The 57,246-nt window shown below is 64.2% G+C and carries 50 protein-coding genes and 4 pseudogenes (1 of these 54 only partly in view); 9 read left to right on the top strand and 45 right to left on the bottom strand.

Translation table 11 applies throughout. The annotated features are described in order from the left end of the window. Nucleotides 1-646, bottom strand: partial view of a sulfatase family protein gene (locus RSO01_RS20885; protein ID WP_147151391.1) — the start only. The gene continues 1,139 nt to the left of window position 1, outside the view; 646 of the gene's 1,785 nt are visible here — the first part of the coding sequence; it begins with the start codon at nt 644-646; its stop codon lies beyond the left edge, outside the window. A 343-nt stretch (nt 647-989) separates the two neighbouring features. Here RSO01_RS20885 and RSO01_RS20880 point away from each other — a divergent pair, with 343 nt between their 5' ends. Then, the gene (locus RSO01_RS20880; protein WP_147151390.1) at nt 990-2,006 is read left to right on the top strand and encodes an amidohydrolase family protein; all 1,017 of its coding nucleotides are present in this window, start codon (nt 990-992) and stop codon (nt 2,004-2,006) included. 7 nt (nt 2,007-2,013) lie between these two features. Here RSO01_RS20880 and RSO01_RS20875 read toward each other — a convergent pair whose 3' ends face one another. The 5 genes from RSO01_RS20875 to RSO01_RS20855 form a co-directional block, all read right to left on the bottom strand. Then, nucleotides 2,014-2,763 carry an endonuclease/exonuclease/phosphatase family protein gene (locus tag RSO01_RS20875; protein ID WP_147151389.1) on the bottom strand — a complete coding sequence of 250 codons (750 nt, stop codon included), beginning with the start codon at nt 2,761-2,763 and terminating at the stop codon, nt 2,014-2,016. A 10-nt stretch (nt 2,764-2,773) separates the two neighbouring features. Beyond that, nucleotides 2,774-4,381 (bottom strand): rhodanese-like domain-containing protein, encoded by a 1,608-nt coding sequence (locus RSO01_RS20870; RefSeq protein WP_147151388.1) that lies wholly within the window; start codon nt 4,379-4,381, stop codon nt 2,774-2,776. A 179-nt stretch (nt 4,382-4,560) separates the two neighbouring features. Further along, complete coding sequence (locus tag RSO01_RS20865) at nt 4,561-6,822, bottom strand: xanthine dehydrogenase family protein molybdopterin-binding subunit (RefSeq protein ID WP_147151387.1); 2,262 nt, start codon at nt 6,820-6,822, stop codon at nt 4,561-4,563. Next, complete coding sequence (locus RSO01_RS20860; RefSeq protein ID WP_147151386.1) at nt 6,812-7,867, bottom strand: FAD binding domain-containing protein; 1,056 nt, start codon at nt 7,865-7,867, stop codon at nt 6,812-6,814. Before RSO01_RS20860 ends, RSO01_RS20865 begins: the two co-directional genes overlap by 11 nt. Continuing rightward, a complete protein-coding gene (locus tag RSO01_RS20855; protein WP_147151385.1) occupies nt 7,864-8,361 on the bottom strand; it encodes a (2Fe-2S)-binding protein in 498 nt (165 codons plus the stop codon). Before RSO01_RS20855 ends, RSO01_RS20860 begins: the two co-directional genes overlap by 4 nt. A 135-nt stretch (nt 8,362-8,496) precedes the next feature. Here RSO01_RS20855 and RSO01_RS20850 point away from each other — a divergent pair, with 135 nt between their 5' ends. Further along, entirely contained in the window at nt 8,497-9,093 is a 597-nt protein-coding gene (locus tag RSO01_RS20850) for a TetR/AcrR family transcriptional regulator (RefSeq protein WP_147151384.1), read from the top strand. Between the two features lie 124 nt (nt 9,094-9,217). Next, on the top strand, nt 9,218-9,793 hold the full coding sequence (locus RSO01_RS20845) for a histidine phosphatase family protein (protein ID WP_147151383.1): 576 nt from the start codon (nt 9,218-9,220) through the stop codon (nt 9,791-9,793). Here the strand turns inward: RSO01_RS20845 and RSO01_RS20840 are convergent. From RSO01_RS20840 to RSO01_RS20780, 13 genes and pseudogenes are all read right to left on the bottom strand, one after another. Continuing rightward, nucleotides 9,790-10,230: pseudogene (locus RSO01_RS20840) on the bottom strand (arsenate-mycothiol transferase ArsC); the annotation flags it as partial. The gene RSO01_RS20845 and the pseudogene RSO01_RS20840 sit on opposite strands and share 4 nt — an antisense overlap. A 104-nt stretch (nt 10,231-10,334) precedes the next feature. Beyond that, entirely contained in the window at nt 10,335-10,841 is a 507-nt protein-coding gene (locus tag RSO01_RS20835) for a hypothetical protein (protein ID WP_147151381.1), read from the bottom strand. A gap of 7 nt (nt 10,842-10,848) precedes the next feature. Next, a complete protein-coding gene (locus RSO01_RS20830; RefSeq protein WP_147151380.1) occupies nt 10,849-11,106 on the bottom strand; it encodes a hypothetical protein in 258 nt (85 codons plus the stop codon). Between the two features lie 22 nt (nt 11,107-11,128). Then, a complete protein-coding gene (locus RSO01_RS20825; protein ID WP_147151379.1) occupies nt 11,129-13,198 on the bottom strand; it encodes an FUSC family protein in 2,070 nt (689 codons plus the stop codon). A gap of 2 nt (nt 13,199-13,200) precedes the next feature. Beyond that, nucleotides 13,201-14,187 carry a cytochrome d ubiquinol oxidase subunit II gene (cydB, locus tag RSO01_RS20820; protein WP_147151378.1) on the bottom strand — a complete coding sequence of 329 codons (987 nt, stop codon included), beginning with the start codon at nt 14,185-14,187 and terminating at the stop codon, nt 13,201-13,203. Between the two features lie 2 nt (nt 14,188-14,189). Continuing rightward, nucleotides 14,190-15,602, bottom strand: a complete 1,413-nt coding sequence (locus RSO01_RS20815; protein WP_147151377.1) for a cytochrome ubiquinol oxidase subunit I — start codon at nt 15,600-15,602, stop codon at nt 14,190-14,192. Nucleotides 15,603-15,683: 81 nt separating this feature from the next. Beyond that, entirely contained in the window at nt 15,684-18,023 is a 2,340-nt protein-coding gene (locus tag RSO01_RS20810) for an FdhF/YdeP family oxidoreductase (protein ID WP_147151376.1), read from the bottom strand. 119 nt (nt 18,024-18,142) lie between these two features. Beyond that, nucleotides 18,143-19,066, bottom strand: a complete 924-nt coding sequence (locus tag RSO01_RS20805; protein WP_147151375.1) for an efflux RND transporter periplasmic adaptor subunit — start codon at nt 19,064-19,066, stop codon at nt 18,143-18,145. 1 nt (nt 19,067) lies between these two features. Continuing rightward, a complete protein-coding gene (locus RSO01_RS20800) occupies nt 19,068-19,271 on the bottom strand; it encodes a DUF1656 domain-containing protein (RefSeq protein ID WP_147151374.1) in 204 nt (67 codons plus the stop codon). Then, on the bottom strand, nt 19,258-19,659 hold the full coding sequence (locus RSO01_RS20795) for a putative quinol monooxygenase (RefSeq protein WP_147151373.1): 402 nt from the start codon (nt 19,657-19,659) through the stop codon (nt 19,258-19,260). The genes RSO01_RS20800 and RSO01_RS20795 overlap by 14 nt, the downstream gene beginning before the upstream one ends. Nucleotides 19,660-19,684: 25 nt before the next feature. Next, nucleotides 19,685-20,347: pseudogene (locus RSO01_RS20790) on the bottom strand (VOC family protein); the annotation flags it as partial. 67 nt (nt 20,348-20,414) lie between these two features. Continuing rightward, nucleotides 20,415-20,827: pseudogene (locus tag RSO01_RS20785) on the bottom strand (GFA family protein). 55 nt (nt 20,828-20,882) lie between these two features. Beyond that, the gene (locus tag RSO01_RS20780) at nt 20,883-21,938 is read right to left on the bottom strand and encodes an NAD(P)-dependent alcohol dehydrogenase (RefSeq protein WP_147151371.1); all 1,056 of its coding nucleotides are present in this window, start codon (nt 21,936-21,938) and stop codon (nt 20,883-20,885) included. A 215-nt stretch (nt 21,939-22,153) separates the two neighbouring features. Between RSO01_RS20780 and RSO01_RS20775 the strand changes: the two genes are divergently transcribed. Both RSO01_RS20775 and RSO01_RS20770 read left to right on the top strand, forming a co-directional pair. After that, a complete protein-coding gene (locus RSO01_RS20775) occupies nt 22,154-22,921 on the top strand; it encodes a type 1 glutamine amidotransferase family protein (protein WP_147151370.1) in 768 nt (255 codons plus the stop codon). Between the two features lie 164 nt (nt 22,922-23,085). Further along, nucleotides 23,086-23,916 carry an alpha/beta fold hydrolase gene (locus tag RSO01_RS20770; RefSeq protein WP_218037410.1) on the top strand — a complete coding sequence of 277 codons (831 nt, stop codon included), beginning with the start codon at nt 23,086-23,088 and terminating at the stop codon, nt 23,914-23,916. Between the two features lie 11 nt (nt 23,917-23,927). On the opposite strand, the gene RSO01_RS20765 is transcribed toward RSO01_RS20770, so the two are convergent. After that, nucleotides 23,928-24,905 (bottom strand): alpha/beta fold hydrolase, encoded by a 978-nt coding sequence (locus RSO01_RS20765; RefSeq protein ID WP_174825943.1) that lies wholly within the window; start codon nt 24,903-24,905, stop codon nt 23,928-23,930. Between the two features lie 54 nt (nt 24,906-24,959). Continuing rightward, complete coding sequence (locus RSO01_RS20760; RefSeq protein ID WP_246158626.1) at nt 24,960-25,469, bottom strand: winged helix-turn-helix domain-containing protein; 510 nt, start codon at nt 25,467-25,469, stop codon at nt 24,960-24,962. A gap of 454 nt (nt 25,470-25,923) precedes the next feature. On the opposite strand from RSO01_RS20760, the gene RSO01_RS20755 reads away from it, so the two are divergent. Beyond that, nucleotides 25,924-29,091, top strand: a complete 3,168-nt coding sequence (locus RSO01_RS20755; protein ID WP_170303231.1) for an ATP-binding protein — start codon at nt 25,924-25,926, stop codon at nt 29,089-29,091. Nucleotides 29,092-29,676: 585 nt separating this feature from the next. Here the strand turns inward: RSO01_RS20755 and RSO01_RS20750 are convergent. After that, the gene (locus RSO01_RS20750; protein WP_147151365.1) at nt 29,677-30,471 is read right to left on the bottom strand and encodes a molybdopterin-dependent oxidoreductase; all 795 of its coding nucleotides are present in this window, start codon (nt 30,469-30,471) and stop codon (nt 29,677-29,679) included. Beyond that, nucleotides 30,468-31,304: a cytochrome b/b6 domain-containing protein gene (locus RSO01_RS20745; protein WP_147151364.1), complete on the bottom strand. Its 837-nt coding sequence runs from the start codon at nt 31,302-31,304 to the stop codon at nt 30,468-30,470. The genes RSO01_RS20750 and RSO01_RS20745 overlap by 4 nt, the downstream gene beginning before the upstream one ends. A 216-nt stretch (nt 31,305-31,520) precedes the next feature. Here RSO01_RS20745 and RSO01_RS20740 point away from each other — a divergent pair, with 216 nt between their 5' ends. Continuing rightward, entirely contained in the window at nt 31,521-31,853 is a 333-nt protein-coding gene (locus RSO01_RS20740) for a GatB/YqeY domain-containing protein (protein ID WP_147151363.1), read from the top strand. A 137-nt stretch (nt 31,854-31,990) separates the two neighbouring features. On the opposite strand, the gene RSO01_RS20735 is transcribed toward RSO01_RS20740, so the two are convergent. The 6 genes and pseudogenes from RSO01_RS20735 to RSO01_RS50320 all read right to left on the bottom strand — a co-directional run. Further along, nucleotides 31,991-33,358 (bottom strand): MmgE/PrpD family protein, encoded by a 1,368-nt coding sequence (locus RSO01_RS20735; RefSeq protein WP_147151362.1) that lies wholly within the window; start codon nt 33,356-33,358, stop codon nt 31,991-31,993. Between the two features lie 13 nt (nt 33,359-33,371). Further along, entirely contained in the window at nt 33,372-34,136 is a 765-nt protein-coding gene (locus tag RSO01_RS20730; RefSeq protein ID WP_170303230.1) for an SDR family NAD(P)-dependent oxidoreductase, read from the bottom strand. A 1-nt stretch (nt 34,137) separates the two neighbouring features. Beyond that, nucleotides 34,138-34,974, bottom strand: a complete 837-nt coding sequence (locus RSO01_RS20725) for a phytanoyl-CoA dioxygenase family protein (RefSeq protein ID WP_170303229.1) — start codon at nt 34,972-34,974, stop codon at nt 34,138-34,140. Between the two features lie 20 nt (nt 34,975-34,994). Then, complete coding sequence (locus RSO01_RS20720; RefSeq protein ID WP_170303228.1) at nt 34,995-35,945, bottom strand: Bug family tripartite tricarboxylate transporter substrate binding protein; 951 nt, start codon at nt 35,943-35,945, stop codon at nt 34,995-34,997. Nucleotides 35,946-36,391: 446 nt separating this feature from the next. Then, entirely contained in the window at nt 36,392-36,964 is a 573-nt protein-coding gene (locus tag RSO01_RS20715) for a hypothetical protein (protein ID WP_507763593.1), read from the bottom strand. A 39-nt stretch (nt 36,965-37,003) separates the two neighbouring features. Beyond that, nucleotides 37,004-37,177 (bottom strand): annotated as a pseudogene (locus tag RSO01_RS50320) (FAD-dependent monooxygenase); the annotation flags it as partial. A gap of 310 nt (nt 37,178-37,487) precedes the next feature. On the opposite strand from RSO01_RS50320, the gene RSO01_RS20710 reads away from it, so the two are divergent. Then, nucleotides 37,488-38,636 carry a hypothetical protein gene (locus RSO01_RS20710; RefSeq protein WP_147151357.1) on the top strand — a complete coding sequence of 383 codons (1,149 nt, stop codon included), beginning with the start codon at nt 37,488-37,490 and terminating at the stop codon, nt 38,634-38,636. Nucleotides 38,637-38,908: 272 nt separating this feature from the next. On the opposite strand, the gene RSO01_RS20705 is transcribed toward RSO01_RS20710, so the two are convergent. From RSO01_RS20705 to RSO01_RS20685, 5 genes are read right to left on the bottom strand one after another with little or no spacing between them, the layout of a single operon-like run. Continuing rightward, nucleotides 38,909-40,051 (bottom strand): RidA family protein, encoded by a 1,143-nt coding sequence (locus RSO01_RS20705; RefSeq protein ID WP_147151356.1) that lies wholly within the window; start codon nt 40,049-40,051, stop codon nt 38,909-38,911. A gap of 8 nt (nt 40,052-40,059) precedes the next feature. After that, nucleotides 40,060-40,812 carry a 2-amino-5-chloromuconate deaminase CnbZ gene (gene cnbZ / locus RSO01_RS20700; protein WP_147151355.1) on the bottom strand — a complete coding sequence of 251 codons (753 nt, stop codon included), beginning with the start codon at nt 40,810-40,812 and terminating at the stop codon, nt 40,060-40,062. A gap of 48 nt (nt 40,813-40,860) precedes the next feature. Next, complete coding sequence (locus RSO01_RS20695) at nt 40,861-41,895, bottom strand: TRAP transporter substrate-binding protein (RefSeq protein ID WP_147151354.1); 1,035 nt, start codon at nt 41,893-41,895, stop codon at nt 40,861-40,863. A 22-nt stretch (nt 41,896-41,917) separates the two neighbouring features. Next, nucleotides 41,918-43,198: a TRAP transporter large permease gene (locus RSO01_RS20690; protein ID WP_147151353.1), complete on the bottom strand. Its 1,281-nt coding sequence runs from the start codon at nt 43,196-43,198 to the stop codon at nt 41,918-41,920. Then, the gene (locus RSO01_RS20685; protein WP_170303227.1) at nt 43,198-43,734 is read right to left on the bottom strand and encodes a TRAP transporter small permease; all 537 of its coding nucleotides are present in this window, start codon (nt 43,732-43,734) and stop codon (nt 43,198-43,200) included. The genes RSO01_RS20690 and RSO01_RS20685 overlap by 1 nt, the downstream gene beginning before the upstream one ends. A 185-nt stretch (nt 43,735-43,919) precedes the next feature. Here RSO01_RS20685 and RSO01_RS20680 point away from each other — a divergent pair, with 185 nt between their 5' ends. Further along, the gene (locus RSO01_RS20680; RefSeq protein WP_147151351.1) at nt 43,920-44,816 is read left to right on the top strand and encodes a LysR family transcriptional regulator; all 897 of its coding nucleotides are present in this window, start codon (nt 43,920-43,922) and stop codon (nt 44,814-44,816) included. A 22-nt stretch (nt 44,817-44,838) separates the two neighbouring features. Here RSO01_RS20680 and RSO01_RS20675 read toward each other — a convergent pair whose 3' ends face one another. From RSO01_RS20675 to RSO01_RS20625, 11 genes are all read right to left on the bottom strand, one after another. Continuing rightward, nucleotides 44,839-45,483 carry a helix-turn-helix domain-containing protein gene (locus tag RSO01_RS20675; RefSeq protein WP_147151350.1) on the bottom strand — a complete coding sequence of 215 codons (645 nt, stop codon included), beginning with the start codon at nt 45,481-45,483 and terminating at the stop codon, nt 44,839-44,841. An 11-nt stretch (nt 45,484-45,494) separates the two neighbouring features. Next, a complete protein-coding gene (locus RSO01_RS20670; RefSeq protein ID WP_147151349.1) occupies nt 45,495-46,220 on the bottom strand; it encodes an ABC transporter ATP-binding protein in 726 nt (241 codons plus the stop codon). Beyond that, entirely contained in the window at nt 46,213-46,944 is a 732-nt protein-coding gene (locus RSO01_RS20665; RefSeq protein ID WP_147151348.1) for an ABC transporter ATP-binding protein, read from the bottom strand. Before RSO01_RS20665 ends, RSO01_RS20670 begins: the two co-directional genes overlap by 8 nt. A 2-nt stretch (nt 46,945-46,946) precedes the next feature. After that, on the bottom strand, nt 46,947-47,381 hold the full coding sequence (locus RSO01_RS20660) for a DUF3830 family protein (RefSeq protein WP_147151347.1): 435 nt from the start codon (nt 47,379-47,381) through the stop codon (nt 46,947-46,949). Then, the gene (locus RSO01_RS20655) at nt 47,378-48,391 is read right to left on the bottom strand and encodes a branched-chain amino acid ABC transporter permease (RefSeq protein WP_147151346.1); all 1,014 of its coding nucleotides are present in this window, start codon (nt 48,389-48,391) and stop codon (nt 47,378-47,380) included. The genes RSO01_RS20660 and RSO01_RS20655 overlap by 4 nt, the downstream gene beginning before the upstream one ends. Nucleotides 48,392-48,393: 2 nt before the next feature. Next, a complete protein-coding gene (locus RSO01_RS20650) occupies nt 48,394-49,260 on the bottom strand; it encodes a branched-chain amino acid ABC transporter permease (RefSeq protein ID WP_147151345.1) in 867 nt (288 codons plus the stop codon). A gap of 40 nt (nt 49,261-49,300) precedes the next feature. Beyond that, nucleotides 49,301-50,518, bottom strand: coding sequence for an ABC transporter substrate-binding protein (locus RSO01_RS20645; RefSeq protein ID WP_170303226.1), 1,218 nt, complete (start codon nt 50,516-50,518; stop codon nt 49,301-49,303). Nucleotides 50,519-50,579: 61 nt separating this feature from the next. Continuing rightward, entirely contained in the window at nt 50,580-51,338 is a 759-nt protein-coding gene (locus tag RSO01_RS20640; RefSeq protein WP_147151343.1) for an SDR family NAD(P)-dependent oxidoreductase, read from the bottom strand. A 3-nt stretch (nt 51,339-51,341) separates the two neighbouring features. Further along, nucleotides 51,342-52,196, bottom strand: coding sequence for a fumarylacetoacetate hydrolase family protein (locus RSO01_RS20635; protein WP_147151342.1), 855 nt, complete (start codon nt 52,194-52,196; stop codon nt 51,342-51,344). A gap of 9 nt (nt 52,197-52,205) precedes the next feature. Continuing rightward, nucleotides 52,206-54,410: a hydantoinase B/oxoprolinase family protein gene (locus tag RSO01_RS20630; RefSeq protein ID WP_147151341.1), complete on the bottom strand. Its 2,205-nt coding sequence runs from the start codon at nt 54,408-54,410 to the stop codon at nt 52,206-52,208. After that, on the bottom strand, nt 54,397-56,502 hold the full coding sequence (locus RSO01_RS20625) for a hydantoinase/oxoprolinase family protein (protein ID WP_147151340.1): 2,106 nt from the start codon (nt 56,500-56,502) through the stop codon (nt 54,397-54,399). The genes RSO01_RS20630 and RSO01_RS20625 overlap by 14 nt, the downstream gene beginning before the upstream one ends. Between the last annotated feature and the right edge of the window lie 744 nt (nt 56,503-57,246).

Raw genomic sequence — 57,246 nt, 5'->3', positions numbered from 1 at the left:
GCGTCTCCGCCTCGGTCCGCAACCAGGTGATCGCCGAGGCAAGCGTCGTGTCGTCGTAGCTGTAGCCGCCCAGCGTGCCGTCGATCAGGTCGCCGACGCCGAAGAAGTCCTTGAAGCCATAGGACGCAATCGTGTCCTGGTAAGCGCGTAGCGGCGCGTCAATGGGCTTGGCCGACAGATCGAGATTGGCCGACAGGTGCCACTTGCCCTGGTAGGAGGCGTGGTAGCCGAGTTCGCCCAGACGGTGGCCGACGGTCTTGATGCTGGTCTGGAGATCACGCTGCCAGACGTAGTTCAGGTTGTCGGCAATGCCGGTGTGCTGGATGTGCTGACCCGTGTAGACGACGGACCGCGCCGAGGAGCAGACGCACGACGCGGCCTGGTGGTTGAGGAAAGTGACGGACTTCTTCTTGATGGCCTCGCGCGCAGGCACCGGGAACGGCCACTTGGGAAAGAAGTGCTCCTGGTCGACCAGCACGAACAGGATGTTGTAGTCCTGCGGCATCGCCCCGGCCGGCGGCGGCGCAGCCGGCTGGGCATTGGCCGACAGGCCGGCAAGCATCGTCGTGCCGAGCAGTGCCGCTCCCGACGCCATCGCGGTGCGGCGCGAGGCGTTCGGTGGAGCGTCGTCTTCTGTATTCGCCATGCTGGTCTCCTCCGGCGGCCGTCGCGTTTCAAGCTTTCAGCAGCGAGGTGACGTCCGCGGTCGAAACCACATCTGCAAAGGCTCGAAAAGTCGAAGACGACCCCGCCTCCCGAGAGCGACCTTCACGATATCGTCGTCGAGCTTCACCTTGTGCACGAGACTCTCCAGACACTACGCCTAACTGACGATAGAGCCGGAAGCGATTCCGCGGCAATGCTCGACTGCATCGTTCATCGAGGTTGTCTGCCATGTGGCTCTACTGCCACAGTGCAGCTCTATCGACGTCAGCTTCGGCCTGCACTATCTGCGGCGGTCCGGACTGGATCACCCAGGGAGCATGATCATGGCCATCCGGCGTATCGCGGTGGAAGAAGCCTTCGTGACACCCGAGATCGTGTCCCAATGGCAGGTTGTACTGGCGAGTCACGACGTCGAACCCGGCTTCGCCAAGATGGGCGAGACCATCCTGGCACAGACGCCTGCGAACAAGCCGCTGGATGATCGCCTGCTCGACATCGGCGCCGGCCGCATCGCTCACATGGATTCGATCGGCGTCGACATGCAGATCCTCTCGCTCACGTCGCCGGGCGTGCAGGTGTTCGACCGGCCGCTGGCGGCACGGCTTGCGGCGGAATCGAATGACGCGCTCGCGGCTGCAGTGAAAGCCCATCCAACGCGGTTCGCGGGCCTGGCTGCGATCGCGCCGCAACATCCGGCGACGGCTGCACGGGAGATCGAGCGGGCCACCCAGGAGCTCGGCCTCTGTGGCGTGATCATCAACTCCCATACCAAAGGGCAGTATCTCGACGCGGCCAAGTACAGGCCCATATTCGAGACGGCCGAAGCTCTGGACGTGCCGATCTACCTTCATCCGCGTGAGCCTGCGCCGTCAATGGTGACGCCCTACCTCGACTACGGCCTCTATTTCGCCGGCTGGGGGTTCGCTGCCGAGACCGGGCTGCATGCAATGCGCCTGATCATGTCGGGCACGTTCGATCGCTTTCCCAAGCTCAGAATCGTGCTCGGTCACATGGGTGAGGGTTTGCCGTTCTGGCTACAGCGCATCGACAATCGCTACTTGCTCGAAGTCAAGACTGGTGGCGTCGACAAGCTTCCCAACCTGCCCAGCCAGTATTTTCTCGATAATTTCGTCATCACCACCGCCGGCGTCACCTCGATGCCGGCGCTGCGGCTCTGCCTCGACGTGCTCGGAGTCGAGCGCATCCTGTTCGCCGCAGACTTTCCTTACGAAGATGACGCCGAGGCCGTGCGCTTCATGGACAGCGCCGCCGTGACCGAGGATGAGCGCAAGCAGATCTATGAGACGAACGCCCAACGTGTGTTCAAGCTGAAAGCGTAGTACGGGGTCAGCCAACCTCGAGGTCGGCCCAAACGCCGGCGTGATCGGACGGCCACAGGGTCGCATCGTCGGCGCTGGCACGGTCGAAGCATGTGCCGCTGGCCACGACCCTTACTTTCTCCGACACCCAGATGTAGTCGATGCAGCGATCCATCCTTGGCCAGTAGGGATGCGAGATCTCACCGCCGGCGCCGGCAAGCGGCGTGAAGGCCGTGGGCGCCGTCTGGGTCGGGCGAAAGCGCGTCGCCATCAACGCCGCCGAGGGCTTCTCCAGGGTCGCATTGAAATCGCCGCACACGATGGCCTGCCCGGCGTCGTCGCGGCTTTCGATCCAGGCCAGCAGCTTCTGGGCCTGAAAGAGCCGGAGCGAATCATCGCCGATCGACCGATAGAGGTGCGTCACGTAGACATCGACGGGCGTGCCGCCGATGTCCAGGCGCGCAACCAGGGCCACGATGTCCTGCGTGCGGAAGTCGAGGTTGCCGGTCTCCAGCACGGGAAAGGAGCTGAGCAGCGCCTCGCCCTCGACCTCGCTCAGCCCGTTGACGCGTGTCTGTTGCACGAGATTGAACGCCCGGTCACACGCAGCACTTGCCGTTCGCCTCAGGGTGCGGGCCGTTTGCAGGGGAATGCTCACCTCGTTGAGGCCGACGATGTCCGGCTTCAGGCGGGCGATCTCCGCCTCGATCAGCGGTCGGCGCTCCTCCCACCGCTTGTGATCCTGCTCCAGGTTGAGCGTGACGACGCGAAACGGCATGACCTGCCGACTAGGCGACGATGCGGAAGGGCAGATCGCCGTCGCGTTCGAGCTGGGCGACGAGCTGCTGCTCCCACGCAAGGTACTGCTTCATCTCGGCCTGGTTGCCGGTTCGACGCCCGGCCACCCAGACCAGGTGATCGATGATCTCCTCGTTCGAGGGCGTGTCAGGGCTCTCCTTGGTCGGAAAACCGGCAACCACCCACGCGTCCGTGCCGCCCTCGAGCACGGCGATCCTGGCGTCGGTCAGGTCAGGCAGGTCGACCGACGCCAGCTTGGCCCGCACCGCATCGGGTGAGGTGAGAACGATGCACTTGGCCTTGCCGAGCTTGGCCACGGCCTTGGCTAGCTGAGGCCGGCATCCCCAGATCGCGCCGGGAATGTGGGTCTTGCGGTAGGCGAGGCCCGGTCCGGCATCGAGCACCACGGCGTCACCGGCATCGATCAGCGCCTTCAGCTCCTTCGGGGTGACCTGCGATGTCGCTATGGACTCGAGCCCGAGCACCGGCTGCTTCAAGGGACCGCGCTCGACTGGCCCCGACCCGATTCCGCCTTCGAGCACATAGACATCCCAGCCCATCTGAGCGAGCCAGTGGGCGGTGACGCTGGCGCGCACGCCGGTATCGTCGGTCAGCACCACCCTGGCGCCGCGCACCCCCATCCACTCGTCAGTGGTTTGCACAAGCTGGCCGCCGGCAATCGACAGCGCACCCGGCACATGGCCGTCGGAATACTCGCGCTCGTCGCGCACGTCGAACAGGAACGTCGTCCGGTTCGCCTCATTGCGCCACGCGTCCAGGGTCTTGCGGTCGACCGACTGCACGCCGTAGCGGTTCTTCATGCCCGCGGCCCATTGTTGGGCCTGCGCCTGCCCGCTGACCGAGACCGGTCCGTAGCTCAGCGTGCTGCCGAGCTGGGGCGTGAAGCCCGCCAGCGTCCAGCCCATCGTGCCGTTGCGGAAGGCGACGACCTTGTTCGGTATGCGCGCATTGCGAAGGGCCTGCGCGCCGATGATGCTTCGCGTACGGCCCGCGCAATTCACCACTACGGTGGTTTCGGCGTCGGGGGCAAGATCGTGGACCCGATAGACGAGCTCGGCGTTGGGAACACTGATGCCGCCCGGCAGGCATTGCCGGTGGTGTTCCTCGGGTGTGCGGCCGTCCAGCACGACCAGCCTGTCGCCGCGATCCTGCATCGCCTTCAGCTCTTCGGCGGAGATGGAAGGCGTGTGGCAGGCGTGCTCGACCATCTCGCCGAAGGACTTGCTGACCACGTTGTGTCCCATGAACAGCTCGTATCCGGCGGACTTCCAGGCCTCGACCCCGCCACTCATCACGGCGATCTCGGAATAACCGAGCGCAGCAAGACGTTTGGCTGCCCGTTCCGAGACCCCGTCTCCCCCGTCCATCAGCACGATGGGCGTCGATCGGCGCGGCACCAGTCGGCCGACCATCGCCTCGAGGGTGGAGTAGTGCAGGCCGACCGACAACAAGGGATGGGCCATGCCGCGTTGACCGTCCTCGCGCACATCGAGGAAGGCGAGCTCGCGGCCGTTACCCTTGATGATGTCGCGCAGTCGTTGCTTGAGATCCCGGGGAGCGATCGTCACGGTGGTCATTGCTTGCGTCCTTGCTGCCTTCAAGAGTCAAGTGGCTCAGGTTTGGCAGGAATGCAACAGGACTGCCTGGACGAGTATCTCCGCTGCTTCGTCTGGTGCTTTCATTTTGGCGGCAAAAGCGCCTTGAACAAGTTCAGCTGTTTTTGCTGCGCGAATTCGCGATCGCTTGGGCACCGCACTCAGCTTGTCAGAAGATCCTCGATCCTGATCGGGAATCGCCGGACGCGGATGCCGGTGGCGTGCCACACGGCGTTGGCGATGGCCCCGGCCGTGCCGGTGATGGCGATCTCGCCGACGCCCTTGATGCCCAGGGCGTTCACATGCGGATCGTCCTCGTGGACCAGCAGCGCCTCGAGCGACACCACGTCGGCGTTGACCGGCACGTGGTATTCCGCGAGGTCGGCATTCATGACGCGGCCCGACCGGCCATCGACGATCGCCTGCTCGTTCAACGCAAACGACGCGCCCCAGATCATGCCGCCGTAGTATTGGCTGCGCACCAGCCGCGGATTGATCACGCGTCCGGCCGCGAAGGCGCCGACCAGCCGCGTCGCGCGGACCTGGCCGAGATCGGGATCGACCTTGACCTCGGCAAACACGGCGCCATGGGCATACATCGCCCAGTTGGATGGCGCGGCCGGGTCGGCGGCGACGCTGCCGCTGCCCTCGACCTGGGACAGGCCGGCGCGCACCAGGATGTCGGCGTAGCGCTCGCTGCGGGCTTCGTCGTCGCGACGGTGCAGGCGGCCGTTGCGCGCCACCACGCCCTGGTTGCCGGCGCCGTAGAGCGGAGACTGCCGGTCGCCCATCGCGAGATCCGCCAGCTTGGCGATCACGTCGGCGCCGGCATTGTGGATCGCGCTGCCCGCCGTGGCCGTGTGTGCCGATCCGCCGGCGATGCCGGCATCGGGCAGGTCGGAGTTGCCGGCGTTGAACACGACCTGGTCGATGTCGAGCGCCAGCCCGTCGGCGGCGATCTGCGCCAGCGCCGTCCACGCGCCTTGCCCCATGTCGTGTGCGCCGGTTTCGACGACTCCCGTTCCATCACTTTTGACGATCGCGCGCGCCTGCGCCTGGAACATCAGCGCCGGGAAGAGCGCCGTGCCGACGCCCCAGCCGACCAGGAAGCCCGCCTCGTCGCGCATCTGCCGCGGCGCCACCGGTCGGCCGGCCCAGCCGAATCGTTCGGCGGCCTGCGCATAGCAGTCGCGCAACGCCTTCGACGAGAACGGCCGGCCGGAGATCGGCTCGACCTCGGCGTAGTTCCTGAGGCGGAACGCGAGCGGGTCCATGCCGCAGGCGGCAGCCGCCTCGTCGATGGCGCTTTCCAGCGCGATCGATCCCGGCGCTTCGCCCGGCGCCCGCATGAAGGTTGGCGTGCCGACATCGTTGCGCACCGCCTCGTATGTCGTCGCGATCGCCGGACTGGCATAGAGCGCATGAGAGACGTTGGCGGCCGGCTCGAAGAAGTCGTCGTAGGTGCTCGACGCGGTCCGGACGTGATGGTCGATCGCCGTCAGTGCGCCGTCGCGCGCGGCGCCCAGGCGGACCCGCTGGCGCGTCGGCGGACGATGGCCGAACGGCCCGTAGAGCTGGTCGCGGCGCAGCACCAGCTTGACCGGTCGCCCGGTCATCTTCGCGGCGAGAACGGCGAGCAGCTGCGGCCCGGAGACGAAGCCTTTGCCGCCGAAGCCGCCGCCGAGAAACGGGCTGCGGATATGGATCTGTTCGGGCGGAATGCCCAGCAGCCCGGCGGCGCGGCCGCGCGCGAACTCCAACCCCTGGCTCGGCATGTCGATCGACAGCCGCTCGCCGTCCCACGCGGCGACGATGGCATGCGGCTCCATGGCGTTGTGGAACTGCGTCGGCGTCTCATAGGTGGCGTCGATGGTTGTGGCGGCAGCCTCGAGGCCGGCGTCGACGTCGCCCTTGCGCACCTCCGCGGGCGCCCCCATGCCGACGGCAGGCGGCACGAAGCTGTCGCCGGCATCCAGGCCGATGCGCGCCGTGTCGGTCTCGTACTGTGGCTCGAGTAGCACCGCGCCTTCCGTCGCTGCCTCCAGGCTTTCGGCAATCACCAGCGCGATCGGCTGGTTGGCGTAGCGAACGCGATCGTTCTGCAGGGCATCCATCCGGAACATGAACGGGTTCGATCGTTCATCCGGGTCCTGCGCCAGCTTCGGCCGGTTGGCAGGCGTCATCACCTCGACCACGCCTTTGTGGCTCCGGGCCGCCTCGACGTTCAGCGACTTGACCCGGCCGCGCGCGATGCGGCTCGTCGCCAGCACGGCATAGAGCAGGCCCGGCGGATGGTTGTCGGCGGCATAGCGGGCCTTGCCCGTCACTTTGAGGACACCGTCGCGACGGGTGATGGGCTGGCCGGCATTCGAGCCGTGACGGATGTGCGGCGAGGAAAGCACGAGGGGAGACTCAAGCGGCATGGCGCGCTCCGGGAGCGGAAGAGAAGGGCGAGGCGGGAAGAGCGGGCAGACGCTGCGGCGTTCCTGCCGCCGCCAGCGTGAGCGCGCGCACGATGATGCGTCGCGCCAGCTCGATCTTGTAGGCGTTGTCGCCGGACGGCCGGGCGTCGGCCAGCGCCGCCTCCGCGGCGCGGCGGAAGATCGTCTCGCCGGGACGGGCGCCGGCTAGGATGTCCTCGGCTGCGCGCGCTCGCCACGGCTTGGCCGCGACGCCGCCCAGCGCCAGCCGCGCCTGCCTGATCCTGCCTTCTTCCATCGCGAGCGCCGCGGCGGCGGAGACGACGGCGAAGGCATAGGACGTGCGCTCGCGCAGCTTCAGGTACCGCGCATGGCGGGCAAAGGCGGTCGGGTCGGCAAGGCGCAGCGCCACGATCAAGTCGCCCGGCTCCAGGACGGTCTCACGCTGCGGCGCGTCGCCGGGCAGGCAGTATAGCGATTCCAGAGGGATCTCGCGTCGTCCGGCCCTGCCCTCGATCTCGGCCACCGCGTCGAGCGCGACCAGGGGCACGCAGAAGTCGGACGGGTGCACGGCGATGCACGATGGGCTCCAGCCCAGCACCGCGTGCAGGCGATTCTCGCCGCCCAGCGCGTCGCACCCCGAGCCCGGCTCGCGCTTGTTGCAGGCGCTGGCGGGATCGCCGAAGTAGGCGCAGCGCGTCCGCTGCAGCAGGTTGCCGCCACCGGTCGCGGCATTACGGAGCTGCGCCGACGCGCCCGACAGCAGCGCTTCGGCTACCGCCGGATACGCGCGCACGAACGCCGGGTCATGGGCGAGATCGGCGTTGCGCACGAGGGCGCCGATGCGCACTCCGCCATCGGCCAGCCAGTCGATGTGGTCGAGGCCGGCAATATGCGTGATGTCGATCAGCCGGTCGGGCCGCGCCGCGCCGACTTTCATCAGGTCGAGCAGGTTGGTTCCCGACGCCAGGTAGGCGGCACCAGGCGCGGCGGACGCGGCGACGGCCTCGGCGATCGTGGCCGGCCGGACATAATCGAACGTCTTCATGCCGCCTCCCTCCGGCCGGCGTCCGCCAGTCTCTTCTGAGCCTCGATCACGGCGTCGACGATCCCGACATAGGCCGCGCAGCGACAGAGGTTGCCGCTCATCGCTTCGCGAATGCGCTCGGGATCGTCGCCGGCCTGGCCTTCGTTGATCAGGCCGATGGCGCTCATGATCTGGCCCGGCGTGCAGAAGCCGCATTGGAAGGCGTCATGGGCGATGAAGGCGGCCTGCACGGGATGGAGCTCGTCGCCCTGCGCCACGCCTTCGATCGTCGTGATCTCAGCGCCGTCGTGGCTGAGCGCCAGCGCGAGGCAGGAATTGACCCGCCGGCCGTCGACCAGGACCGTGCAGGCACCGCATTGTCCGCGATCGCAGCCCTTCTTCGTGCCGGGCAGGTCGAGGCGCTCGCGCAGCAGATCGAGCAGCGTGACCCGCGGATCGTCGAGTTCGACGTTCCGGGACACGCCATTCACCGTTAAGCTGATGGAGAAAGGCATTTGGAGGACCCCGATTCGATGCTTTTGTCGAGGAAATCGCCGCCGGCAAGGCATACATGATTAAACGGAGGCGACCTCCGGATACAGATACGGAGGCGCCCTCCGTTTTTCAAGAGGGGCTTTGACAGGGATTCCATGGCCGTCCGTTCCGCCAGAACCAGAGCCGAGGTCGAGCGCAAGCCGCGCGCCGACTCGCTGCGCAATCGCGAGCGCCTGCTGAAGGCCGCCACGCGCGTGTTCAGCGCCGGCGGGCCCGAGGCGAGCCTCGAGGCCGTCGCCAGGCGCGCCGGCGTCGGCATCGGCACGCTCTACCGCCACTTCCCGACGCGCGAAGCCCTGTTCGAAGCGGTCTACCGCCGCGAGGTCGACGAGCTCGCGGGTCTGGCCGAGCGACTGGCGCACGAAGCCGAGCCAATCGATGCGCTGCGACAGTGGCTGGGCGCGTTCGTCCAGCTGGTCGCCACCAAGAAGGGCATGCTGGCGGCGCTGTCGCTCGCCGCGCAGGCTCCGCCCTCGGAACTCTACGCCTATTCCTTCGACCGCCTGACGACGGCCCTCGACGGCATCCTGAAACGCGCCATCGCCGCAGGGCAGATGCGGAGCGACATCACGCCCGAGGATCTCCTGCGCGCGCTGCTCGGCCTCTCCTATTCCTACGAGCGGCCCGATTGGCAGGCGACAGTGACGCGCCTGATCGGCGTGTTCGTCGACGGCCTCATGGTGAAACGGTAGGGACGGCGCTGGAAAGACGCAGACGCCTTCAACGCGCTGCTTGGGCGCCGAACAATGTCCGCTTCTGAAGGTAGAGCGGGCGCGACGCCTGCCGGCGCTCACTCATGGTGATATTCTGGTCGTGATGCCGAAGCTGCTCCTTATCCGCCACTGCCAGTCGACTGGGACGCATCCGGACGCGCCGTTGAGCGAAGCCGGCGCCAAGGCAGCGGAGGCGCTGATCACCCGACTCCGTGACCTGGCGCCAGACGCCGTCTACTCCAGCCCCTACGCGCGGGCGCACGCGACCGTTCGGCCCTTCGCGATCTCGGCTGGCTTGTCAGTCGGTCTCGATGACCGGCTTCGCGAGCGGGTGCTCTCGGACAGGGATCTCGAGAACCGGTTGGACCACGTCCGCCGGTCGTTCGCTGAGCCCGACTACCGTGCGCCAGGCGGAGAGAGCCTCAATGAGACGATGCAACGTGCCATCGCCGCCTTGACCGACATTGCCGCCGCAGGCCATTGGCTGCCGGCCGTCTCCAGCCACCGCAACTTGATCGCTTCGGTACTACGATCGATGGATACGGCGTTTGGTTTCGAGCAATGGCTAGACTTGCGTACCCCCGACCTGTTCGAAGTGGAACTCGACGCCGGTCGGCCGATCAGGTTCGTGCGATTGGACGCCCTACGCGGTCCGGCAGCTAAACTTTATGCTCGCTAGTGGCCATTCGTACTTGCAAAGCTGGCTCCGCTGATGCGCTGCGCAATGTGCGGCATGACCTGGTCCAGCAGAGCCAGGCAGTCCCGATAACCGGCCATCCCAAGTTCGTAGGGGTCCGGAATGCCGCCTTGCTGTTCGTTCGCGACCATCACGCTCGCCGAGTCTGCCCCAAGGGCGGAACGGACCTTGTCGGCCTCGTCGTGGCCGACGCAAACGATCCATCGGTACTGGTAGAGATCCAGGTCTCCGATCCAGCGGCTGACATGGCCACTCAAATCGACCCCGCGTTCCTTCATACACGCGACAGAGCGGTCATTGGCGGGACGGCCTGCCAACTCCTTACGCACGCCAGCACTTTCGACCAGGAAGCTGGCGCCAAGATGCTGCTGAAGCACCGCCTGCATCATCGGACTGCGACTGATGTTGCCAACACAGACACAGAGAACCTTTCCATCATCCGATGATGATCCGAGGGCTCACGCCGTCAAGTTTCGGGGTGGGTCTTTGCACGCCATGCTCTACTGGAGAGCGGCGCCTCGCGTCACTTTTCCAGCACGCATTGCGTCGACTGATCCTTGAAAAAGCCGATCATCAGTGACGCTGTCGCATCGACGCCCTCGAGCGGCGGCTGGAGCGCCTGCAGGCAGGCATCGCGACCGTTGAGGAAAGCATCCCCATCGTCCGGCTTTGACGCCGACGTCGTGAGCCTTTTCAATATACATGCCTCCAGATCGGCGAGCGGCGGCAGCTTGACGCGAGCCTTAACTGTACCCGCCAGAGCCTCGCCCGTCGTCATTGAGCCGGCTGGCATCGACGTACGTTTGACGTTGATCGAAAAGTCGCCGAAGGGGCCGCTGATGTTTACCGGTCCGCTGTCGCCGCCGGCGTAGACAAATGTCAGCGGAACCTTCCATTTTGGGTTCATGACGTCCGCGCGCCCGCATTTCAGCGTCAGACCGGCCGCGAGCGGCTCGCCAGCGCCAACCAACAAAGCAAATAGTCCAACCGCCAGAGGCAAAAAATGCTGCCGAGATCGCACGAGGTTCACCTCTCCGCTACGTCCCATTTCCTGTGCGGCTAACGATATTCAACGCTCCTGCTGCGCCAGCGACTCTTGTCGACAGGCCAGCAAGTCCAGGAAGCAACGTACCTTTCGAAGGAGCAGTAAATGCTTCTCTCTCGCTGCTGGCAATGCTTGCGCTCGATGAATCGGTGTGAAGGGTCGAAGCCATGAGTCGCCTCGCTTGTTCAAGGTGGTGCACATGGGCCACAAAGTTGCGCTTACGAATCAATCGCTGGTCGCTGTTGATCATGATACGCGACTTCCCCTGCGAATCAGGGCGGCCAGGACGACCAATTCCCTCGCTCGTCGAGATAGCCTCCGTACCGGGTAAGCGTGCGCAACGCCGCACGCATCCCTGCACAAGCCCGCAAGCTTGTCGTTACTTCCACCTCGCCATTTGAATTCTTGCGCAACTCGCGTTCCAATTCGGAGAGGTACGATATGGCCGTTCCGCTCTTACCCGCTGCAATGGCAGCGAACGCCGTATCGATCTCGGCTTCCATCTTGAACCGGCGCGCCAATCGCCGGAGTCGGATGATCGTAGAGCCCATCGAAAGCATTGCAACGAAGCGAGCGAGCTGTCCGGCCCCGACCGTAGAAGGCATATCGGCAAGGCGGCGATATGCGCGACGCTCCCACTCTTGGAGGCCGTCGCGCCGGCGTCCGGCGGCCAGCCGCCGGAAATCTCGCAATGTGGCATCGAGGATGCGCGAAACACGCGCGGCAGGCGACAAAGGCGGAACCAGCAAGAACCCGATGGCGGCGGATCCCATGCCTGCCACGACGGCAAGCCCCTCGTTGTAGTACTGGACGGTGTCGAAAGTCATGATGTTCGCCGGCGCCAGAAGAATGCAGAAAAATATCGCCAGCGACTTGAATACAGACGTCTGCCACGCCTGAAGGGACAGAACGCCCACGGGGACCAGGACGCATCCGATGACGATCGAGAGTCCAACGAATGTTTCCATGCCCGGCAGCACGGCAAACCGGACTGTAGCTGCCAAGACGACGGCGAGGGCCAGGCCCAGAGTGAACGCACGGGCCTCCGAATAAGCTTGGGCTTCTCGTGGCGAAAACAGGATGAGCCCGATTGCCGCGAAGCTTATGGCTTCTGCGCCGTTCGGCCACGCGGTGGCAATCCAGATCAGCTCAATGGCAACCAGCGTCGCAAGTACGCGAACTGCGGCGATGAAGGGAGGCAAAAGGTCGGGTCGATACCAATGGAGACGACGCCGATATGAAACGGCATGAGCCGGGTCCGCGAGTGCCGTCAATGCGCCCGCGGTCTGCGAGAGGCCGCGCAACGCCTGCGCGATGCCATCGGCCAACAGTCGCAAGGACGGCGTATCGACCGGAAGCGCCACCAGCGATCGACCTGCGCCACGGCACACATCGATCAGGGTGTCGGGATGTCCACTCCAGAGCGATTTGGCCAGCGGCCATCGAAGATGTGCCGGATACATCTGTAAAATGGTCGCCGACTGACGTTTTTCTTCCTCCTGCAGCTCTTCCAGGCAGTTGGCGGCCGTTCGCCAGCCGGACAAGGCCACAAACAACCCTTCCGTTGCCGCTCGCAGCGTTCCGACACGGTAAGGAAGATCAGAGACCTCGCCGAGCGCTTCGTCGACGAGGGAACTCAGTGCCACGATCCTGGTCGCCAAGGCGTGTCGCGCAGGTCGAGTGTCAGCCTGAGTCAGGTCGGTCTGGACCAGCAAAGCGCCGAACCGATGGCTGATTTCGGCCGCCAGCGCAGCGAGCTCGGACACGAGCCGTCGGCGTGCATTCCCCAAATCCATGCTGGCGAGGACGACGGTCGCACTTACGATGCCGATGCCGATCTCGCTGGCACGGGTGACTGCCAACATGAAGGCGTCGCCGCTGGGGCCACCTGTCATTCCCAACTCGTCGCCAGCAACGATCACGGCGGTGAAACCGGCAAGAGCAGCCCCGTATGAGGCGGAGTTCCTGAGAACGCTGGCGGCGAAGGCGCAGGCGCTGCCCCAGATCGCGATACTGAGGAGAAAGGCCACACGATCCTGTGCGAAGCATGCCGTGATTGCGACGATCGCAATGGCGCCAACGACCGTGCCGATCATGCGGGCGGCGCCCCGGCGTAGCGACGCACCGACGCTGGGCTGGCAGACGATTGCAGCCGACGTACCGGCCCAGTAGGCATTGTCGAGCTCGAGCCAGAAAGCAACGTAGAGCGCGAGGCAGACCGCGATCCAGAGGCGCAGACCGTAGAGGACCTTGGGCGCCAGCACCCGAACGGCTTGCAGCCATCGGCTTGCGTCGGGCAGCGCGACGTCAGGTCGAGAGAAGCCCGACGCGTCGTTGTCCATGTTCAATAGTGGTCAGCGGAAGGACGATTCTTGCCGCGAAAGACCCTGTAGTTGAACACCACATAGACCAGCATCAGAGGAAAGACGAAAAGCCCTGCCCCCCAGAACATGAAGGAAAGGCTCTCGCGCGGCGCCGCCGCTTGATCGATGGTGATGGAGAAAGGGATCATGTAGGGCCAGAACGACAACGCGAGCGTCCCGAACGCCGACACGAAAATGATAGCGACCGTAATGAACGGACCTGCGTCCCAGCGTTGCTTGACACTTGCTCCCAATAGCGCCCCAGCGGAGACACCGACCATCGGAAACAGAAACAGGATTGGCCGCGTCAGCCAACGCTCCATGACCGCGAAGTTTTTGTTCAGCGCGAAGGCGAAGACGACAACCAGGAAGAAAAGGAGGCCGGGCGCCAGAAAGCGAATGAGACGATAGGCGGTATCCTTGAGCTCGCCCTCGCACTTGTAGGCAAGCCAGGCAGCACCAAGCAGCGCGTAGCCGACACAGAGGCCCACGCCGCAGAGCAAGGCAAATGGACTGGCCCAGCCGAAATCGCCGCCGACATACTGTCCATCGGACATCGGCAGGCCTTCGACAAGCGCACCGACGGCAACACCTTGCACGAAAGCGGCGACCAAGGATCCGAGAGCGAAGCCTGCGTCCCAAATCCAGCGCAGTCGCTCGGCCTTGTCCCGGAATTCGAAGGCGACGCCGCGCAGGATCAGGCCGCCGAGCATGGCAAGAAGCGGAAGGTAGAACGCCGACAACAGGGTCGCATAGACGATTGGGAAAGCGCCCCAAAGCACGACACCGGTAACGACAAGCCACGTCTCGTTGCCGTCCCACAGCGGCTCTATGGCCTGCAAGAGGGAAGCCCGGCGGGCCTCGGTCGGCATGAACCCGAAGATGATGCCAATGCCGAGGTCGAAGCCGTCGAGCAGAACATAGAGCAGAATGCTGACCGACAGCACAGCCACCCAGAAGCTAATCATCGTCAGTCTCCCCTGGCTTCCTGCGCCTGTCCGTTCACGAGAGGTGTTTTCGCGACCGACATAGGCCGGCTGGGCGTCGCATCGTGGGAAGCAGTGACAAGGGCTCCCGCAGGCCCGGCTTGCAGCAGGCGATAGATGTAGAAGACGCCAAACAGGAAGATGAAACTGTAGAGCACGAAGTACAGGACCAACGAGATCGCCACGGCGCGCGTCGTCAGGAAAGGCGTGGCGGCATCCGCAGTCCGCAGGACGCCGTACACAGTCCAAGGCTGTCGTCCGACTTCAGCCGTGAACCAGCCGGTCAGCGTGGCGATGAACGGCAGTGGGAAGCTGAGGAAAATCAGCCACAAGAGCCAACGACTCTGCTCGAGGCGACCTTTCCAGATCAGGTATGGTCCGAGCCAGGCCAGCGCCAGCATGGCCAGGCCGCAGCCGACCATTATCCGAAATGAGAAGAAGGGGATCACAACCGGCGGACGCTCATGGACCGGGAAATCCTTCAGGCCAACCTCCTTCGAATCGAAACTCATGCTGGCAATCAGGCTGCCAAGAAACGGAATCTTGATCTCGAAGTCATTGGCCTCCTTCTTCGAGTTGGGCCATGCGATCACGACCTCGCCGGCCGGTTGCTCGGTCTCCCATCGACCCTCGATGGCGGCAAATTTGGCCGGCTGGTACTTGTGGACGTAGTCGCCCGTCAGATGTCCAAACAGGAGCTGCGCGGGGACGAAGAGGGCCGCGAGAAAGAGTCCCATGCGAAGCATGACGCGCGCCTCCGCTTCGAACTCCTTTCGAAGGAAATACCATGCGCCGGTCGCGGCCACGCAGAAGGCGCCGGTGATGAAGGAGGCCAGCAGCATGTGCGGAAAGCGTACCCAGACGACTGGACTGAATATGATCGCTGCCCAGTCTTTGGGAACAAACGCGCCATTCTCCAGCGAGTATCCGACCGGCACCTGCATCCAGCTGTTGTTGACCATGATCCAGAAGGCGGAAAACGTGGTTCCCAGCGCCACCATTGCGGTCGAGAAGAGATACAACCAGGGCGGCACGCGACGCCGACCGAAGACCAGTACTCCGAAGAAGCTCGCCTCGAGCGCGAAAGCGGTGAAGGTCTCGTAGGTCAACAACGGCCCCTGGATGGGCCCCGACATACGCGACAGCACGCTCCAATTGGTTCCGAACTGGAATGCCAGTACGATGCCGGACACCACGCCCAGGCCGAAGGCGACACCGAAGATCTTGAGCCAGAACTCGAAGACACGGCGAAACACCGGCCGGCCAGTGCCCTGGTACACCGCCTCCAGAGCGGTCAGCCACACCGCCAGCCCGATGGTGAACGATGGGAAGATGATGTGGAACGAGACGGTAAAGGCGAACTGCAATCGAGAGAGCAGGAGAGCGCTGAGTTCCATCTTGCACTTCCTATCTGGGCAGCTTTCTGCGGATCGAGCGTTCGTAGTCCATGGCGACTCTTCCCGAACCCGGAGCGTGGGCTAGGCGGCGTGGCGGCGAACGATCACCGGTATCGACTTCGCTGCCGGCGTTCCGCTCTTGAGGTCGTGATAGGCAAGAGGCAGAAGCGGATTGGTCTCGGGGTAATAGGCGCCGATCGACCCTCTCGCGATGCTGTGGGATTTGACCCAGAAGCCGGCGACGATGCGGCGCCTGCCGTCGTCCGCCAACGCCTCGATCGCGACCTGGTCCCCTTCAGCGATCCCTCGCTCACGCATGTCGGCCTCGTTCATGAACACCACCATGCGGCCGCCGAACACGCCACGATACCGGTCGTCGAGGCTGTAGATCGTCGAGTTGTACTGATCGTGGCTGCGTAGCGTCGCAAGCCGCAGCATCGAAGGATCGGACACCGGCGGATCTTCGTCGAGGCTGGGAAAGAGGATGAAGTTGGCGCGCCGTGTGCCGGTGTTCCAGATCCGCTCGCGTGGCGGGACATACAGATGGAATCCACCCGGCTTCTCGATGCGCTGATTGAAATCGGCGAACTGCTCCGGAAGAACTTCCTCGATCTTGTGGCGAATGCGGCCGTAGTCGGCGACGAAGCTGTCCCAATCGATGCCGCTGCCCGGAAGCGTGGCCTTCGCCATGCCGCAGACGATGGCCACTTCCGATCGGAGGGTGGCGCTGGGCGGCTCGACCAGACCGTAGGAAGCATGAACCATCGACATGCTGTCTTCGACAGTGACCGCCTGCTCGATGCCCCCTTGCATGTCGATGTCGCTGCGCGCCAGGCAGGGAAGGATCAGGGCCTCCTTGCCGTGGACGAGGTGCCCGCGATTGAGCTTGGTGCTGATCGCAACCGTGAGGCTCAGATCGCGCATGGCCGCCTCGGCAACAGTCGAGTCAGGCACCGCCCTGATGAAATTGCCGCCAAGGCCTATGAATACCTTGGCTTTGCCGTTGATCATCGCGTCGACGGCCTTGACGACGTTGTGTCCATGAGCGCGCGGCGGATCGAAGCCGAAAGCGTTCTTGAGCTGATCGAGAAACTCCGGCCGGGGTTTCTCGTCGATGCCCATGGTCCGGTCGCCCTGGACATTGGAGTGACCACGCACCGGGCAGATGCCGGCCCCGGATTTGCCGAGATTGCCGCGCAATAGCAGCAGGTTGACGGTCTGGTGTACGTTTTCGGTGCCGAGCCTGTGCTGGGTGATGCCCATGCCGTAGACGACGATCACCGAGCGTGCCTTCATGTAGACCTTGGCCACACGTTCCAACTGATCGAACGGCAGCCCGCTCACGCGCAGTATGTCGTCCCAGCTTGTCGCTCGCAGATCGGCAGCGAATGCGTCGAAGCCGTGAGTGTGCTCGGCGATGAAACCGAGATCGAGGACCGGCTCCGCGCCACGACCCATCGCTTCGTCATGGGCCTCGAGGACCAGCTTCATGATGCCCTTGAGGGCGGCGATGTCGCCGCCGATGCGCACCTGGCAATATTCGCTGGCAATCTTCGTCTCGCCGAGCGTCGCCATTTCAAGCGGGTCCTGGGGAGCCGCGAACCGCTCGAGGGCCCGCTCGCGCAGTGGATTGAACACGACGATCGGCACGTGCGCCCGGGAGGCCCTGTGCAGCTCGGTCAGCATGCGCGGACTGTTGGTGCCAGGATTTTGTCCGATGATGAAGATTGCTTCGGCAAGGGCGAAATCGTCGAGAAGGACAGTGCCCTTGCCGATGCCGATACTTTCCGGCAAGCCGACGCTGGTCGGCTCGTGACACATGTTCGAACAATCCGGAAGATTGTTGGTGCCGAAGCGACGCACGAACAGCTGGTACATGAACGCCGCTTCGTTGGACGTTCGACCTGAGGTGTAGAACTCGGCCTCGTTGGGATCGCCGAGGGCCGTGAGGTGGCGAGCGATCAGAGCGAATGCATCATCCCAGCTGACCGGCACATAGTGATCCGTTCGAGCATCGTAGCGCATCGGCTCGGTAAGCCGCCCCTGCTCCTCGAGCCAATAGTCACTCTCCTGGTTCAGTTCACTGACAGTATGACTGGCAAAGAAATCCCGCGTGACCCTGCGCTTGGTCAGCTCGAAGGAGACGGCCTTCGCTCCGTTCTCACAAAATTCGAAGGAACTTGCGTGACGAGCATCCGGCCAGGCGCAACCCGGGCAATCGAATCCCTTTGGATGGTTCATGGCGAGCAGCGCCGATGACCCTTTGGTCACAATGCTCTGCTCGCGTAGTGCCTTAGCGGTGGCATGCAAGGCACCCCACCCGCCAGCCGGCGGATTGTAAGGCACGAACTTCGGCACATCTTTCGACTCGTGGTCGACGTTGTCGGTCGCGGTCCAAGGGGAGGAAGGTTGCTCGGGCATAGTCTGCTCCTCGGCTAGGCCACGCCCAGAGAGTGGATCGATTCGGCCCGCTTTCCGAGTTAATCGAGGTGAATCCTTCGGTGACCCAAGCAGGGCCCGAGCTGGCAGCCGGTGATTGGCTAAGGCTTGGACGCCGCCAACGTGGCTGATCTCGGCAGCACTTCGACGGTCGCTGTCATTCCTTGGACCAACCTTATCCCGGCGGGAACGTGGTCAATCTCCACGCGTACGGGCACGCGTTGGGCGAGGCGCACCCAGGTAAAAATGGGATTGACCGAGGCGAGGCCCGCCTGGTCCGGGCGGGCATTGGCCACGTTGATGCCTCGCGCCACGCTGCCCACGTGTCCCTGAATTTCCTCGTTGTAACCCATCAGTTTGACGCGCGCTGGCGCGCCCTCCTCGATGGCACGCAAGTTGGTTTCCTCGAAATAGGCGTCCACCCAGAACGAATCGATATCGACGATCGACAGCACGCTGCGTCCGACGCTGGCATAGTCGCCGGTTCGCGCAAGAAGATTGGTGACGTAGCCGTTCACCGGTGAATGGATGCGCGTGCGCTTCAGGTTCACATGAGCCTGTTCGAGGTTTGCCAGGGCTTGGCGATAGGCTGCCTGAGCGCTGATGGCCTTGCTGGCGTAGGTCTGCTGCTCTTCCACTGAAGTCGCGAGCCTGCTGAGCCGTTGTCGCCGTTGCGCTTCGATTTCCAGATTATCGGCGTTCGCGCGCTCCTGCTCTGAAGCAGCCTCGGCCAGCTTGACGGCGATCGCGTAGTCCGTAGGGTCGATGACCATCAGCGGCTGGTCTTTGTGCACGAGGTTATTGTCCGCGATGGGCAACTCGACGATTCGGCCGGCGACTTCCGGCGCCAACGTGACCACATAGGCGCGCACAGCCCCGTCCCTTGTCCAAGGCGTCGCCATATAGATGTCCCACGTCTTGCGGGCGGACGGCACAGCTGCCGCCACGGCGCCAAGCGTCACCACGACGGGAGCGATCCTCAGAACAAGCCGACTTGCCTTGGCCGCCCGGGTGCCCATCGTCATTTCACCGAGCCCTCACCAGGGTTATGACGGCAAGCACGATGATGTAGACGCTGAACAGGAACAATGCCGGGTGCCAGATGAACCGCAACAGCTCAAAGTGCCCCAAGACGGAGCGCAGGGCAGCCGTGACGAGCCACGCTGCTAGCATCATCAGCGACATCGGCGCCACGTAGACGCCAAACAAATCGACCTCAGTGAACGCCATGCAGTTTCTCGCGCGTGCTGTCCTGCTGGCTCAGCTGCGAGGGGCCGTTGAGGATCTCCATCCGCATTACCTTGACACCGCCCTCGGCAAGCTCGGGCAGCTTTGCGAACCATGCTTTCACGTAGGACATCGCATTATGGGCCTCGAAGTCGGCCTGACTGGCGAAGATCTCGTAGAAAATGAAATGCCCTCGCGCCTCGCGGTCTTCCTGGAGGAAATAGACAAGATTCTTCGGGTCACTCCGCACGAGCGCCACCAGCGGCACCGTGGCGGCGCGCAGCTCCGCCTCCTTGCCTGGTTTCGCGCGCACCTCTGCGACGACCGAATAGGCTCCGTGCGGCACCTGCGAATAGCCCGCTCCTGCATGCACTCTCGTGGGTTTGGTCATGGCTGGTTCTCGGATCCCGGTCTCGTCAGCCCTTGGTCGCGGCGATCGTGCGCCGCCGGGTTTCCATCGCTTCCTGGAAGGTCTTCTTCACAGCCCCGAGAGCTTGAACGAACTCGAGCTGCTCGCCCTCCGGTCCCTTGCAATAGATCAAGGACCAGCCGTTCGACTTTCCCTCGGTGATCTTGATGGTATTGGCATCGAGCGGAGCTGCCTGACGCTCCTGTTCCGATGTCACCGTGATGACGCGATTGGCTTTCACCTGGGTCATGCCTCGACGCGCCGATTCCGCCTCGAGGTCGTGGATGAACTTGTTGAAGTCGACATCATCGCGAATGTAGAAGCAGATGTGCATCGAGCGCGGATAGGCAGGGCTCATATGGTCTCGCGGCTCAGCCCAACTGTCCCCGCTGCCCATCGGTTGCTGGGCGTCTCGATATTGCAGGAGCTCGATCACGACATTGTCGAACTGCACGAAGCGGACGTCGAGCCGTTGCTCGCCACCCTTCAGGTCAGGTACGCCGATCGTTCGCGGATTGACCTTCCGCTCCCGAGCGACGATCTCCTGATCGGCCATCAGCGTGTTGTGGATCTGCTCGCCCTGAAAATCACCGTCACGCATCACCTCGTTGCCGCCGAGCACCTCGGTATAGAACTCAAAGGCGCGATCCATGCTCTGAACCGTGACGCCGAAATGCTGCACACCTTGGAGCCGGGCGCCGAGAGCCGCGTTGTTACGATCTGCCATGACGACCTCCTCAACTGGGCATGTTCTCGAATTGCGGGAGGTTAGCGGCCTCGCCCAATTGAGACGGCGCTTGGTGAACATCTCAAGCATCGGCTTCACGCTGTCGGGCTTGTCCAGACTGCCGAGCGTGACGAAGATCAATCCTGGGAAGCCCTCCAGGTTGCTGCTGAACACCCTGGCCCCGCAATCGGGGCAGAAGTTTCGGTCCAGGCCCCTGCCTGACTGGGCGGTGTAGTGAAACGCCTTCGGCTGGCCACCGACCAACGAGAAATCATCCTCGGGCACGCCGAAGAACGTGGCCGCTTCACCACCTGACGCCTTCTTGCAATCAAGGCAGTGACAGACTGCGACAAAGGTTGGATCGGTATTGAACTCGAATTTTATGGCGCCGCATGCGCACTGAGCAGTGTGCTTTTTCGCCATGGATGGGCTCCTTTCGAATAGTGAGGCTCTTCGGCCAGATCGCACCGTCGGGCGATCAGAACTTCATCACGGCCCTCCCGACAATTTCTCCCATTCTGAGCAGGTCGAGGTATTCGTTGATCTGGTCGAACGTGAACGCCTTCAAGGTGTGGCGGATCTTGCCTTCGGCAGCGAGCGCCATGACCTCACTGAGGTCGGTATTGTTGCCCCAATACGAGCCATGGAATGTTTGCTCGCGGTTCACACGCGGAAGCAGCGGCACGCTGATGCGGTCACCGACCAACCCGACATTGGCGTAGTGCCCGCTGATCCCAAGGAGGCTGAAGGCAAGCTCCATCATTTCCGTGGCCCCGGCGCAATCGATGATGGCGTCGAGATCCCTTTGGCCGGCAGCCTTCTTAAGTTCCGCCGCGATCGCTTCGGAGGTCTTGTTCTTGATGGAGATGACGTGGTCGGCGCCGTTCTCCTTGGCGATGGCGAGCTTGTCTGCATTGCGTGCGAAGGCGACAACCTTGGCGCCGCCGCCCAGCAGCTTCGCGTACTGGACGGCGTACGAGCCCAGTCCGCCCACGCCGAATACGCCGACGATCCGGCCCGGGCCGAGCGCGCCGGCATCGCGCAGCTTCTTGATGCCCCGATACGGGGTCAGACCGGCATCCGTAAGCGGAGCGATCTGCTCGAACCTCAGACCCCTGTCTGCCTTGATAAGGTAGCGCGCGGGCACCGGCAGGTACTCGGCAAATCCGCCATAGGGGCCAAATCCCGGCCACCGCACGTTCGGGCAGATGTGGGTGTTGCCCACGAGGCAATGGCGACAGACGCCGTCGCCCCAACCCGGCGCCACGCCCACAGGATCGCCTTCGTGGAAGCCGGCGATCTTAGGGACATTCCTGCCGATCGTGGAAACCACGCCGGAGATTTCATGACCGATCGTGATCGGCGTCGGGATGTCCACGAATGGACGGAAGTAGCCGTCGATCAGCTGCGCGTCCGACCGGCACATGCCGCATGCCTTCACCTGGATCAGGATTTCGTCCGGTCCGATGTCCGGGATCGGAACGTCCTCGAGGACAACCGGCTTTCCGTATTCGTGTATGCGGGCCGCTTTCATGCTCGCCTCCTTCCCACGGTCAATCGGCAGGACCACCAGTCGATGAGCGCAAAGCTATCAGCCGCACACCGGGGGAGCAGGTTAAGCGAGGTAAAATAGCGTGCCGATCCAGGCCCCTGAGACGGATCGCAGAATTCACCTCTCTTAACTCCTCATCGAAACGGCACTCGACTACCGTCCGCAGACATACCCGACGGTCATAAGAGGAGTGGATCATGGCCAAGGACCTGCAACGCAAGGCGCTGATCGCAATCACCAGTTACAACGGCGTCATCTATCCTGATGGCACACGGACCGGCCTCTTCTTCACCGAAGCGCTGCACCCCTTCGAAGTGCTGACGCAGGCCGGCTTCGATGTGGATCTCGCCACGGAAACCGGCACTTACGGCTTGGACGACCTCTCTCTCACCAGCCAATTCCTGGCCGGCGACGACAAGGCCGTCTTCGAGAACCCCAAGCACCCCTTCAACGTGAAGCTGAACGCGCAATTGAAGAAGGCCGCCGATCTGAAGAAGGGCGAGTACGGGCTGTTCTTCGCCTCCGCGGGCCACGCCGCTCTCTACGACTACCCGACGGCGCGAGGGCTTCAGAGCATTGCGGCCGACGTCTGGAATCGCGGCGGGATCGTCACAGCCGTATGTCACGGACCGGTGCTTCTCCCCGGAGTAATCGACTCCAAGACCGGCAAGTCGATCATCGCCGGCAAGACCGTTACCGGATTCACCATCGAGGGTGAGATCGTGCTGAAGGTCTGGGACAAGCTGAAGTCGGACAAAGTCCCTCCCGTCGTCGAAGCGGTCAACAACGCCGGAGCGGACTACAGCTCGCCCATGCATCCTTTCGACGACTATTCCATCACCGTGGGGCGCCTCGTCACTGGAGCCAATCCTGCCAGTGCACGCAGCGGAGCGGAAAGGGCCTTGAAGGCGTTCAATGGTCTTCCTGACGTCAAGGAATCGACGCTGCCCACCGCTGCGCAGTGAGGCCAGGACACGCCATGACGCGGTCCAGGCCGGCCAGAACCCTGGCTGCAAGCACCTCTCGACGCGCGGTGCTTGCGGCATTGAGCGTGGCGGGATTGCACGCGGTGTCGGCCATGCCGGCACACGCCCGCGATGAAGTACCTACAGCTGACGGAGTTAGGACCATGGCGTCCTTCAGGACGGGCGACGGAACGGAGATCTTCTACAAGGATTGGGGTCCCAAGGCCGCGCAGCCGATCGTGTTCCATCACGGCTGGCCTCTATCGGCAGACGACTGGGACAACCAGATGATGTTCTTCCTCTCCCACGGCTATCGAGTGATCGCCCATGATCGTCGTGGCCACGGCCGATCGGCTCAGACGGACGTCGGTAACGACATGGATACCTATGCTGCCGACATGGTCGCGCTGGCCGACGCGCTCGATCTCCGGAACGCGGTGCATATCGGCCATTCGGCCGGAGGTGGCGAGGTCGCGCGCTACGTTGCTCGCGCCAAACCCGATCGCGTTGCGAGGATGGTGTTGATCAGCGCCGTGACGCCGAGGATGATCCGCACTGAGAGCAATGCCGGCGCATTGCCGAAAGAAGTGTTCGACGGATTTCGTGCTTCGCTGGTCGCCAACCGGGCCCAGTTCTACTGGGATATCCCGGCCGGTCCTTTCTTCGGCTTCAACCGAACCGGCGCCAAGGCCTCCGAAGGCATCATTCAAAACTGGTGGCGCCAGGCCATGATGGGCAGCATCAAGGCGCAATACGATTGCATCAAGGCCATGTCGGAGACTGACTTCACTCAGGACCTGAAGTCGATTGGCCAGCCAACGCTCATTCTCCATGGCGACGACGACCAGATCGTACCGATCTCGGCCACCTCTGTGGTCGCCGCCAAGCTCGTGCGCGACGCGAGGCTGAAGGTCTATCCTGGGCTGCCGCACGGCATGTGCACCACCCATCCCGATACCGTCAATCCGGACCTGCTGGCTTTCGTGAAAGGTTGACCGGCGCACCGTCAGGGTGACGGTGCCACCTTTCGATCAAGGAAATCGCGGATCAGCGGCGCCATCTCGTCAAGCTTGTCCTCCAGGGCGAAGTGGCCGGTATCGAGGATATGAAACTCGGCGTCCGGGAGGTCGCGCCGATAGGCGTGCGCTCCTGCTTCGGGGAAGACCTTGTCGTTCTTGCCCCACACGATCAGCGTCGGAGGCTTGCGGTCGCGGAAGAACTGCTGGAATTGCGGATAGAGAGGCACGTTGGTGCGATGGTCGTAGAGCAGATCGAGCTGGATGTCCTTGTTGCCCGGCCGATCGAGGACCGCCTGATCAAGCGTCCAATTGTCCGGATTGATGCGCGACAGGTCGCGAACGCCATCGGTGTACAGGAACTTGGTCGTCTCGAGCTTGACCAGTCCTGACAGCGCCTCCCGGTCCTTTGCCGATCCGCTGGACCAATACGCTTTGATCGGGTCCCAGGACTCCTTCAGCCCCTCTTGATAGGCATTGCCGTTCTGGACGATGAGGGCGCTGACCCGCTCGGGATGCTTGAGGGCCAGCCGATATCCGACCGGTGCGCCGTAGTCCATGACGTACATGGCACAGCGCCTGACGCCGATCTGGCCGAGGAGCGCATCGACCATGTCGGCGTAGTGGCCGAAGCTGTAGACGAACTGCTTGTGGTCGGGCGCATCGCTTTGGCCGAAACCCGGATAGTCCGGCGCAATGACGCGGTACTTGTCGGCCAGCAACGGCATCAGGTTCCGGAACATGTGCGACGATGTCGGGAATCCATGCAGGAGCAGCACGACAGGTCCGTCGGCCGGTCCGGCTTCGCGGTAGAACATCCTGACACCCTCGACCGTCGCCGAGCGATAGAACGTGGCGGCCCACGTCTGGGGCCTTGTCGCTGCCTTCTCCGTCGGCGCAGCGAAGGCCTGAGGAACCTGCGACACGCAGACCGTGGCAAGTGCCAAAGAAAGAAACAGTCGATTCATCATGACCTCCATCGAGCTTGTTTCGACGGACTAGGTCCTATGCGGTTTCTCTCCTCAACGGTCGTTACGTTCCGTTAAGCTTGGTAAATTCAGTTCGGGCGCCGAGGCCGAGGCGTATTGATAGAAGCAGGTGAACTGCTGCTTTCGCAATTCGGCGACCATTCTTGCAATCTCTTCGTCTCGACCGACGGTCTCTCGTGCCCTACGCGGTGGGCAGGACTTCGCGCCTGCCCGCTCGTCAATTCGTTGAGCGTTCCGCAACGCCTCGATCGCAACCGATGCCACGAACTGGTAGCCACGGCCGTAGACCGTGGCAACGTAGATCGGTTCCTTTTGCGCATCGCCGAGAGAGCGCCGGAGATTGGCCATGTTGACCTTGAGATTGCTCTCATGGACGAACAACCTGGGCCAGGCTATCGCCATCAGTTCATCCTTGGTGACCAGTTCTCCCCGGCGTTCAACCAGCGCCGCCAGGATGGTCAGGGCACGTGATCCGAGGCGAATCGGTGCGCCATCGCGCAAGAGAAGCTGTCGCGCGGGGATCAGTCGGAACGGGCCGAACAAGAACGTCCGGTCCGGTTCGTTGAATCTCGAGTGTCGCTGACCCGCATCGGATGAAGCCCCCATGGGCGCCCAACCAGCAGGCACTTGTACATACGCAGCCGTCGCAAGTGGAGGTTCCTCCGCATCGAGTATCTGTGAACCAGAACGAACTCTCATGGCTCAACTCGCGACTATTGGTTTGCGCGGAGATGATATGGTCAGCACAGCCTTAGGTCCTTTCGCGTTTCTGGGATTTTCTGAATAGACAGGTCGCGCGCAGACCGGCCCCTCGAATGCCATTCGCCGCGGCTCGAGGTCCGCGATGTTGGAGTTGACCGTTCTGCAAGAAATCTGAAAAAATCTTAGAATTCCTGAGTTTGGAGTTATTTTGTCCGAATCTGACGATCCGGAGCGTCGGCCGCGTAGACTTGAGATTGATCTCCGTCACCGTGAGTTGCGTGTGGATGGAGAGGTGATGCCCATAGGGGGCCGGGCATTCGACATCCTGCAGGCTCTCGTCCAAGCAACGGGAATCATCGTTCCGAAGTCGGATTTGATGGGCCGCATCTGGCCCAACAGCTTCGTCGGCGACAACGCCCTTCAGGTGCACGTATCGGCTATTCGCAAGGCACTCGGTGCGGATCGAGCCCTGTTGAAGACGGTATCCGGTCGCGGCTACCGGTTGCTCGGCCACTGGACCGTGCGGCCCGCCTCGGACGCCGCGGAACCGGATGGTTCGACGCCATCGCCCCTGGACCTGCCGCCATCGGCATCCCACACCTACCGGTCAGGCGAATGCGAAATAGACCTGGCGCAATGTGAATTGCGGATCCACGGCGCGTCGGTCCCGCTTGGCGGCCGCGCCTTCGACCTCCTGGCGGCACTGGTCGAAGGAGCCAATGAACTCGTGACCAGGGACCAACTGATCGAGCGTGTATGGCCTGGCGTGTCGGTCAAGGACGGCGCAATCGAGTTTCACATATCCGCAATCCGCAAGGCGCTCGGGTCTCATCGCACGATTATCAAAACGATTTCGGGGCGTGGCTATCGTTTGCTCGGGACATGGTCCAGACACCATACCGACCAGCCTAGGGCACCGTTCTCCTCCCCGAGTGCCGGCGGCTCGACGAACTTGCCTGCGTCCAAGATCGATCTGGTCGGCCGCGATGCGTCCATCGAGTACTTGCAACAGGCATGCTCCGCCTATCGGCTCGTCACCCTCACCGGTACCGGCGGCATCGGCAAGACCGCGCTCGGGATCGAGTTGGCGCGCAGCCTTCTGCCGATGTTCGACGGCAACGTTTGGCTCGTGGAGCTGGCCTCGCTTGCCGACCCGAATCTGGTCTCGCTCGCCGTGGCGGAAGCCATTGGCCTGCCAACCGACAGGGGCGCGAAGTCGGCGGAAAGCGTGGCCCGGGACATCGGCGGCACGCGACTCCTCCTGGTGCTCGACAATTGCGAGCATCTCATCGATGCCGCCACACACCTGGCGGAAAGCATCCTCCGTCTCTCGTCGCGCGCCGTCATCCTGGCGACCAGCCGCGAGACGCTGCGAACCACTGGCGAGCATGTCTACCGTGTGCCGCCGCTCGACGTGCCGCCACATGATTCCGGTCAGGCCGCCGAAATCCTCAGCAACAGTGCCGTGCAGTTGTTTCTCGACCGGGCGGAAGCGACGCACATGGTCGGCCTGCGTGACCGGCAGAATTTGCGTTTGATCGCCAGGATCTGCCGCCACTTGGACGGCATGCCGCTGGCGATCGAATTCGCCGCTGCCCGCGCCGCTTCGTTGGGGGTGGCGCAGGTGGCCGACGGCCTGCGGGACCGCTTCGCGCTGCTGACGACGGGGCGTCGTACGGCGTTGCCGCGCCATCAGACGCTGCGTGCGGTTCTCGACTGGAGCTATGCCCTGCTGCCGGACGCCGAGCGTCTGCTGCTCCATCGCCTGGCCATTTTCGCCGGCGGATTTTCCTTCGACGCCGCATGCGCTGTGATGCGTGAGCATTCGCCGGCCGACGTCGCAGACAGTATCGCGAGCCTCGTCGAAAAGTCGGTCGTCAATCTTGAACAGACCACCTCCGGCGGACGCTGGCGTTTGCTGGAGACCGTGCGCTCCTACGCAATGGACAAACTCACCAGCGTCGGCGATTACGCGCCGACAGCGCGCCGGCACGCCGACTATTTCCGGGACTTCTTCGCCACCTTCGATCCCAATGCCAATGAGGAGAGCGCCAGCGCCGATCTCGCCTCTTTCACGCGCGAAGTCGACAATCTGCGTACTGCCCTGGCATGGGCGTTTTCCGCCTCCGGCGATCCCCGTCTCGGGGGCCACCTGGCCGCCGCCGCCGTCAATTTCTGGCTGGCCACGTCGCTGCTGGACGAATGCAGCAATTGGATCGGTAAGGCGCTGGCGAGTATGGGTGAGGCCGATGATCTCGAGCACGAGATGGTTCTGCGTAACGGTCTTGGCCAGTCATTGATGTTTACCGAAGGCATGACCTCGGCCACGCATACCAATCTGACCCGGGCACTTTCCCTCGCCGAAGCAATCGGCAGCATTGAACACCAAAAGCGCGCGGTGCATGGCCTCTGGCAAATCAGCCTGCGTTCAGTGGAGCTGCGCAAGGCTTTGCAGTTGAGTCGGCGCTATGCCGAATTCGCCCGTAGCGACACAGGCTTGGCGGCAACGCACACCGCCAACCTGATGGTCGGCATGTCGTTAACCTACCTCGCAGAATACGCCGAAGCCAGCAGCCTGCTGGAGCAGGCCATTCACAATTATCCGGCCGCTCAACGTCAACGTGAGATGGCGTCGCTTGGGCTGGATGCGCTTTCCTCCGCCTTTGGACATCTGTCGACCTGTCTGTTCGCGCGCGGCCTGGTCGATGCGGGAATCCAGGCCGCGGAACGGTCGATCGAAGAAGCGCAGCAGGTCGGACAGCCTGTGGCTCTGTGCCTGGCGATGACTCGTCCGGCGGGCCTGCTGTTCCCCGAGGTCGGTGCTTTCGATACGGCAGAGCGCCATATCGCTGCGATTCTGGAACAGGCCGATCGCCATGCGCTCGGTACCTTCCGCGCTCTGGCGGCTTGCGCGACTGGCCGCATGCTCTTCATGCGCGGCGATCCCGCCGCCGGCGCCGCGGCACTCCGCTCCGGCCTCGCGCAAATGGAGGCAACCGGGTACCGATCATTGCAGACGATCTTCCGCGGATACTTCGCCGAGGCGCTGACCGCTGCCGGCAATGCCGATGAAGGTCTCGCCGAAGTCGAGAGAGCCCTGCGCTACGCCGAGCAAACGGAATACATGCGGTTCGTGCCGGAGCTGCTGCGCATCCATGGCAGCGTGATTGCTCATAGCCAGCCGGGTAACCCGAAGGCCGAGCAGATATTGCGACGCGCGATCGACCTCTCGCAGCGGCAGGGCGCGTTGTACTGGGAGCTGCGCGCGGCGCTTGCTCTGGCGGAGGACTGGCAAATGCAAGGGCGCCGCATGGAGGCGCATAGCCTGCTCGCGCCCATCTACGACCGCTTTACCGAGGGCTTCACGACTCCCGTCTTGGCGCGGGTCAAAGCGGTGTTGCAAGCAACCCGGGCGGACAATGACGGGCCATCCGTTACTTATCGGCGCAAGTCCCGAAGTTGAGTAGGTATGAGCGGCCGGCAGAATGCCGCCGGACATCACCGCCCCTACGACAGCAGCGCGACCGCCGTTGATCGCGCAGCCGAACTCACGCAACAGCATAGTCACCGTCACACCGTCGAAAGGACGTTTTCAGTGACCCTTTCAGCGGGCCGACCCCGCATCGGCGGGCGGCTCGGCTCCAAGGAAGCCGCCCGCCCGCGCATCACGAACTTGCACCGCAATCAATGAGATTGAGTCGGCTTGGAGTCCGATGGATGCCCGTTCGACATGGAGCCCGACGAGTGACCGTTCGACATCGCGCCAGAGGACTGACCGGTGGACATCGAATCTGAACGCCCGCTGGGCTTGGAATCCGACGAATGACCACTCGACATGGACCCGGATTGGCCGCTGGACATGGAACCGGTGCTGGAAGACTGGGCAAACGCCGCACCGGTACCAAGAGCGAGTACCGCGGCAATAGCTGCGAATCTGACTGGACGTGTCATGAGAGTTCTCCTTTGTGAGCCATGGAACCCGGCTCGGGGTATTTCCCGCTCTGGGAAATTCGGCACGGCGCCGGCGCGTTGCGCCGGCAACGCAGGTCTAGATGCCCGCATACCATTCGTATCCACGATCTTCCCAATAGCCCCCGTAGCCGCCCGCGACATTGCGGAAGCTGTCGGTAATCTCGATCCGCTGCAGATATTTCGCCTGCTTGTAGCCAAGCTGCCGTTCGACCCTCAGGCGTAATGGTGCGCCGTTTGGTACACCGAGCGGCTTGCCGTTGAGATTGTAGGCAATGAGCGTTTGAGGATGAAAAGCATCGACGAGGTCGATGCTTTCGTAATATTGGCCGGGGCCCTGCTCGCCCCCCTTGATGGGCTCGCCGTCCAGATTGTCGGCGCAGTGAAAGACCGCATATCGCGCACCGGACGCAAGGCCGGCAGCTTTCAGGAGCAGCCCCAGCTGGACGCCGGTCCACATGCCAATTGCCGACCAGCCTTCGACGCAATCGTGCCTGGTGATCTGGGTCCTGGATGGCAGCCCGCGCAGTTCTGCGATGGAAAGCGACATCGGGTGCCGGACGAGGCCACCAATCTTCAGTCTCCAATTGACGAAGTCCTGCGCGATATGCGCATCGTATTCCGCGCCGCCGGGGTTGAAAGTGCCGTTTGGTTTGAAGACCGGCGAAATGTCCGCGACCGAATATTCCTTTGCGAGCTGACCAGGCTGGAGAAGCATTCGCTGGCTCATGCGAGTCCAGTCCTCCACCGCATGGAATACGCGCGAGAAGCTCGGATTGAGCGTCAGATTGTCGGCGTTCCAGATCAGCGCACCGGCGCCGGCAAATCCGGCAAGAATCGCGGCGCGTCGGGTGATGTTTCTTGCAGCAGTCATCGACGCGGTTCCTTCGGCAGGACATAACGGCCCGTGAGCATCGATCGCACCTCATTGATGGGCCCCGCCAGGACCACCTCAGCTAGATGGATGACGACGAAGAGCACAATCAGCGACGCTGAAATGAAGTGGATGGTGCGTGCGGATTGCCGACCGCCAAACAGGTCGATCAACCACGGACAAACCGCGTCGAAGCCCGGCGACATCGTGAGGCCCGTCGCCACCATCAGAGAGATCAGGACGATCACACAGAGATAGGCGACCCTCTGCAGAGGATTGTAGCGTTTCGCCGCCTCACCGGCCGGATGCTTCAGCTTTAGATGGTCAATCAGCGAGCGTGGAATCGCGTAGATATCATTCCTGGTCGGCGCGATGTCTTTCTGGAGATGACGCGAGAACAGGCTCCAACCCAAATAGGCGAGGCCGTTGAACACCAACAGCCATGCGAACAGGAAATGCCAGTGGCGAGCGTCAGCTAGATCCTGGAAACTTGGAATGGTGAGCCAGTGCGGCCAGCCGCGCGCAACGTAATCGCCCTGATACTTCGACCAACCAAGAAGGCCCGTCGTGTCAAAATGCCAGGGGCCGACCTGTGTGACCCCGTGGGCCCCGCCATCGCGATCAACCGCTTCAATCGAAAACAGCGATCCATCGGCGTCGGCACCGTATTGCCCCCAGTAGAGCCTAGGATGCGCATTGAAGATGTTAAGTCCACTTCCGAGCAGAAATAGGATGCAAAGTGCATTGATCCAATGCGTGATCCGAACTGGCAGACGATGGCGATAGAACGACTCCACCAATGAAGAGGACGGGGCTTCGTCATCGCCGACCATCGCAACGGGAGACCTCTTCACTGGATATAGCCTCGGCAGGAGCTGCTTGGCGTGCTTGATATGCTTCGGGTTACGCCTGTCACAATCTGTCGAATGTGATGTCCGGCCTATACGTTCGTATGTGCCTTAGATCATGCGCGGCAACCGACAGCTCGGTTGTTGCCGTGCCCAGAAAGTGACGACGTCGCCGTCAGGCAGGACGCCCTGCGACGCGAAATGAAAGCTCGGCTGCGTGCCGATTTGCGCAAGGCAATGAAGGACAGGTGCAATATCGAAACGAAGGTCATCCGAGTGCTCGTTGCAGCGATCGACAATGCTGAAGCACCGTCCGTCGAAGCGGGCGATACAGCGTCGGTCCACCACGATTTCCTCAGTGGCTTAGCGGAAGTCGAACGGCCGCTTTTGAGCAGGTCTCGTGTGCGTCACATATTATCGACGGAGGTCCAAGAGCGCGAACGTGCGGCCGCCGAGCTGGAACGTCTGGAAGAGATGGATCGTGCTGAAGCTTTGCGCGCAGAAGCCCTCATAGCAAGGCGCTACATCGAGTGACGAAAATTCGCACCTCCTCAGAGGAGAGCAAAAGGGGGCAAACCCAACCACGCGAAGAATAACAGCGGCATGCCCTGGCGCGCCGGATTGCAGACAACGCGCCACCCTCATAGTGCAAGCCAACATGAGCGGGGCAGCTACAGTGTCAGTTTGCTCGCGAACTCCTGGAAGTTCGCGATCTTCTCCAATTGCATCAGCCCGTCGAAGAGCGATTGCGTTGTCGGCTTGCCCCACACAGCCTCGCCCAAGTCGAAGAACTTGCCGCTGAGTTCCGCGACCGTGTGCGGCCGGCTCGGCTCACCCTTGGTAACGACACAGTGGCCTTCGTAGCTGCTGCCGTCGCGCATAACGGCCCGGATGGATACGGGCTGCTCGGCCGGATAGCGCGCCGTGAAAGACTCGTCCTCCTGTAGCACGACACGTTTGGCGAGATCCTGGATCACGGGATTGGCGACGGCGGAATCGTCGAAGCTGCCGAGCCCCGAGCGGCCCCGCACGATGATGCTGGCCAGAGCGAATGGCACGGAGAAGCGTGCGCCAAAGCTGGTCTGCACGCTCTTCTCCTGCAGCATGGCGGCCAACATGTAGGCGCGCGCATCGAGGCTCGCGATTTCGGCCGGATCGAGACGACCACCGGGCACCTTTATGAGGAGATCCTCGAGCGCGTCGATCGCCGAATGGACATAACGCCCGGTCGGGTGAAGCTTGAAGTAGCTCTTCGTGACCAGCCACTCGGAGCCCAGGTCATGAACGACACGGGCCGGGTCGAAAGCATCCGACAGAATCTTGCCGTAGATCGCCGCGACGCTGTCGACTTCGCCGGTGAAACCGCACTCCACCAGCCGCGTAGCCATCGTGCCCATGTAGCCGGAATGTCCCGTGTAGATGTTCCGGACGGTCGCACCATCCAGCAGGGTCTGCCGGCTCGTGGTCATTCCCATCGTGGCCGACACATTGATCAGCTCGAGCATTCGCGCCGTGTCGAAGCCCTTAAGTTTGCCGACGGCGAGCGCCGCGCCGATGACGCCGTAGGTCCCATGCGGATGCACCGCGAGCTTCACATTGGCCGCGCGATGGATGCGTGACGACACTTCATATCCTGTCGCCACCGCGACCAGCAGGTCCGAGCCATTCGCGCCGAGCTCCTGCGCGGCGGCAATAGCTGCCGGCACGACCTGGATGCCCGGGTGTCCCTTGGCGAAGAGATTGCCTTCGTCGAGCTCAAGCCATGTGCCAGCCGTGCCGTTGAGCAGGGCGGCATCGATCGGCGGCGCCTTCATACCGGCTCCGAAAACCCAGGCATTGCCGGGCGGCGACGCCTTGAGATGGTTCGCCACGAACGCCTTCATCTCAGGCATCTGCATGCCGGCGGCGATCACCGGGATGCTGTCGGCGATGATCCATTTCACTCGGTCGACGACGGCTGGACCGAGCGATGCAAGCGTCGTCTCGCTGCAGAAGGCAGCCAGCTTCTTCAGGTACTCCGGGCGATCTGCAATGACCATTCGCGCGTGATCCTCAGTGGATCGTGTAGCCGCCGTCGACGATCAGGTCGTGACCCGTCAGGAAGGAGGCGTCCGTCGTCAGCAGCCAATGGACGACTTCGCCGATTTCCTCCGGGCGGCCGTAGCGGCCCATCGGCACGTACTCCAGCCGACGCGCGGCTTCCTCCGGATCGTGCTGCACGCGGTCGAGCGTGGGCTGGGTGGCGATCGGACCGGGCGATACGGCGTTGACCTGGATGTTGTGCGGCGCCAGTTCGAGCGCCATCGACTTGGTAAGATGGATCAGCGCCGCCTTGGTCATGCCGTAGATCGTGCGCGTCTGGTAGGCAACCGAGCCCAGCTGGCTCGCGATGTGCACGATGCGGCCGCCACCCTGCCGGCGCATCGACGGCAGCACCCCCTGGCTCGCCAGGAACGGCGCCCGCAGGTTGACCGCAACGGCAGTGTCGAATTCCGCAAGGGTAAAGTCGCCGAACGCGCGATTGACGCGCACCGCCGCGTTGTTGACCAGCATATCGATGCGGCCGAAGCGCTTCTCCGCTTCGGCGACCATCGCCGCGACGGCCGATGCATCGCCAAGGTCGGCCGTCAACGGAACGACAGCCTTGGGGTCACCCAGGAGCGCCGCGCACTCCTGGGCGATCGGATCGGGCGGAGCATCTGCCGCCAGAACCAGACGCGCACCGGAGCCGGCAAGGCGGCGCGCGACGGCAGCCCCGATGCCGACCGGCGACGAGACACCAGTCACGATGGCAACTTTGTCTTGCAGCGGTTTCACGTCAGTTGACGACGCCATACCGCGCCGCCTGCTCCGCATGACACTCGCGGTAGCGCGCATAAGCCCGATCATGGGCTTCCGCTTGGGCGGTCGCGCTCAACGTCCGGGGATCGTCCTCGAGATCGAAATGGCCGTAGCGGTCCACGCCGCGCACCAGCATCGCGGACATACGCTTGCTGCCACTGTGGCGGCAGTGGGTCGGAATATAGCTGATGCCGAAGCCGATGCGGCGGTCGTTGCTGCCGTTGGGTGGCGAGTTGTGCGCGATCAGGGTGTGGTGCAGCGAGACCTGGCCCGTCTTGACCGGCGCAAACACAGCCGTCGAGGTGTCGAACGACTGGCTGATCGAGCGCGCGCCGGCATTGATGGTGCCGGGAAGGGCATCGCGCCCATGCGCAAGCTGACCCCAGCGATGGCTGCCGGGAATGAACTCCATGCAGCCCGCCTCGATCGAGGCCTCCGACAACGCGACCCACGCAGTGACATGCTCGTAGGGCTGCAGGCCAAAGTAGGTTGCGTCCTGATGCCATGCCGTGATGGCATCAGTCCTGGGCTCCTTGATGAAGAAGGTGCTGGTGAAGACCAGAATGTCGGGGCCGAGAATCGACTCCATCACGTCGAGTAGGCGTGGATCTCCCACAAGGTCGCGCGCCCAAGGACAACGGACATGGAGCTTGCGCCGGTTGCCCGCCGACACCGGTCCCGCAGGCAGCGTCGCCTCGAATGCCTCGAGGTCGGCCCGCCAACGTCGCGCTTCGTCGACGCTGAAGATGTCGACAGGCGCGTAGTATCCGTCACGATGGAAAGCGTCGACCTCGGCTTGGCTGAGCTTGGTCACTTGGCTCGTCCTTTCTCGGATCAGCCGGTACCGGTGGCCTTGGCCAGCGGTCCCCATTTGGCCGCTTCGACGGCTAGGAACGCCGCCAGCGCCTCGGGCCCGACCTTTCGGGGCAGTTGATAGCCCAGCTCGATGTAGCGGTTGCTGATCGCGGGATCGTTGAGCGCCGCCTCGATCGAGCCGATGATCTTGTCGACGATGCGACGTGGCGTGCCGGCAGGCGCCAGCATGGCCTGCCAGCTGCCGGCCTCGAAGCCCTTGAGGCCGAGTTCGTCCAGTGTCGGGACATCCGGCAGCAAGCGCGAGCGCTCGAGCGAGGAGACCGCCAGCGCCCGCAGCGCGCCGCTCTTCACATGCGGCACCAGGACATTCTGTGAGTCCATCATGAAGCCGACACGGCCGGCGACGAGATCGTTCATGGCGGCCGGCGTGGATCGATACGGCACGCGCACGAACTCGATGGCCGTCCTCTTTGCCAACAGCATCTGGCCGAGGTCAGCCGAGCTTCCGGGGCCTGCGGAACCGCAGTTGATGGCGTTGGGATTGGCCTTCATGTAGGCGATGAAGCTCGCGAAGTCCGTTGCCGGCACCGCCGGATGTATCGCGAGCACGAACGGCATGACGCCGAGATGGCTGATCGGCTGGAACGATTTGACGGGATCGAACGTAACCTGCGGGAAGAGTTCCGGGATCACGGAATGCGCCATGCCGGTCACGAGCAGGCTGTAGCCGTCCGGCACGGATCGAGCGATCGTTTCGGCAGCAATCGTCGAGCCGGCGCCCGGCTTGTTGTCGACCAGCACCGGCTTGCCCAGCGTGTTGGTCATGTGCTCGGCAAGAATGCGGGCAACCACGTCGATCGCGCCGCCGGGTCCATACGAGACCGTGACGCGCACCGGCTTGTCGGGATAGGCGCCTTGCGCGCGGGCAAGCGAGCCTGCGCTGACCGAAAGGGTCAACGCAGCGCCCATGCGAAGAACGGTTCGGCGACTATGCCCGACGCGAGCGCCGGATGCGATTTTGCGAATCATGACCCCTCCACATCCACAGTCCCTCCCCAATCGCAAGTATCATTCCAAATCCAGGAACCGACAACGCATCGCAGAGAAACAAGCGTTCGACAGGCGAAGTCGAATTCCTCTCGGTGGCACCGCGTGCGGTCCACCGGACGAGGCAGGTGACCTCATCCTTTATCCCGGTGATCGAGCCGCTGATGGCGCGCGGATCGCGCCGGCCTCGACTGGCACGACGAAGTCGCTGACGATGCGAGTGAACTGGACGGGGTCCTCGCCCCCTCGCCCTTGAACTTGGCCGCTTGTTGCTTCTCCGCTCCTCAAGCGCCTTGAGCGCCGCCGCTTCTGGGTACAATCCCGGTCAAATGCTGTCTTGGCCAGACAAGCTCGGGAACGCAAGCCTTTCAGGATGTGGACGGCGGCTCAGCTGCCCTCCGCCCACGAACTAGCGAACGAAAGGCAGCGGTAGTGTCAGAGAACTGGCTCGCGGTGGCAACAGCTGCGACGTAGCGATCCGGGCGCAACACCACGATGGATGCGTTGGCCGCAGCAAACCAGGACGCCAATTGATTCTCGACGTCTTCGACGTGGTCGGCATGCCTGATCGATCGATCGCGACCATGGCTCCGCGAGCGCATCGCCGTAACAAATCGAGCGTCGAGGCTGTCCCAGAAGTCTCGATCACCGTCGCTCAGCAGGCTTCGGGGGTCGATTTGCCAACCGAGGACAACCATCCAGTCCCCCAATGCGGTATCGAGCGGGACGAACCGGCCATCCGCCGTCTCCACCGTTGGCTGAATGAACATCCGACCCACAGGAGAGGAAGACGACCCGGACTCGTCCAAGACGAAGCCCGCGAGATATCGCGGCATGGGTTTGAAGCGCATCTGCAATACGTAGTCCCGAACACTCGGCAGTCGGCGCACGAGACGGAAGAACTGATCCCGCAAGGCCGCCCTGAAGCGACTGATCGGCATGAGAATGGCGCCGAACATGTCGGCGAGCTTAGTCATCGCTTCGACGTGTCCACGCCGCTCTGATTCGTAAGTGTGCAGCACGGCGGCAGTCAACTGCCCGCGGACGACACCAGCTAGCTTCCAGGCAAGGTTCCCGGCATCACGAATGCCGACATTCAAGCCCTGCCCTATCCACGGGGGCATCAGATGTGCGGCGTCGCCGACAAAAATTGTGCGGCCGAAGGTGCCTCGCCCTCGGCGTGGTGGCTCCTCCGCATCTTCAACACCTCGATGGTGCGCCGGCGCTTTTCATGGCGCGAGGCTCGACGCCGGCATCGATTTGCTTGTCAAACCTTTCACGTTCGACGCGCGACCGCGACCGCGACCGCAAGCCGACACGACGACGGAAGAAGGCATGGACGTCTTCCGGCGCCAGCCCGATGGTAGATGGTCCATCGCCCGGTACGTGGCATTTACCACGCGCGCAAACAAGGTCCTGCGTTAGGCTCCAAGGGCTCGGCGTAGGTGTTGTCAGGGGGATACATTGGCAAGGAAAGTCGAGATCAGCGAGGCCGTCGGTATCCGCAACGGCGTGCGACCCTGCCCCAATCGCCAGAGCGACCTCGAGAAGATCCGCGACCTCTTCGACGCCATCCCCACCGACGCCGGCGGGACACGGGACAGCATCGGCACATGGGCCGCGGTAAGGCAGGTCCTGATCGCGGAGATCGCCGCCCAGATCACGATCTTCCAGGGAGCGCAGCCCGGCCTGACGGTCGACGGCGCGATCGACAAGTCAGGCAGCACGCTGAAGCGCATGAACGCCATAGCCGCAGCGCAAGGCGGCGTCACGATGATCACGGCCACCGTCTCTCACGACGTGGCGCCCTATTCCGAGACCGGCAGCGATATCAGTTTCACGGCGATCGACAGCTTCACCATGCCCGGCAGGGGTCCCCTGAAGATCATCAGGGACAGATGGAGCTATGTTCGCCGCCTTGTCCGGGTCGAGAACTGCTCGATCAAATGGTTCGGCGTGCTGTTCAATGCCCCCGGCGGCACGGCGCAATTCGGCTCGGTGCCGCACATCTACTTCACCCCGCACCCTTCCCAGGGTCACTATTACGATCCTGGCTACGACAGCTTCACCACTTGGCGGAAGCTCTGGCATGACTACACCCAGGCGCCGGGCCGTCAGATCGTCACCGCCGGCAAGGACCAGGTGCTGGTGGTGCCGTTCTACACCAATGCTCAACACCGGGGCGGGCTGGGCGATTTCCTCCAGAACTGGCAGGAAACGGTCTCGACCGTGGTGACCGTGGCCATCGACTCGGTCGACGCGACCGCGTTGCGCGGCCGGTTCGAGTTCAACGAGATCTATTCCTCGAGCTTCTCGGACGGCTGGATTCCCCACCGTCAGTTCCAAACCGAGGGTTCGGGCGTCCAGCAGATGACGACTCGGATCATCGATCTCGACGGTCAGGCCGCGCATCCGCCCTCGCACTGGCGGCCGGCGAAAAGCATCGTGTACCTCGACCAGCCGCCGCCGCGTCAGGGCAATCCCGTGGGCAACCTGTGGTATGTCGGACAGCGCTGGTCGCGACAGATCATGATGGACGACTGGGGCGGCGCCTTCTCTGGTCACGCCGCATGCTCAAGCTATCTGCTCTACCATGGAATGCGCCTGCCCTAGAGACGCAGGGCTTGTCGGCTGGGGCCCTAGTCATCCACTCCCATCCGGCTATCGAGATACCGGCTCCTGACTAGGGGCCGGAGTCGAATAACCCTTCGTATGATCTCGAAACGTTTTGCCCTACTGCTCAGAAGTCTGGAGCAGGCGGTACTACAGGCCGGGGTCCTCTGTCGTCATCAGGTCTCGCACATTGGAGAACGACGGAAATTCGGATTAGAACACTTCGAACGTTGTCGAACCGGTACTGAGCAACTGGCTTCGACCTGGCAGGCCTACCGTCGCATGATCGGCGACACTTGCAGGATCGTCGCTTCCGCTCCGTTGCGATGGGCGACGCCTTCGACCTGAACCTTGGCACGTGCATCGGAAAGCTGGCCGAGCACCGTGGCGCGAGGAACATAGGGCTCCGGCATGTTGGCGCCGTAACCCGCATTGAAGCCGGCATAGTCGCGCCAATCCACAAGAACGTTGTTGGTTCGAATGATCGACTCCGGCGTGAAGCCGGCAACGTCGATCAGGCTGTTGAGCCGCGCCCATGCATTGCGGGTCTGTTGCTCGACATCACCAGGCACGGCTGCGTCTCCCGACAGACCGAGCTGTCCGCCGAGGAACAGCGTATCGCCAGCCAGGACGGCCGGCGCTGCCTTGCCCACCGTCAGTGGCGCAAGCTTGCTGCCAATGCGCTGCCCTCCTCCCGATGTCGCGGTCGATTCGATCGTGAGTCGGAAATCCGGGCTTTCCAGAGGAGCTCCCACGACTGTCCAGGCCGGCGGGGAGTCCCCGAAGAACTGTCGGAACTCGCTCTCCACAAGCGGCAGCTCGCGGGGATCCGCGAGAGTGACGTGGACACTGCAGACATCCCTCGATGTCAGCCCGACGGCTGCGAGCATCTTCTCGAGATTGCGCAGCGCCCCAATCGTCTGGTCGCGGATGGTCGAGGCGACGACTCTTCCCTCGGCATCGATGGGGCACGCTGTTGCATAATGGAAGCCTCCGGCGTCGGAACCCCGTACTCCACTGTCGACCACGGCAACGGCATCGAGCTCCACGGCAGCCTGTGGCAGCGGAAAATCCCATGAACCGACCACCGCATGGGCTGGCTTGATACGGGAGAAATGCCGGCTGTAGGCCTCCTTGTACTTCCCGATGTCGCGCGGGAAGCTGATATAGGACTTGATGCGCACGACATCCGACAACCGTGCGCCCATCAGGTCGAGTTCCACCGCGAGATTCTCGAACATCCGCTCGATCTGCGCGACGGTGTCGATGCGGCCGGCGCTGTCGCCCGCGAGCCGGAGATCCGGAAACACGCCCGCTACCGCCCCGATATGCACCAGGTTGCACACCCTCGAGGCATGCGAGAAATGCGCGATCGGCCGCATCAACCGGTCGGTGAGTATGACCTTCTTGGACATCGATCGACTCAGATGACGAGCTCGGTGGACACCCCGCGAACGTCCATCTCGTAGTCGAGGTCCTGGACCGGCGGGCGGGCAAAGTGCCAGCTCAGGCCGTTGGATGACGCACCCCGGCCGACGATCTCGCGCTCGAGGAAAGGATGGATATCGTACACCGTGTAAAGGTGCGTGCCCGTATTGTCGGCCCAGTTCACGCCGAGGGCCGTCATGCGACGCTCCATTTCGCCCAGCACCCACTTGGCTTTCTCCGCCAGACCTTCGACCGAGCGATCGCCGAGCCGGATCGCATGGTCTCGATAGTTGCCCTTGCCTTCGGGAGCCTCGCCGCTGCCGGCTACGACGAAGCCGCCGGGGCCGCCCGCCGTCTTCGGACGCGTGTAGGAAAAGGCGTAGAGAGTGACGTTGCCGGGCGGCGCGACCTGCGGGCAGACGTTGGTGCGCGCCACCGGATTCACGCCGTCCCGGATCAGGCCCCAGCGCTCGAGCCAGCCGACATATTCCCGATTGAAGGCCGCGAAGCCCGCCTCCGTGAACGGCGCCGGCGACCGAAGCTCGCAGGAGCAAAAGGCAGCCGGCAGACGATTCGCGGCCGCGAGGTGAGCCTCGACGGCCGGAAAGGCCTGCGCCAGGGGAAGTGGCTCACGAAAACGCACGCGAACGATCTCGAAGCCGTCGCCGGCCCTTACACCCGCGGAATACTGGAAGACTCCTGGAATGAATTGATAGTTGCCGGCGTCAAACGAAACCAAGTTTGTCATCCTATCCATCGACTGTCAGGGGTGGTGTTTTCGGCACAGGCATCCAGCTCATGTCGACTGGATGATCTTGATGAGCTCGGCGGCGCCGGGCGTCGCCTTGCCGAAGGCCTCCCATACCGGCTGGCTCGCCTCGACCCACTTAGGCCGGTCCGTGAGCTCGAAGAACTGCATGCCGTTCTTCTTCGCCTCGTCGAGGGCGCCTGCCGCGCGCTCTTCGAAGACCTTGCGTTCATGCACGGCCGCCTCCTGGGCGGTCTCGGAGAGAAGCTTCTGGAAATCGGCCGGCAACGCGTCGAAATACGCCTTCGACATGATCACGGGGCGCGGCTCGACCACGTAGCTGGACCAGGTGAAGAGCTTCACCACTTCATAGAGCCGCGCCGAGGTCACGGTCAGCAGGTCGTTCGCGGTGCCGTCGACCGTGCCCTGCTGAAGCGCGGTATAGATCTCCGGATAGGGAAGCGGCGTCGGCACCGCTCCGAGGGCGCGGAAGCCGTCGATGAGGGCCTTGTTCTGGATGACGCGTATCTTGAGGCCCTTGATGTCCGGCAGGCTGCGCACGGTCGTCCTGCGCGTCTGGAAATGCTGGGCGCCGGCGCTGTAATAGGCCAGGACCTTGAAGCCCTTCGCAGCGGCCTGCTCGGCGAGCTTGGCCCCCAGAGCGCCATCGGCGAGGCTGTACATGTGCTTGAGATCGCGGATGAGGAACGGCAGCTCCACGACGTTATAGGCGGGAACGAAGCCTGCCCACGCACCTGCACCGATGCCGACCTGGATCGAGCCGGCGAGGATGCCCTCGTTGACCGTGCGCTCGTCGCCGAGCTGCGCCGTGTGGAAGACCTGGAAGTCGACATCGCCGCCGGTGCGGCTCTCGACGGCCTTCTTCCAGTACCGCAGCCCGTCCACGTAGGGGAAGGACTCGGCCGTTATCGTCGCCGCCTTGATCGTGATCTTCTTCGGCAGCTTCACGATCGCGGGCTGCGCAAGAGCGCCGCGCGACGCGAGCACCAGGGCGGCCGCGCCCGAGGCGGAACCACTCAGAAACCGACGACGACTTGCATGCAGAATTTTTCGCTCAGTCATTGCTCCATCCTCCAGGGCGGCCTCAGCCAAAGACAAGACGCGGGATTACAAGTGTGAGCCAGGGAAAGATCATCAGGATGACCATCCCGAGAGCGAGCACGATCGTGTAGGGCATCATCGCCTTGAACGTCTGCTCAGCAGTGAGATTGGCGAACGAGCTCGCGATGTAGAGGCCGATGCCGATCGGCGGCAGGAACAGGCCGAGACCGGTGGCCGCGACCACGACGATCGAGTAGTGCAGCGGATCGATGTGGAACTGGGCGGCGATCGGCAGGAAGATCGGCAGGCAGATGATGATCGCAGGCAGCCCTTCCAGCACCGCGGCAAGCACCGTGAGGATCGCGATGCTGAGAATGAAGAAGACCATCGGCGACGAGGAGATATCCAGCATCAGGTGGGCGAGCTGCGCCGGCACCTGCTCGAAGGCGAGGATCCAGGAGAAGCTCGAGGCGGCCCCCACCATGAAGATCACGACGCCGCTGGTCACCGCACTGTCGATGAAGATCTTCGGCAACTGGCTCCAGCGGATCTCCTTGTAGACGAACACCCCGATCACGAACGCATAGGCGACAGCGAGCACCGCCGCTTCGGTCGGGTCGGCCATCCCGCTCAGGATCGCCCCGAACACGATGATGGGCATCATCAGCGGCACGAGCGCAGCCACGAACGCCCGTCCCTTTTCCCGCCAGGTCGCCCGCTTGTCGCCGCCGATGCCGTCGCGGCGCGCCTGGAAGTAGATCAGGAGCATCAAGGCGAGCGCCAGCACGGCCGCCGGCACGAAGCCCGCCAGGAACAACGCGCCCACCGAGAGGCCGGCGATCTGCGCGATGACGACCATGACGAGGCAGGGCGGTATGAGAATGCCCATGGCGGACGACGCCGACACGATCGCCACCGCGCGATCGGGCTTGAAGCCCATCCGTTTCAGGGAGGGGATCATCAGCGAGCCGATGGCCGACACATCGGCGACCGTCGAGCCGGAGATCCCGGAGAAGAAGGCCTCCGCCACGACGACGGCCATGCCCAGCCCGCCGCGAATATGTCCGACCAGGGCGCGCGCGAGGTCGACGAGGCGGGCTGAGATGCCGCCCGTCTCCATCAGGGCGCCGGCCAGGATGAAAAGCGGAATGGCCAGCAGGACGAACGAATCGGCGCCGGCGAATATGCGTTGCGGGACGACCAGCAGCGGCGCCGTGTCGCCGATCATCAGGCCCAGCGTGGCGGCGCCGGCGATGGCGAACGCCACCGGCGTCGTCAGGATCAGCATGATAGCGAAGGCGACGACCATGACCGCTATTGCCATCAGACAGGCCCTTCCAGGTTCTCAGCCGACTGCGCCGGATGGGTGGCGTGCGGATCGTGCGCAGTGCTCTGCAGAGGCGTCGACTTGCCCCGGATGACGTTCCAGAGATGCTCAAGCCCAAAGACGATCATGATGGCGCCGCACACCGGAACGATCGAATAGAGATATCCCATCTTCCATTCCATGGTCGGCGAGGTCTGCGACCAGCTCACCTGGGTGATGGCGATGCCGTAGCGGAGCAGGACGGCCGACACGGCGAGCACGACCAGGATGGCGAAGATCTGGACGGCAACGAGGCCGCGAGGCGACATCCACTTCGTCGCGATGAGAAGGCGGAAGTGCCCCCACTCCTTCACCGCGGCGGCGGCGGCGACGAACGTTATGGCGATCAGCAGGAAGCGTGCCGCCTCCTCCGTCCAGCCAAGGCCGATATTGAAGAAATAGCGCAGGACGACGTTCAGCAGCACGATGAGGACGATCGCCAGCAGCATCACGGCTGCAAGCGCGTGCAGGAATTTCTTGAGCCACTCAGTCAACTTTGAACTCTCTCGTCCCCCGGTTTCCGTCTTCCTTGTGCAAGCAAACAGAATGCCTGGGGCGGTTCTCGACAAGATCAATTTCGACGACAAAGCGTTGCCGTTTCGGCAACGGTCTGCCCCTGTTGTTGCCATGCGATGGCTTGTCTCCTAGCGTTCTGAAAATCAGAAAACGACGGAGACCCATGTCACTGACGGCCCTGCGCTATTTCAACGAGGTCATCCGCGCCGGCTCGATCCGGGAAGCAGCGGATCGCCTTCACATCGCTCCCTCGGCCCTGAGCCGACAGATGCGAAACCTCGAAGTCACGTTCGGATTGCCCCTGTTCGAGCGCCACGCCCGCGGCGTCGTGCCGACCTCCGCCGGCGAGCTGTACGCCCGTTATGCGCGGGCGGCGTTGCTCGACGAGGAACGCATCAATTCCGAGATCGACGATCTCAAGGGCCTGCGGCGGGGCCATGTGCGCATCTGCTCAGTCGAAGGCGTCGTGGCCAACGGGCTCACCCATGCCATAGCCACCTTCCGCAAGCGCTTCCAGGGCGTCAGCATCAGCCTCGAGATCACCGGCACGGAGTCGGTGATCACCGCGGTGCGCGACGGCGATGCCGATATCGGCGTCGCCTTCACCTCCAGCCCCGAGGCCGACATCCATCGCACCATGCGGCTCAAGGATCCGCTGTTCGCCATCATGATCGCGGGCTACCCGGCGGCCAGGCAGCGACGTCTCAGCCTGAGCGACACGCTGCAATATCCCGTCGCCGTGCCGCGCAAGCATTTCGGCATCCGCACACTGCTCGACACGCGTTGCCGCACGGCGCAGCTCACGCTCAATCCGACGCTCGAGACCAACTCGATCGAGGCGCTGCGCGGCTTCGCCCGCTCGGGCTGCGGCATCACCTACCTGCCGCGGCTGACCGTCAAGCGCGAGATCGAGGCCGGCCAGGTCGTGGCCGTTCCCCTAACCGACCGCGAGCTGCAGCAGGCGACGGTCGATGTCTGCGTCCTCAAGGGGCGCACCCTGCCGATGGCCACGGCCGGCTTCCTGAACCACCTGCACGCCACCCTGCCGACGCTGCGTTGACCATGCGCGCCCCGGCGGCAGGCTAGAATGAGGGCGGGGTCGACACCCAGATGACCTCGGCGACCGAGCTGGAGCTGTTGCGCCAGCGGTGGGGCAGCTCGCTGTCGAAGTACAGGCTGTCGCCCTTGGAGAGCTCGTGCCACACCCCGCCAATCTCGACCTCCAGCCGGCCCTTCAGCACGATGACGGCATCCTCGCCGTTGTGGGAGAAGACCGGCCCACTCTCCGCGTGTGGCGGCGCCTTCAGCCACAGCACCGACATGCGGCGGCGCAGGTCGGGAGTCAGCATCTCGTATTCTATGCGCGAATCGGGAAACACGACGCGCTTGCGGCTGTGGCCCCGCACCAGCCCGATGCCGACGCCGCCCTTGCGCGTCTCGGCGCCGAACATCAACGAGCCGGCGGGAATATCGAGCACATCGGCGATGCGCTTCAAGGCGCTGACCGAGGGCGACAGGAGATCGCGCTCGACCTGGCTCAGGAAGCTGATCGACAGCTCGGCCTTGTCCGCCAGGTCCTGCAGCACCATGCGCCGCTCGAGGCGAGCCTTGCGGATGATGCTGCCGAGGCTTCCCTGTCGGACCTTGACGGCCGCCTCCGGCTTGCGCGCCGCGGTTTTCTTCTTCCTCGCTTCCGGCACGTTGCCTTCTCTCGTTCCGACCGACACGCCGTCGCCTCCTAGTTGGGGCGGGCGGGCTGAATGCGGCCAAGGAAGGCCTGCGGGACGGCGTCCCCGGCCGCCAGTTCAGCCGACCGGCCTTCCAGTACCACCCGACCTTCGCGCAGGATATAGGCACGATGGCTCATCGCCAGCGAAACGGCCACGTTCTGTTCGATCAGCAGGATCGCCACACCTTCGCCGTTGATCCGCCGAATGGCGGCATCCACCTCGGCGCGCATGTGCGGCGACAGGCCGATGAAGGGCTCGTCCACCAGCAGCAGGCGCGGCTCGCTCATCAGCCCGCGGGCGATCGCGCACATCTGCTGCTCGCCGCCGGACAACGAGCCCGCCACCTGGCGGGTGCGCTCGCGAAGGCGGGGAAACAGCGCATAGGCCTTGTCGAGGCCGCGGGCGACCTTGTCGCGCGACGCTCCCGGCCCGGCGCCGAGCTGGAGGTTCTCCAGCACCGTCATCTGCGGGAACATCCGGTGCCGTTCCAGCACATGTGACAGGCCGTGACGCGGCAGCTTGTAGGCGGGCAGCTCGTGCAGCGCCACGCCGTCGAAGACGATGGTGCCGCCCAGCCGCGTCACCAGCCGCGAGACCGAATTCATCAGGCTGCTCTTGCCCGAGCCGTTGGGACCGAGCAGCGCCACCACCTCGCCGTCGGCCACGCGGATGGAGACGTCCCACAGCACCTGATGGTCGCCATAACCGGCATCCAGATGGGCGACCTCAAGCATGCGCCGCCTCGCTGGCGCCAAGGTAGGCCTGCACGACCCGGAGGTCGCGCGTCACCTGCTCGGGCGATCCGCTAACGATCACCTCGCCCAGGTGCATCGCAATCAATCGGTCGACCAGCCGGTGGACGGCCTCGAGATTGTGCTCGATCACCATCAGGGTGATGCCCCGGCTGCGCACCGCCTGCAGGAGGTCGATCAGCGCATCGACCGACGGCAGGTCGACGCCGCCGAACGGCTCGTCGAGCAGCAGCATGCGCGGCTGCGTGGCGAGCGCCCGCGCGATCTCCAGCCGCTTGCGCTGGCCCGTGCTCGCCCAGGCCGCCGGCACATCGGCACGATGGGCCAGGCCCACGGTCTCAAGCTGCTCAAGGGCGATGCGGCGGGCCGTGGCGATCCCCGGCACGCGCAACAGAGCCGCCACCATGACATTCTCCAGGAAGGTCATGGTGCCGAACGGCCGCGATGTCTGGAACGTCTTGGCGAGCCCGCATCGGACGAGCGCCTCGGTGGCCAGCCCAGTGACCGGCCGCCCCTCGAATTCGACCGTTCCCGAATCGGTCCTGAGCTGGCCTGCGATCAGGTTGAACAGCGTCGACTTTCCCGCGCCGTTGGGCCCGATGATGCCAAGGATCTCGCCGGCCGCCACGTCCAGTGAGACCGAGTTGACAGCTTGCAGACCGCCGAACGACCGCGACACCTGACGGACCGACAACGTCGCGGCCATGCTCAGTCCTCGACCGAGCGAATCGTGATCTGCTCGCCGCCCTGCCGCCACACGCGATCGCCGATCTCGCGCAGCAGGTCGTACTGGGCGGGATCGATGCGGCCGAACACGTTCACCGGCGCATCGCCGCGCCATTCGCGTACGATCTCGGCGCCGTAGAAGATGCCGATATTCTCGAAGCCCGACCGGTCGTAGGCGTCGGGCCATTCCTGGAAGTAGATCACGTCGCCGATATTGGCGCGGATGCTCTGGTTCTCGCGCGGCGGCTTGTGCTTGAAGTTGACCGGCATGGCGACCTCACGGCCCGACCAGCGCGCCTGGTAGACCATGGTCTCGATGGGCGCCTCGGCCTTGACCGCAGCCGCCGTCTTGGGCGCGGCATCCAACGTCGTCATCCTGAGCGTTCCGCCGCGCTTGAAGGTGATCTCGAACTTCATTGACCCTGTCCTTTCATGGAAGCGCCCGCACGGCGCCTGGAGCCGGCCGACCGGCTCAGCCAACCGATCACGCCGTCCGGTCGATAGACCGCGATGACCATGATCAGGAATCCGTAGATCAGCAGATCGACGTTGCGGCCGCTTCCCGAGAAGGCGACGCGCGAATACTCCGACAGCGGCACCAGGATGGCGGCGCCCAGGATCGGACCGAACAGCGTGCCCGCCCCGCCGAGGATGGCGAACAGCGCCACCAGCACCGACAGATGCAGCCCCAGCACGCTGAACGGGTCGACGAACAGGACGTACTGCGTATGGAAAACGCCGGCAGCCCCCAGGATCGCGGCGCTGATCGCCATGGCGATGGACTTGTAGACCTGAGGCGAGAAACCGAGGCTGCGCAGCGCCTCCTCGTCGTCACGCACGGCGCGCAGCAGGAAGCCCAGCCGCGACTGCCCCATGCGCCAAATGCCGAAGGTCACGACGGCCAGCAGTCCAAGTGCCAGGTAATAGTAAGGAGTCTTGTCGCGATGGAACTGGAAGTTCAGCCAGCCGTCGGGCCGCACCGGCAGCTCGAGGCCGATCGCGGCGCCGACCCAGTCCCACACGGTGAATACCTGGAACATCGATTCGGCCACCACCAGCGTGGCGATGACGAAGTAGTGGCCGCGCAGCCTGAAGCAGGGAATGCCGATGGCAACCGCGTACAAGGTCGGCACCAGGATCGCGAGCGGCAGGCCGAGCCACGGATTAACGCCGAACTTCACCGACAGGACGGCCGAGGTATAGGCGCCGAGGCCGAAATACAGCCCATGGCCGATCGAGATCTGCCCGCCATAGCCGCCTAGCACGTTCCAGCCCTGCCCCATGGTCGCGAACAGCAGGACCAGCGTGGCCATGCGCAGCTCGAAGGGCCGGTCGGCGATGACCAGCGGCAGGAGGAGCAGGATCGCGCCCACGACGACGAGGGCGACGAGAGGTGCGCGCGACGGCGAGCTGGTTGTCTGGATCATGCCTAGCTTCGCCCGAACAGGCCGCGCGGGCGCACCAGCACCACGGCAAGATACAGCAGGTAGACCGGCACGTACTTCAGCTCCGAGCTGACGAAGAAGCCGATCACCACCTGCATCAGGCCGATCAGCACGCCAGCCAGCAGCGCGCCATGGATCGAGCCGAAGCCGCCCAGCGCCACGGCGACATAAGCCAACAGCACGAACACCGCGCCGACGCGCGGGAATATGTAATAGAAGTTGGCCAGCAGGGATGCCGCGACGCCCACGCAGGCCGCGCCGATCCCCCAGGCGAAGGCGTACATCAGCGATCCGTTGATGCCGAGGGTCGCCGCCGCCTGCGCATCCTGCGACGCCGCCCGCAGCTGGCGGCCGACCGACGTGCGGAAGACCAGGAGGTACAGCAGCACCGTCGCCAGCGAGGCGCCGACGACGGCAGCGATATGGGGAACCGGAAGCACGACCCCGTCCAGCTTCACCACGCCCGACAGCCAGCTGTTGCGCACCGCGAAGTAATCGGCACCCATCACGAACTGCGCAGCAGCCTGCAGGAACACCATCAGGCCAAAGGTGGCGAAGATCTGCGACTGCATGCTGCCCTGCAGCACGCGGCGGATCAGCACGTAGTAGACGACCAGCCCGAAGCAGAACATCAAGGCGACGACAAGCGGCAGGCTGAGCACCGGGTCGACGCCCCACGTCACGTACGCAAGGTAGGTCGCGTACATGCCCAGCATGATGAACTCGCCATGGGCGAAGTTCACCACGCCCATGACGCCGTAGATCAGTGTGAGGCCGATCGCGATCAGGGCGAAGATGAAGCCCATGCCCAGGCCGCTCACGAGCAATTGGATGATCAACTGCTCCGACATGGCCTCTCCCGATCGCGCTCCGGCATCGATCCGTCCGTTCTCAGCGCCAGGCCGGCCGCGGCCAGACCAGCTTGGCGACGGCGAAGTCCGCCGGCCAGACCATCTTCGGTGTGCCGTCGAGGGTCTGCACGAAGATGCCGCGTGTCAGGACGTTCTGCCCGGTCTTGTCGAACTTCACGCCCTCCCACGGCATGATCAGCGCGTCGCCCTTGATGTCGGTCGCGGCGAGCGCTTCGCGGATCTTCTCGTGGTCGGTCGACTTGGCGCGGTTGATCGCATCGGCCAAGACCATCATGGCCGTGAAGGCGCGGGCCGGCGTGCCGTCCATGTCCTTGCCGTAGCGGTCGCGATACATCTTGGCGATCTGGCCGACCAGTGGATTGCGATCGGCAAGGTCACGCGACCAGTGCTCGCGCACGAAGAAGTAGTTGGCGTCGGCCCCCAGCGCGTCGCGGAAGGCATTCGAACCGAACGAGGCGCCGATCGCCAGGATGCCCTGCGGGTTGAAGCCGTACTGCTTGTAGGTACGCGCAAACAGGATGGCCTCGGCGTCGTACGAGGCGTGGAACACCGCATCGGGCTTGGCGGCGATCAGCTTCTGCACCTCGCTGGTGACGTCTGCCGTGCCCTGCTGATAGCCGACCACGATCGACTTCTTGAATTCCGCGAACTCGCCGAAATAGCCGTCGACCGACTTGGTGAACTCCTGGCCCCACAGCGTGCTCTCGTGCACGACGGCGATCGACTTGACCGAATTATTGTGCGTCTTGTTGATGTCGCGCAGGAAGGTGAAGAAGTCGCGCGCCTGCGTGCGCGAGCTCGGCGTGGTGCGGAAGAACCAACGATAGCCGCGTTCGGTAAGAGGCGTCGCTTCTGACTCGCCAGACACGTACGGCGTCTGCAGTCGCTCGGCGACCTGGCTGGACGTCGCCGCCACCGAGCTGTGGAAGGCGCCGACCAGTGCCGCGACCTTGCGCTGCACGATCAGCCGCTCGGCTTCGGCCGCTCCGGTTTCAGGCGAGCCCTGATGATCGGCCGCGATCAGCTCGATCGGCGCGCCGCCCAGGCCGGGCAGGCCCTCGTCGGCTGCCAGCGGCATCTTCAAGTCGGGATACTTCTTGTTGATGATATCGACGGCGAGACGGATGCCGTTCAGCGTGTCCTCGCCGGACTTCGCGACCTGACCGGACAACGGATAGAGCGCGCCGACCTTGACCGGTTCGGCGGCGAATGCCTGCCTCCCGGCTAACGGCAGCATGGCCCCTGCTACGACTAGACGACGTCGCGTGACTGACATGACGACTCCCCTTTCCTCACTGTTAGCCCATGTAGATCCCACCATTGACGTTGAGCGTGTGGCCGGTGACGAACGACGCCCCCTCGCCGGCCAGGTACATCACCGCCCGCGACACCTCGCCTACATGCCCAAATCGTGCCAGCGGCGTCATCGCCTTCAGGCGCTGACGCAGCTCCTCCGGCCAGCCCGCCGTCATGTCGGTCTCGATGTCCGCCGGCGCCACGCAATTGACGCGGATGTGCGACGCCGCGAAGTGCCGGGCGAGCGACTTAGTCAGCCCGATCATCCCTGCCTTTGACGCCACGTAGGCCGGTCCTGTCGCGGCGCCACCGATCTGGCCCGCAACCGATGCGATGTTGACGATGTTGCCGCCGCCGCGCGCCCGCATGGAGACGGCAGCCTCACGGGCACAGAAGAAGGCCGCGCGCAGGTTGACGGCGACGATGCGGTCCCACTCCTCCGGCTCCAGCGCCCAGAGATCGTTGCTGCCAACGAGCCCGGCGTTGCACACCAGCACGTCGATGCCGCCGCAGGCGGCAACGACCTCGTCCACCAGTCGGCGCGGCGCTGCGGCATCGGCGAGCTCGGCGACAAAGCCGTGCAGCCTGTCCGCCACGCCCGGCGAGCTGCTCAGCCGGCGTCGTCCCTCCTCGACCGTCTCTGACGCCTTGCCGGCAAACGCCACGATCGCTCCCGCCGCCGCGAAAGCGCGCACCAGTTCCAAACCGATGCCACGCGTGCCGCCTGTCACGAGGACGACTTTCCCGGCGAAGTCGGCCATCGTTCAGGCCTTCGTCACCGGATTGTCGAGCACGCCGACATGCTCGACTTCGATGCGCAGCCGGTCGCCGGCCTTGAGGAAGATCTTGCGGAAGCCGCCGACGCCGACCGGTGTGCCGGTGGACAGTATGTCGCCCGGCCGCAACGTCACGCGCGCCGACAGGAACGCGATGAGCTCCCAGATGGAGAACACCATCATCGAGGTCTCGCCGTCCTGCATGCGCTGGCCGTTGAGATCGGTGGTGAGCCTGAGCTTGTGCGGGTCGGCGCCCGCCGTGCGGCTGGCGACGCCCGGCCCGACCGGCGTGCTCTTGTCCAGCGCCTTGCTCGACAGCCAGTCGACGATGCGGTTCTTGCCCAGCATCACCCATTGCAGGTCGCGCGCCGTCACGTCGTTGACCACGGTGAGGCCGGCCACATAGCGCGGTGCGTCCTCCTTGCTGACGCGGCAGGCTTCGCGGCCGATCATGACGGCAAGCTCACCTTCATAGTCCATCTCCGACGAGATCGGCGGCAGCTGGATCGGATCGTGCGGCCCGACCAGCGCGGTCGTCGGCTTCATGAAGATCACCGGGCTCGCCGGCACGTCGAGGCCGGCTTCTTCTGCGTGCTTCTTGTAGTTGGCACCGACCAGATAGACCGAGGCGCCGTCATCGACTGGCGGGCCGAGATGGACGCTCGCCGCCGCATGGCTCTCCGCGCCAGAAAGGTCGAGGGCCTTGGCGTCCCAGCCGTCGGGGTGGGCTGCAACGAAGCGTGCGACCGTCGGATAGCGCGCACTGATGTCGTGCACGCGGTCGCCGACCAGCAGGCCGGTGCGAAGCGGCGATGTCTTGTCCTTGGAAAAACGTACGAGCATTGTCGATCCCTATTCTGCAGCAGCCGCGGCCGGCCAATCGTCGATGCGGAAGTACGGCCTCGGCGCGCCGTCGAGCGCCACCTGCACGTCGACCAGGCTGCCGCAGTTGCTGCAGCAGAGCTGGCGTAGGTGGAAGCGACCGACATCGTAGTCCTCGCCGCGAACCGGCCCTGCCGTGCGCAGCGCCGCCTTCACCTCCCGCAGGTGCTTCAGAAGGTTGTCCTGCGGCCGGCAATGGACATGGCCGCAGTCGCCGCACCTCACGGTGCCCTTGTCGAAGTCGATCGCGAGCGTCTCGGCGATGGACCGCCGCCCCGATCCGGCGAAACTCATGACGACGTCGCCGACGTCCGGCGCGACGGCCTGCTTCAACCTGGCCTGCCGCAACTCGGCGCGACGCACCTCGGTGGCCTTCTCGTCGCAGCTCCCCTCGCCATCGAGGACCACGCCGTAGATATCCGCCGCGGCGACGGCCGAGACGGCCTTGCGCCTCACGTCCATCGCCACGCGCTCGGGGTCCCGGCGCAGCGGATCGCCGTAGCCGCCGCCGGCCTGCCAGCTGTGGTACCAGACGTCGCCCAGATCCATCGACGAGCGCGTGTGCTTGGGCGGCAGGATTTCCAGCCTGCCTTGGATCCCCTCCAGCGCGTCGGGCAGCGGGGCGCCGTCGCGCATGCGCGCCGCGATGTCCGTGCCGATAACGCGCGCAATGCGGATCGCCGCACCCGGCATGCCGCCGCCGATGCCAATGGCGTTGGGCATTTCGGCGCCGGTGCCGGCGAACAGGCCGTCGAGGCGATTGTCCGGCGCCTTGTGCACCGTGTAGGCGAGCTCGGCCGAGCGTCCGCCGCGATAACGGCCGGGGCCACCAGAATCCCGCAGGTGCCGGCGGAAGAGATAGAGGACCGGGTATTCCGATTCCTGGTCCTCGATGTTGGGCATGTTGGGCGTCGTGTTGAACACGATGCCCGCCGTATCGACGCCATCGTCGTAGGTGCGGGCGCCGCCGCCGCCGCCGAAGTGGCTCATCTCGGTGGCGGCGAAGGGGAAGCCGTGCTGGCTGGTGCCGGCGAAGATGGGCGCCATCGACGTGCCCGACCACACCGCCATCGACTGCTCGCGATAGCGCTCGTCGGCCATCAGCATCTGCGACAGGCAACGCCACGACGCGTCGATCGTGACGATGACCGCCGAGATGGTGGCCATGGCGCACGGCGCCGGATAGGCACAGTTGTTGACCGTGCCGGCCTTGGTGACGAGCTCGATGCAGTCCCGCACGCCGCGGTTCCACGGGATGTCCCAGCACAGGTTGATGTAGACCGCCGACAACACCGCCGCCTGCAGCCCCGAATAGGTCGAGTTGATGAGGCCGCGGGCGTTGGGGCTGGTGCCTTCGAAGTCGAAGGTCAATGCCTCGCCCTTCTTCGTCATGGTGCAGACGATCTGGTAGATCTTGGTCTCGTGGCCGTCATGGTCGATGTACTGCACGTCGCGCCACACGCCGTCGGGCAGCTCGCTGAGCCGCTTCCTGAGCTTCTCGCGGGCATGGTCGATCGACTGGGCCATGACCGCCTTCACCGTCTCGACGCCCCAGCTCTCGATCAGCTCGATGATGCGGCGGCGGCCCGTGTTGAGGGCGGCGACCTGCCCCTTCACGTCGAGGCCGACCAGCGGATCGCGCACCTGGTTCATGATCCAGCGCAGCACGTCCTCGCGCATGGTCCCGCGGTCGACCAGCTTGACCGGCGGCATGCGCAGGCCCTCCTGGTGCACGTCGACCACCTTGATGGAGAAGCCGCCGGGATCCATGCCGCCGGTGTCGAGCTGGTGGCCCGAGGCGCCGATCCAGCCGATCAGCTCGTCCTTCCAGTAGATGGGGGCCACGGTGGCGAAGTCCGGATGATGGATGGCCCCGAGATAGGGATCGTTGCAGATGAAGATGTCGCCGTCGTTGATGCCGACGTCGGCGCTGAGCCGCTTGGTGCTGTCGACGATCAGGGGCAGCACGTTGCCCTGGGTCACGATGTACGGCCCGACCGACACCAGCGCGCCATCCGGCTGCATGATGGCGGTCGCCGCATCGTTGCCGGTGATCAGCACGTTGGAGCCGGAGCACCGCATGTACTGGATGCCCATCTCCTCGGTGATGCTGAGCAGGCGATGGTTCAGGACCTCGAAGGTGACCGGATCGATCCGCGAATTACTGGCGGCCATCGCGGCCTCCCTTGTCGTTGCTGGCGATGGTGATGTGGGTGTGGCGGAAGGCGTCGATGCTGGCGCTCTGGCCTGCCAGGATCACGATCGTCGTGCCGGGATGCTCGATGACCGCGGGGCCCGCGATCTCCGTGCCGGGCGGCAGGCTCGGCCCGTCATAGATCGGTGTCGGCACCATGGCCTGCCGCAGCGGACAATAGGCGTCGCGCGTCGATGACGGGGCGACGGCACCGCCGCGAGGCGCCTCCTTCCACGGCGCCTTGTCGACCACGCCGACCGCGTCGACGCCGTAGTTGACGAGCTCGATCCCGGCATCGGCCATGCCCGAGCCCGGCCCGAACAGACGCTCGTACTCGCGCTCGAAGGCTCGGGCCAGCGGCGCCAGCGTCGCCTCGTCGATGACGGCGGGCGCCGGAATGCGCAGCTGGTGGACTTGGCGGCGATAGCGCGCCTCGACCCAGCGGTTGTAGCGCCGGTTGGCCGGCGGCACGTCGGCGCGCTCCAAGGCCTCCGTGCCCTTAGCCTCCATGTCCTTGAAGATCTTCTCAATGCGCGCCGCATCGTTGGGCAGCACGATGGGCTCGGAGAACTGTAGGCTGAAGCGGATGTCCGACAGCGCCGCGCCATAGGCGGAATGCACGGTCGCGAAATACGGCACCAGCAGCTTGGTGGCGCCGGCTTCGGCCGCGTAGGAGGCGGCATGCACCGGCCCCGCCCCGCCATAGGCCATCATCACGAAGTCGCGCGGATCGTAGCCGCGCTCGAGCGTGCACTTGCGGATCAGGTCGGCCATCTGGCTATCGACTACCTTGCGGATGCCCGCCGCCGCCGCGATCAGGTCGCCGCCGAACAGCGGATCGGCGATGCGGGTGCGGATGGCGTCCATCGCACGGTCGCGATGCAGCTTCATGCGGCCGCCGAGGAAATTGTCGGGGGCGATGTAGCCCAGCACCACGTCAGCATCGGTCACGGTCGGCTCGGTGCCGCCCAGCCCGTAGCAGGCAGGCCCCGGATCGGCCGACGCGCTCTTGGGGCCGATGCGCAGGCGCTGGCCGTCGACCCAGGCGATCGAGCCGCCGCCGGCGCCGATCGAGGCGAGGTCGATCATGGGCAGGCGGAGCTGGTACTGGTTGAGGACTGTCTGCGTGCTGTAGCTCCACGCCCCGCTCTCGACGATGGCGACCTTGAAGGTCGTGCCGCCCACGTCTGTGGCGATGACGTTGCGATGGCCGAGCCGCTCCGCCATGTGCGCCGTGCCGACGACTCCGGCCGCGGGGCCGGACTCGATCGTGTAGATCGGCACGGTCTGCGCCACGGTCGCCAACCCGCCATTCGCCTGCACAATGAGCAGCTTCTGCTTGAGCCCCTTGTCCGCCAGCGTCCGCTCGAGACGCGACAGATAGCTGTCGATCACCGGCCCGACATAGGCGTTGAACAGCGCCGTCGCGCTGCGCTCGTACTCGCCCATGACCGGCGCCACGTCGGCGGAGACCGAAACGTAGAGCTGCGGCGCCTCGCGCCGAATGATCTCCGCGGTGCGCCGTTCATGCCCCGGGTTCTGGTGGGAAAAGAGATAGGCGACGGCAACCGCCTCATAGGCCCGCTCCACCAGGAGCCGCGCCACGCGGGCCACCTCGGCCTCGTCCAGCGGCGTCACGACCTCGCCCTCGGCGTCGACCCGCTCGGGAATCTCGAAGATGTCGCGCTCGTCGACCAGCAGGCGCGGCTTGGCGGTGGCCCGGTAATGATGGCGCTCGAAGACGCTGAGCCCCGCCACTCGGCCGGTGGCGCGCATGATGGTCAGCGTGTCGCCGAAGCCGCGCGTTGTCAGCACGGCCGTCCGCGCCCCGCTAAAGGCGAACACCGCGTTGCTGGACTGGGTCGTGGCGTGGACCATGCGCTCGGTCTGGCCGAGCAGCGCCGGCACGCTGGTCGACAGGTTCGCCGCGGCATCGGCGAGCCCGTTGAGGACGCCCTGCTGCAGGTCGCCCGGCGTGGTCAGCGCCTTGCCCATGGCGGTATCGCCGCTGCGATTGTCGATCGCGATCACGTCCGTGAAGGTGCCGCCGATATCGACCGCTATCGTGTACACGTCGTCTGGTCTCCGCTGGCGTTCAGTTTTTCACTTTTTTCAGTGAAACACTGAAACAGACCTCCGTCAACAACTGCCCACCCTGCCACGCGGGGCATTTCAGGCCCGCCGCCACTTGCGCAAGGTGGCGCCATGCATTCGGAGGCGGTCACGACGAAATTCGTAGAAAACGACCAGCATTCTTACAAGAAGCAATAATTGGCCACTGCGTGCTGATTCGAGCAACGGTTGGGCATGCAAAGGTTTAAACACTGTTATTGATCGAGGGGCTTTCTCGGCGCTGCTTCAATCTTCATCGCGACGCATGGCATGCGTTTGGAACATGGGAAGACACGCGTATTTCGTCGCTAGGGCCGTCAAATTCCGCTGTTGTGCCCGCTTTCCATGGGTTATCCGAACTTGACGAGCGATCGCCGCCCAGCCTGGAGCCGATGACGAACGGCGCCTTTAGACGATTACTAGACGGTCCGCGGTCACTGTGACCGATGCGCGTAGCTTGTTTTACGTCAACGCACGACCGGTCACGTTGAGCGGTCCGTCAGAGACTGCCCCCGAGCGGACACGGATGAGACGGCCAGCCGAGCACCTCTGCGATCACTTGAAAACACGCTTCGATAGGCCACTTCGCCTCGCGCGCGACTCAGATGCACTGGATCAGCCACTCCCGCTGGGAGCCTGCTCAGCGAGCTAGTAGCTCTGCACAGTGATCATGACGGGTTGCCGCGGGGCCGATGAGATTGCGAG

The organism is Reyranella soli, from assembly GCF_007992495.1.
GTDB classification, from domain to species: Bacteria; Pseudomonadota; Alphaproteobacteria; order Reyranellales; family Reyranellaceae; genus Reyranella; species Reyranella soli.
The sequence above is the reverse complement of the archived record's forward strand: the minus strand, read 5'-3'. Positions and strand labels throughout refer to the sequence as shown.

Bases quoted from the DNA above. Each gene is read 5' to 3' on its own strand.
- RSO01_RS20750 (WP_147151365.1), bottom strand. From the start codon at position 30,471: ATGACTGCTGCAAGAAACATCACCCGACGCGCCGCGATTCTTGCCGGA.
- RSO01_RS20665 (WP_147151348.1), bottom strand. From the start codon at position 46,944: ATGGCCGCGACGTTGTCGGTCCGTCAGGTGTCGCGGTCGTTCGGCGGT.
- RSO01_RS20705 (WP_147151356.1), bottom strand. From the start codon at position 40,051: ATGTCCAAGAAGGTCATACTCACCGACCGGTTGATGCGGCCGATCGCG.
- RSO01_RS20800 (WP_147151374.1), bottom strand. From the start codon at position 19,271: ATGGCGTTCACTGAGGTCGATTTGTTTGGCGTCTACGTGGCGCCGATG.
- cydB (WP_147151378.1), bottom strand. From the start codon at position 14,187: ATGATTAGCTTCTGGGTGGCTGTGCTGTCGGTCAGCATTCTGCTCTAT.
- RSO01_RS20740 (WP_147151363.1), top strand. From the start codon at position 31,521: ATGAAAGCTCGGCTGCGTGCCGATTTGCGCAAGGCAATGAAGGACAGG.
- RSO01_RS20660 (WP_147151347.1), bottom strand. From the start codon at position 47,381: ATGAAGTTCGAGATCACCTTCAAGCGCGGCGGAACGCTCAGGATGACG.
- RSO01_RS20815 (WP_147151377.1), bottom strand. From the start codon at position 15,602: ATGGAACTCAGCGCTCTCCTGCTCTCTCGATTGCAGTTCGCCTTTACC.
- RSO01_RS20860 (WP_147151386.1), bottom strand. From the start codon at position 7,867: ATGAAGACGTTCGATTATGTCCGGCCGGCCACGATCGCCGAGGCCGTC.
- RSO01_RS20735 (WP_147151362.1), bottom strand. From the start codon at position 33,358: ATGGTCATTGCAGATCGCCCGGAGTACCTGAAGAAGCTGGCTGCCTTC.
- RSO01_RS20680 (WP_147151351.1), top strand. From the start codon at position 43,920: ATGTCACTGACGGCCCTGCGCTATTTCAACGAGGTCATCCGCGCCGGC.
- cnbZ (WP_147151355.1), bottom strand. From the start codon at position 40,812: ATGACAAACTTGGTTTCGTTTGACGCCGGCAACTATCAATTCATTCCA.
- RSO01_RS20880 (WP_147151390.1), top strand. From the start codon at position 990: ATGGCCATCCGGCGTATCGCGGTGGAAGAAGCCTTCGTGACACCCGAG.
- RSO01_RS20795 (WP_147151373.1), bottom strand. From the start codon at position 19,659: ATGACCAAACCCACGAGAGTGCATGCAGGAGCGGGCTATTCGCAGGTG.
- RSO01_RS20635 (WP_147151342.1), bottom strand. From the start codon at position 52,196: ATGCTCGTACGTTTTTCCAAGGACAAGACATCGCCGCTTCGCACCGGC.
- RSO01_RS20640 (WP_147151343.1), bottom strand. From the start codon at position 51,338: ATGGCCGACTTCGCCGGGAAAGTCGTCCTCGTGACAGGCGGCACGCGT.
- RSO01_RS20845 (WP_147151383.1), top strand. From the start codon at position 9,218: ATGCCGAAGCTGCTCCTTATCCGCCACTGCCAGTCGACTGGGACGCAT.
- RSO01_RS20875 (WP_147151389.1), bottom strand. From the start codon at position 2,763: ATGCCGTTTCGCGTCGTCACGCTCAACCTGGAGCAGGATCACAAGCGG.
- RSO01_RS20715 (WP_507763593.1), bottom strand. From the start codon at position 36,964: ATGCCGATCAGTCGCTTCAGGGCGGCCTTGCGGGATCAGTTCTTCCGT.
- RSO01_RS20630 (WP_147151341.1), bottom strand. From the start codon at position 54,410: ATGGCCGCCAGTAATTCGCGGATCGATCCGGTCACCTTCGAGGTCCTG.
- RSO01_RS20690 (WP_147151353.1), bottom strand. From the start codon at position 43,198: ATGGCAATAGCGGTCATGGTCGTCGCCTTCGCTATCATGCTGATCCTG.
- RSO01_RS20765 (WP_174825943.1), bottom strand. From the start codon at position 24,905: ATGAATCGACTGTTTCTTTCTTTGGCACTTGCCACGGTCTGCGTGTCG.
- RSO01_RS20770 (WP_218037410.1), top strand. From the start codon at position 23,086: ATGGCGTCCTTCAGGACGGGCGACGGAACGGAGATCTTCTACAAGGAT.
- RSO01_RS20870 (WP_147151388.1), bottom strand. From the start codon at position 4,381: ATGACCACCGTGACGATCGCTCCCCGGGATCTCAAGCAACGACTGCGC.
- RSO01_RS20670 (WP_147151349.1), bottom strand. From the start codon at position 46,220: ATGCTTGAGGTCGCCCATCTGGATGCCGGTTATGGCGACCATCAGGTG.
- RSO01_RS20745 (WP_147151364.1), bottom strand. From the start codon at position 31,304: ATGGTCGGCGATGACGAAGCCCCGTCCTCTTCATTGGTGGAGTCGTTC.
- RSO01_RS20865 (WP_147151387.1), bottom strand. From the start codon at position 6,822: ATGCCGCTTGAGTCTCCCCTCGTGCTTTCCTCGCCGCACATCCGTCAC.
- RSO01_RS20830 (WP_147151380.1), bottom strand. From the start codon at position 11,106: ATGATCAACAGCGACCAGCGATTGATTCGTAAGCGCAACTTTGTGGCC.
- RSO01_RS20755 (WP_170303231.1), top strand. From the start codon at position 25,924: ATGCCCATAGGGGGCCGGGCATTCGACATCCTGCAGGCTCTCGTCCAA.
- RSO01_RS20655 (WP_147151346.1), bottom strand. From the start codon at position 48,391: ATGATCCAGACAACCAGCTCGCCGTCGCGCGCACCTCTCGTCGCCCTC.
- RSO01_RS20780 (WP_147151371.1), bottom strand. From the start codon at position 21,938: ATGAAAGCGGCCCGCATACACGAATACGGAAAGCCGGTTGTCCTCGAG.
- RSO01_RS20850 (WP_147151384.1), top strand. From the start codon at position 8,497: ATGGCCGTCCGTTCCGCCAGAACCAGAGCCGAGGTCGAGCGCAAGCCG.
- RSO01_RS20645 (WP_170303226.1), bottom strand. From the start codon at position 50,518: ATGCTGCCGTTAGCCGGGAGGCAGGCATTCGCCGCCGAACCGGTCAAG.
- RSO01_RS20810 (WP_147151376.1), bottom strand. From the start codon at position 18,023: ATGCCCGAGCAACCTTCCTCCCCTTGGACCGCGACCGACAACGTCGAC.
- RSO01_RS20720 (WP_170303228.1), bottom strand. From the start codon at position 35,945: ATGGGCGCTGCGTTGACCCTTTCGGTCAGCGCAGGCTCGCTTGCCCGC.
- RSO01_RS20855 (WP_147151385.1), bottom strand. From the start codon at position 8,361: ATGCCTTTCTCCATCAGCTTAACGGTGAATGGCGTGTCCCGGAACGTC.
- RSO01_RS20775 (WP_147151370.1), top strand. From the start codon at position 22,154: ATGGCCAAGGACCTGCAACGCAAGGCGCTGATCGCAATCACCAGTTAC.
- RSO01_RS20805 (WP_147151375.1), bottom strand. From the start codon at position 19,066: ATGACGATGGGCACCCGGGCGGCCAAGGCAAGTCGGCTTGTTCTGAGG.
- RSO01_RS20650 (WP_147151345.1), bottom strand. From the start codon at position 49,260: ATGTCGGAGCAGTTGATCATCCAATTGCTCGTGAGCGGCCTGGGCATG.
- RSO01_RS20825 (WP_147151379.1), bottom strand. From the start codon at position 13,198: ATGGACAACGACGCGTCGGGCTTCTCTCGACCTGACGTCGCGCTGCCC.
- RSO01_RS20695 (WP_147151354.1), bottom strand. From the start codon at position 41,895: ATGACTGAGCGAAAAATTCTGCATGCAAGTCGTCGTCGGTTTCTGAGT.